The organism is Butyricicoccus sp. Marseille-Q5471, assembly GCF_951230135.1.
GTDB lineage: Bacteria > Bacillota > Clostridia > Oscillospirales > Butyricicoccaceae > Agathobaculum.
Genome location: NZ_CATNVC010000013.1, coordinates 1 through 57,663, shown reverse-complemented (window position 1 = coordinate 57,663; position 57,663 = coordinate 1). Strand labels below are relative to the sequence as shown.

Genomic DNA, 57,663 nt, shown 5'->3' with positions numbered 1-57,663 from the left:
CTGCGCCGTTTTCTCCGATCAGACCCAGAATCTCGCCGGGTTTGACCGCCAAATGCATATTCTTTAATGCAACGACGCCCGGAAACCGCTTTACCGCATCTTTTAATTCTACTACATATTCGCTCATTGCATTTCACCTTTTTCTCCGAGATGGGGTAGGGGGTGGATGGCTTTGGTCAAAAACCGCTCTCGGCGCGGTCTTCAAGCAGTGACATGCGCCGTAAATGTGGCGGTCAACCGAAAGCCAATCCAGTTGAAAAGGTTATTTTAAGAAAAACGGGGCCCCTGCTGCTGATTTATCTAGCATAAATCTGAGCAGGGGCGCTCGTCACTCTTACGTTCTCAGTTCGTTGGAACTAGGGAATTAAGCAAGGTAGCCCTGGAGAGTCTCCAAACGCTTCTGCGCATTGTCAGCGGTGACAACATCGGCACCGGAGTCAATGAACTTCTCAAGGGTCTCGCCCTTCAGTGCGCGAACGATAGCGTCCACGGACTGGTAACCCATCTCATAACCCTGCTGTGCAACGGACATGGTCAGGTTGCCTTCCAAGATAGCGGTGCAAGCAGACTGGATGCCGTCGAAGCCAAGGAAGATGGTGTTCTTGTAAGCTTCGTTGCCCTTAGCGGCACGAGCGGCTGCCATTGCCATATCATCGTTGTTTGCGCAGATGATTGCAATGCCTTCCGGATGGTTCTGCATGATAGCTTCCATGGAGGTTACAGCCTTATCAGCAACAGCGTCAGCATACTGAACCTCATCGCTGAGGAAAGTGCCGCCGGCCTCTTCAACGCCCTTCTTGTAGCCAGCCATACGAGCTTCGTTGGTGGAGTCGCCCTGAACACCAGCAATTTCGATTGCCTTGATTTCAGTCCAACCAGCAGCCTTTGCAGCTTCAGCAGCAGCCTTGCCGCCCAGTGCGCCGGCAGATTCGTTACCGGTGCCTACGAAGGACAGTACTTCGGGAGCATCAATGTTGGTGTCAACAGCAACGATCGGCTTGGTCTGACCCTTGATCTTGTTAACGACCATATCAGCCTGCAGAGGAGCGATGACGAAGCCGTCATACTTGTCCGAAGCCAGATCAGTCTCAATCATGTTCAGCTGCTCGTCGTAAGCGGTCTCAGAGGTAGCACCCTTTACGTCAACCGTAACGTTGGGGTTTTCAGCAGCGTACGCCTTGGCGCCTGCAACTACATAGCCCCAGTACTCAGAAGATGTTGTCTTCAGGATAACGTCAACACTGACTGCGTCGCCAGAGGCATCAGTCGAGGTGTCGGCCGGAGTGTCGGTGGTAGCCGGTGCGTCGTTGCTGCCGCCGCAAGCGGTCAGACCTACACACATAGCTCCTGCCAGTAACAATGCCAGTAATCTCTTCTTCATGTAAAAAACCTCTCTCCTTTATGTTTTGCCTTACCCAATTGTAAGACACTCTGAAACGCTTTCGCGCTCTGGTAATATTTTAATGCAACATGCGCACTTTGACAAGCCTTTGTTGGTATTTTCGTGATATGTACAGATTGTCGTGGGGGTGACCTTGTGCATCTTAACAAGGAAAGAGCGAAAGTTCGGGATTTGCAGACTGTGCATTGTGCAATTATCATTTTTTTTAACAAGATTCATAAAGAAAAAGCCGCGCAATGCTGGCAGATTTGGTCAGATTATGGCAACATTGCTTGCAAAGTTATGTAACAATGTGGTAAAATTATCGAAAATTATTGGAATGGGATGTATGAAGTTATGAGATTAGCAATAAAGACCTGTACCCTTGATATGCCTTATGAAAAAATGTTGGACTTTTGCGTGGATCAGCGGGTCGCCGCGGTTGAAATCGCCACCGGTAACTGGTCCGGTGCGCCGCATATCAATCTGGATTTAATGGTACGGGACGGTACGGCACGAACGAAATGGTATGATGCAATGCGTGCGCGCGGTCTGGAGTTATGCGCACTGAACTGTTCGGGCAATCCGTTGGCATATGAAAAGGAAATGGAGGTTACCCGAAAGACGTTTGAACTGGCAGGCATGCTCGGCGTGAAGAAGATAATTATGATGAGTGGTCTGCCTGCGGGCTGTAAAGGTGATAAAACGCCGGTTTGGGTAACCACTTCGTGGCCACCTGAAACACAGGATATTTTAAATTATCAGTGGAATGAGGTCGCCATTCCTATGTGGAAGGAGATTGTCAAGCTGGCTGAGGATTGCGGCGTAGAGAAAATTGCGCTTGAGAACCACGGCATGCAGCTGGTGTACAATCCGGAAACCTGTCTTAAACTGCGTGAAGCGGTCGGACCTATGGTAGGTATGAACCTGGATCCCTCTCATCTGTTCTGGATGGGCGGCGATCCGATTGAGGCCGCACGTGTTTTGGGTGAGCATGGCGCAATTTATCATATTCATGGTAAGGATTCGCGTCCCGAACGTCGCTATTGGCAGCCAAACGGTATGCTGGATACCAAGCCAATCGATGCGTTTGCACGCCGCGCATGGAATTATGTTGCGGTTGGTGCCGGACACGATGCCAAGTGGTGGAAGGAATTCTTCTCGGTTGTGCGGATGTCGGGATATGATGATGAGGTTTCACTGGAAATGGAAGATTTGACGTTGAGCATGCTTGACGGACATTTGTCCAGCTTGCGTACTTTGCGCGAAGCATTGGTCATAGACTGAAATACAGTATTAACATAACGAAGGCCGTGCATACCTTGCACGGCCTTCGTTATGGATTAGATTTGACGAGAGAGGTTTACCATTTCGATTGCAGTCAGGGCGGCATCGGCGCCTTTATTGCCGGCCTTGGTACCGGCGCGCTCGATGGCCTGCTCGATGTTGTCGGTCGTCAGTACACCGAATGCTGTGGGCACACCGGTCGAAAGGCCAACAGAAGCCACACCCTTGGAAACCTCGGCGCAGACGTAATCGTAGTGGGAGGTCGAACCGCGAATGACGGCGCCCAGACAGATAACCGCATCGTATTGACCCGACTGCGCCAGCTTCTGTGCAATCATCGGAATTTCAAACGCGCCCGGCACCCAAGAGAGGGTAATATCATCAGCTTCCACACCATGCCGAAGGAGTGCATCCTCTGCGCCGCCAATCAGCTTAGACACGATGAATTCATTAAAGCGTGCGGCGACGATTGCATAACGGCCTTTTTCCGCAATCAGTTTTCCTTCCAGTACCTTCATAATTAAATCCTCCTAAATATAATTGAACTGTTTGAGTGATATGTGCGGATATTTTATTCGTAAACGGTCATATGATCCATTTTGGCCTGCTTGGTTTTCAGATAGAATGCATCATACGGATTGGCGGCAATCTGCAGGGGAACGCGCTGGATAATCTCGATTCCATAGCCGCCAAGACCGACTACCTTTGTCGGGTTGTTGGTCAACAAGCGAAGCTGGTGAACACCCAGATTGTCGAGAATCTGTGCGCCGATGCCGTAATCACGCAGATCAGGCGCAAAGCCAAGCGCAACGTTAGCCTCGACCGTATCCATGCCCTGATCCTGCAGCTCATAGGCGCGCAGCTTGTTCATCAGTCCGATGCCGCGGCCTTCCTGACGCATGTATACGAGAACGCCCCGTCCCTCGGCCGCGATCAGTTTCATTGCGGCGTCATATTGTTCGCCGCAGTCACAACGCGCAGAGCCGAGTGCGTCACCGGTCAGGCATTCCGAGTGCACACGGCACAGAACGGGGGCACCGTCAGCAACGTTGCCCATGGTCATTGCCACATGGTGTTCGCCGTTCAGCTTATTGACAAACCCGTAAATCAGAAACTCACCATAACGGGTTGGGAATTTAGCGCAGGCGACGCGTTCAACCAATGTTTCGGTCTGGTGACGGTATGCGATAATATCCGCAAGTGAAATCATGGTCAAATCATGCGCTTCGGCAAAGGCTTTGAGCTCGGCGGTGCGCATCATCGTGCCGTCTTCACGCATGATTTCACAGCATAAACCGCATTCGGCAAGGCCTGCGAGACGACAGAGATCAACCGTGGCTTCGGTATGCCCCGAACGTTTGAGCACGCCGCCTTCCACCGCACGCAGCGGGAACATATGGCCGGGACGGCGGAAATCGGAAGCTTTTTCGTTCGGGTCAACGCACTTTCGTGCGGTCAGTCCGCGTTCCTCGGCGGAGATGCCGGTTGTGGTATCGATATAATCAATCGATACTGTAAAGGCAGTCTCGTGGTTATCGGTATTGTTTTCCACCATCTGCGACAGTTCCAAGCGGTCAGCCAAAGCGCCGGACATAGGCATGCAGATGAGCCCCTTAGCGTGCGTCGCCATAAAATTAACGTTTTCAGTGGTTGCAAATTCCGCGGCACAGATTAAATCACCTTCGTTTTCGCGGTCGGGATCGTCGAGGACTAGGATGTTCTTGCCAGCTCTAAGATCGGCGAGGGCCTGTTCCATTGTGTTTTTCATATAAATCACTCCTTAAAATCCGTGTTGAGATAAAAATTCCATTGTAATACCGCGGGTTTTTTGCGGCGCAAGCAGCTTTTCAACATATTTGCCGAGAATATCACATTCTAAATTGACCTGATCGCCTGATTTGCGGTTGAGCAGTGTGGTTTCTGTTCCTGTATGCGGAATGATTGACACCGCAAAATCGTTGTCGGTCACGGTGGCAACGGTCAGACTGATTCCGTCAATGGCGATTGAGCCTTTTTCTACTATATAATGTAGAAGGGAAGGGGGCGCAGCAATGGTGACCCAGGTCGCATTATCCTCTTGGCGCAGACCGGTCACCGTTCCGGTACCGTCAATGTGACCGGACACAATGTGTCCGCCAAAGCGCCCGATTGCAGGCATGGCGCGCTCAAGATTGACCGATGCGCTGTGGGACAGCGCGCCAAGGTTGGAGCGTCGCAAGGTTTCGGCCATTACGTCGGCAGTGAATGTATCGTGAGACATCGCGGTTACAGTCAGGCAAACGCCATTTACCGCAATGCTGTCGCCAATTTTCGTGTCTGTCAGCACAGTGCTTGCCGAAACGGTTAACTGTGCACCCTTCGCACCGCGCTCGAAGCGAAGAATACGGCCGGTTTCCTCTATAATTCCGGTGAACATGGCAGGTCTCCTTCCAACAGAAAATCATCGCCCAGTGGCGTTATCGTCAGGTTTTGCAGGGCGATTGCATCAGCCATTTTATCAAACCCCGCACCGCCGACCGGAGTTTTGGACGTCGCACCGCCAATCAGCTTGGGCGCTATGTAGGCGTGTACCTTGTTTACGATTCCGGCCTGCAGCGCCGCAAAATGCAGTGCACTGCCGCCTTCCAAAAGGACACTGTCAATTTTCATCGCGCCAAGCTTGCGCATCAGGTCGTTTAAATCGACGTGTCCGTCGCGTTCGCTGCAAAGTAGAATTTCTGCACCTTTTTGCTCCAATACAGAGGCGTGCTCATTTCGCTCGACCGCAGCGATTATGGTTCGGACGTCGTGAGCAGTGCGCATGATGCGACAATCGGGCGGCGTGCGCAAATGGCTGTCACATAGAATACGCACCGGATTGCAGCCGCCGTCCATGCGGCAGGTGAGCAGGGGATCGTCCGCAAGCACCGTGCCGATGCCAACCATGATTGCGGACAGACGGCTGCGGGTCTCATGCACATGTGCGCGGGCAGCTTCGCCTGTAACCCAACGGCTGTCGCCAGTGTGCGCGGCAAGCTTTCCGTCCAGCGTCATTGCATATTTCATCAGAACAAAGGGCGTCTGATGCGAGATGAACTGAAAAAACACTTCGTTTAGCTGACGGCATTCAGCCTCCAGCACGCCTGTTTCTACAGAAATGCCCGCACTGCGCAGTATTGCACATCCTTTTCCCGCGACGAGCGGATTCGGATCGCAGCAGCCAACCACAACGTGCGCGATGCGTTTCTCTATAATCGCCTCGGTGCACGGCGGCGTTTTGCCCCAGTGGCAGCAGGGCTCGAGCGTGACATACATGGTTGCGCCCGCCGGGTCTTCCGTGCAGGCGGACAGTGCGTTGCGCTCTGCGTGCAGTCCGCCGTATTGTTCATGCCAACCTTCGCCAATGACATGACCGTTCTTGACAATTACACAGCCGACCATGGGATTGGGGTTGACGTGTCCTGCGCCGCGCGCCGCGAGCAAAAGAGCGCGGCGCATCCAATCATACTTTTGCAATTTATCACCTCAAAACGAAAAAGCGTCCCGAGTACAGAAATCTCGGGACGCTTTTGCCATAAAACAAAAAAATCTGAAATACCAAATTGGCATTTCAGAACAGCAAAATACAGGTACAGCAAAGCAAAGGCTTAGCCGCCTGTGTTTCTTCTTTCATCCAGACTATACTGTCGGCCTCGGAATTTCACCGAATCAGCTGCAATGCTTGCGCATCCGCTCGCGGGCTATACCGCCGGTAGGGAATTACACCCTGCCCTGAAGAACTCTGTATTCAGTTTACGATGTGAGTATATACCCGTTCTCCAAAGAATGCAAGTGTTTTTTTGAAAGTGCCGTCCGCGAGAGGCGGACGGTGGGCGAAAATTATGCTCCAGATGGCACGGTGCTTGTACAAAAGGACGCTTGTAGCAGGGAAATATTCATGTTATAATAACTGATACTGCTAGAAATTTGTCAAGTAAGGAGTTTCGGTGTGAGTAATCGAAATCATATACGGAATTTTTCCATTATCGCGCATATCGATCACGGTAAGTCTACTTTGGCGGACCGTTTGCTGGAACAGTGTGAAGCTGTCAGCCAGCGCGAAATGGAAGAACAACTTTTGGATAACATGGATCTGGAACGTGAACGTGGTATCACGATCAAGGCGCGCGCCGTTCGCATGGAATACAAGGCGGATGACGGTGAGGTTTATGAAATGAACCTGATCGACACACCGGGGCACGTTGACTTCAACTACGAGGTTTCGCGCTCTCTTGCAGCGTGCGAAGGCGCGTTGTTGGTGGTTGACGCAGCGCAGGGGATCGAGGCGCAGACATTGGGCAACACCTATCTTGCGCTCGACCATGATTTGGAGGTTGTGCCGGTTGTCAACAAGATTGATCTGCCCGCCGCCGACCCCGCACGCGTGAAACAGGAAATTGAGGATATCATCGGCATTCCTGCCGAAGATGCGCCGGAGATTTCTGCTAAAATGGGTATCAACATCCGCGCTGTATTGGAGCGTATCGTGAAGGAAATCCCGTCGCCCGAAGGTGATGAGGGTGCGCCGCTGCGCGCCCTGATTTTCGACAGCCAGTACGATCCGTATAAGGGTGTTATCGTCTATATGCGCCTGATGGACGGCCGAATCGCGCCGGGTATGAAGGTGCGAATGATGGCGACCGGCGCGGAGTTTCAGGTCATTGAATGCGGCTACATGCAGCCCTTAGGTTTGTCGCCGCAGAAGGGACTTTCGGCCGGTGAGGTCGGTTATTTTACGGCATCGATTAAAAATGTTGCGGATACGCATGTCGGCGACACCGTGACCGAAGCAGAGCGCCCGACGACCGAGGCACTGCCCGGTTATCGTCCGGCGCAGCCGATGGTTTACTGCGGTATTTATACGGAGGACGGTTCCAAATACCCTGATCTGCGCGATGCTTTGGAAAAGCTGCAGCTGAACGATGCAGCGCTGTCGTTTGAACCGGAAAGCTCGGTCGCGTTGGGGTTTGGTTTCCGCTGCGGCTTCCTTGGTATGCTTCATATGGAGGTCATTCAGGAGCGGTTAGAGCGTGAATTTGACCTTGATTTGGTCACGACGCTGCCCAGTGTTATCTATCAAATTGTCAAGACCGACGGAACAACTGTTTTTTGTGATAATCCGCATGATTATCCCGACCCGGTGCTGATTGAGGAGGCACGCGAGCCGTTCGTGAACGCCTCCATCATGACGCCGCAGGAATTTGTCGGCAATATTATGCCAATGTGTCAGGATCGCCGCGGCATTTTTAAGGATATGAAGTATCTGGACTCCAGTCTGGTGGAGCTGCACTATGAAATGCCGACCAATGAGATTATCTATGACTTTTTTGATGCGCTAAAGGCACGTACCAAGGGATATGCTTCACTCGACTATGAAATGTCGGACTACCGCAAGAGCGATTTGGTAAAGGTGGATATGCTGCTAAACAGCGAGCAGGTGGATGCACTGTCCTTCATCGCGCACCGCGAAAAGGCGTATGGCCGTGCCCGCCGCATCTGTGAAAAGCTCAAGGAGAACATTCCGCGTCAGCTGTTTGAAGTGCCGATTCAGGCGGCCATCGGCGGCAAGGTCATCGCGCGCGAAACGGTAAAGGCCATGCGTAAGGATGTGCTTGCCAAGTGCTATGGCGGTGACATCACGCGAAAGAAGAAGCTGCTGGAAAAGCAGAAGGAAGGCAAGAAAAAGATGCGTTCGCTGGGCACGGTTCAAGTGCCGACCGAGGCGTTTATGGCGGTTCTTAAGCTGGATGAGGAATAATGAGCAGAATCAGTTACAACAGCAAAGCACTCGGCCTTTATCTGCATATTCCGTTTTGCGCGTCCAAATGTGGCTACTGTGATTTTTATTCGCTGACCGACGACGCGAGGCGCAAGGACTATGTTGCGGCATTGCTGCAGCATTTGCGCGAATATGGCAAGGTGTGCAGCGGCTATACGGTGGATACGGTCTATCTGGGCGGTGGAACACCCTCCTGTCTTGGCCCGAAATATCTGACACGCATTTTAAATGAGGTCAAAGGATGTTTCCGACTGGCGGAGGATGCGGAAATCACGGTTGAATGCAATCCGGAAAGTACAGATAAAAAACTGCTTGATGCACTGAAAAAAAGTGGTGTCAACCGTCTTTCCTTGGGTGTGCAGTCAGCAGATGACAACGAGCTTGCACGAATCGGCCGCATTCACACGTTCGAAGAGGCCAAGGCGGCGGTTGAGCTCGCGCGCGAGCGCGGGTTTGACAACATCAGTCTGGATTTGATGTATGGCCTGCCGGAGCAGACAAAGCAGGGCTTTTTGCACTCGGTGCGTCAGGTGCTTGACCTGATGCCCGAACATCTATCCTGCTACGGCTTAAAACTAGAACCGACGACTAAAATGGGTCGTGAGAATCCTGTTTTGCCGGAGGATGATGAACAGGCCGAAATGTATCTTGCTATGTGTGAAATGCTGCGTGAAAGCGGTTTTGAACACTACGAAATTTCCAATTTTGCCAAACCCGGCCGCCGTTCCCGGCACAATTGCAAGTATTGGGATTTGTCTGAATACCTAGGACTGGGGCCCGGTGCGCACTCTTATATGAACGGCCGACGGTTTGAGTTTGCGCGAGATTTGAAGGCCTATATCGGCGGAGAAAATATCGTGCAGGACGAAGACGAGGTTGCGACTTACCAGCGGCAGGGTGAGTACCTGATGCTGCGGCTACGCACGGCGGAAGGAATCGATTTTATTGATTTGGAAAAACGATATAACATTGATTCTACCCCATACGAGGAGGCGTTCCGGGCTCTACTTGGCCGCGGATTAGTTGCCCATCAGGGCACACGCTGGTTTTTAACCGAAGAGGGTTTTTTGGTTTCGAACAGCATTATAAACTGTATTATTGAGGCTGGACAGCCGAATATAGACACCAATACATAGACATATATTTTGGAGGAATGAATTATGCGCGCAGTTATTACGGTGGTTGGTAAGGACAGAACCGGCATTATTGCTAAAATCTCGGAAACGCTTTATGCACACCAAGTCAATATTGTTGACATTTCGCAGAACGTTATGGAAGATATGTTCGCTATGGTCATGTTGGTCAACATTGATAAGTGCACGGTAGATTTCAACACTATGGCAGATCTGTTGGATCAGGATGGCGAAGCGCTTGGCATGAAAATCCATACCATGCATGAGGACATTTTTGACGCCATGCATAAGATTTAAGGAGTACCCAACATGTCGATGATTAATACAAAAGATATTTTAGAGACAATCCAGATGATTGAGGAGGAACACCTCGACATCCGAACGATTACGATGGGCATTTCGCTGCGCGATCTGGCTGCGGATGATATCAATGTCTTAAGCGATAAAGTGTACGACAAAATCACCCGCCGCGCTGAAAAATTGGTGGCAACCGGCGAGCAGATTGAACGCGAGCTGGGTATTCCGATTATCAATAAACGTATTTCTGTAACGCCAATCGCGATGGTGGGTGCTACATCGAATGCCAACAGCTATGTCCCGCTCGCCAAGGCGCTGGATCGTGCAGCGAGCACAACCGGTGTAAACTTTGTGGGCGGTTTCTCCGCGCTTGTCCAGAAGGGTTTTGCCAAGGGCGATGAAATCCTCATCAATTCGATTCCGGAAGCATTGGCGGAAACGTCACTGGTTTGTTCGTCGGTTAACGTTGCTTCGACCAAGGCGGGCGTCAATCTGGATGCGATTGAGCTGATGGGTCGTATCATCAAACAAACCGCGGAGCTGACACGGGACAATCAGTCTATGGGATGCTCCAAGCTTGTCGTGTTTGCCAATGCGGTGGATGATAATCCGTTTATGGCGGGTGCGTTTCATGGCATTGGCGAGCCGGAAACCGTTATCAATGTCGGCGTGTCCGGCCCTGGCGTTGTTCAGGCGGCGATTCGCCGTGCGGGTGACTGCTCCATTAACGAAGTGGCTGAGGTCATTAAAAAGACGGCATTTAAAATTACCCGTATGGGTCAACTGGTCGGTACGCTGGCCAGTCAGCGATTAGGCGTTCCGTTTGGTATTGTCGATTTGTCTCTTGCGCCTACGCCGGCGATTGGCGACTCCGTTGCACGTATTTTGGAGGAGGTTGGTCTGGAAACCTGCGGCGGCTGCGGTACGACAGCAATCCTGGCCATGCTTAACGATGCGGTAAAGAAGGGCGGCGTGATGGCGTCCTCCAACGTAGGCGGCCTTTCCGGCGCGTTTATTCCGGTATCCGAGGACGAGGGCATGATTGCCGCTGTTCAGCAGGGTGCGCTCAGCTTGGAAAAGCTGGAAGCCATGACCGCGGTATGCTCGGTTGGTATTGACATGGTTGCGGTGCCGGGCGATACGACGGCAGAAGTCATTTCCGGCCTTATCGCAGACGAAATTGCCATCGGCGTGGTTAATACCAAGACCACTGCGGTGCGTGTGATTCCGGCAATTGGCAAGACTGTGGGCGATATGGTAGAGTTCGGCGGTCTGCTCGGTTCGGCGCCGATTATGCCGATTTCCACCAAATCTCCGGCGAAGTTTATTCATCGCGGTGGCCGTATCCCGGCGCCGATTCAGAGTCTTAAAAACTAAGAGAGAAAGCCTCATTACACAGAGTCATCTAAATTGATACGTAGCAAAAAAGCCTCCAAGCGTAGTGTGAAACTGCGATTGGAGGCTTTTTTGCGCTTTAAAAACATCGGGCAGAAAGTTGACACTTGTAGGAATGGATGTTACTATTTGGGCATGCGGAAGAATTTTTATGCAGAATTTCGGGGATTGAGGAAGGAAAATGGAATCTTTTACAAGAAAATATCGAAAAACGAGAGGGAGTAAGGCGATTCGTTTTCGTACCATCCTAGCGATTGCGTGTTTTCTATTGGTGTTATTACCTATCTTGCTGATTAGCCTGTTTGCGGGCAGGCAGTCTTCTGACATTGTGCGGCAAAACACCCAGCAGACGCTGCGGGGATTATTGGAACAGAGCAATCAACAACTGCAAGGCTATGTAGATGAGGTGGAAGCCGTCTACTCGACCGTTACCTTGGATACCAATCTCGTGGATGCAATTCGTCTGGAAAATACGCAAAGCACGGTTTATGAACGGAATATGCATCTGGCCTACATCACCAAAAGCCTGAAAAACCTGTGCAATGGGCATGCGGTACTGGATAATATCGTGCTATATACACCACAGGGCAATATCCTTATTGCTTCCGGCAACACCACCCTGCCTTATCGAGAAGGACTTCCCGCGTACAGCTGGTTCGATGTATTGGAGCGCGGAGCACTGGAACAGTATACGAATGACAATTTTGAAATGACTATGGCGCAATATCCATATCCAGTCAAACAGCAAGTGTATCTAAATGCACGCCGTATCTATGATTATCGGGATATGCGCTATTTAGGTGTGTTGGTGGTCACAGTACGTACCGATGCGTTTTTTGCGGCGGTCGACCGTCTGCCGATACCGGCGGACAGTGGCGTTGCGTTATTGGACAGGGAAGGAGCTCTACTGTATGGTAGGCAGCTTACACCTGCATTACAAAACACACTGCAGGGGGATTGGCAGGCGGCGGCCGGATTGGATGAATATCTGGCAGTGGGAAGCGAGCGGTATTTTACAGTCAGCCAAACGCTGGATACGTTGGGATGGCAGTTGGTTTCGGTCACCCCGCGTTCCTATATCATGGGCAGTGCGAATGCAGTATGGGCGTTCAGCTGGCGCATTGCGATGATTGTGGCGCTGTTGTGCGGATTGCTGGTTATCCTGTTGGTCAAAAAGCTGAATCAGCCAATCGGACGCATTGCGGATGCCATCACGGCCTTCGGTGAAGGGCGGTTGGACGTGCGTCTGCCGGAAGAACCCTACACCGAATTTCGGCAGGTTGGGCAGCAGTTTAACTGCATGGCGGCTCAGATAGATACGCTTATTACGACCGTGCGCGAGACAGAGCAGGAAAAACAGCAGCTTAACATGAGAATGCTCGAGGCACAGATTAATCCTCATTTTATTTACAATACACTTGATGCGGTCAAATGGGTGGCTGTCATGCACGGAGACCGTGAAAGCGCGCGGATGATTACCGCGCTCGTCAAGCTGCTGCGTATTTCGGTTTATACGAAAAGTGAATTTATTACGGTCGCCGAGGAACTGGAGTATCTGAAAAACTATCTGACGCTCATTGAACTGCGCTACGGCACACAGATTGAGTTTGTATACGATGTCGCGGAGAAGGCGCTGCCCTGCCGGACGCTTAAGCTGGTGCTGCAGCCTATTGTGGAAAACGCGATTTTTCACGGGCTGCTTGGAAAAATCGAGCACGGGGTGGTCACAATCTGCTATCGCGCGGACGACTGTCTATGCCTGACCGTGCAGGATAACGGCATCGGCTGTGTCTCTGCCGAGCCGCAGGGCAAGGCGCGTGAGCGCTTCAGCGGCATCGGGCTGGACAATATCGATCGCCGTATCAAGCTGTGGAGCGGCGACGCATACGGCATTACAATGGAATCGCAGCCGGGGCAGGGGACGCGGGTGACCGTTCGGCAGCCCCTGCAGCGGGAAGGGGGAGCGGCATGCTGAAAGTAATGATTGTGGACGATGAACTTATTGTGCGCGTGGCACTGCGCTCGATTGTAGATTGGGAAGCACTGGGATTTGAAATCGTAGCCGAGGCCAAAGACGGCGCAGAAGGACTGGAAAAGTATCGAAAGTACCGCCCACGCCTGATTTTGACCGATGTACTGATGCCCGAAATGGACGGGCTGGAAATGATGCGGCATATCCGTGCGGAGGATGATGAGGTGCGCTTTGTGGTGCTGTCGTCCTACGATGATTTCACATACGCACAGCAGGCGATGCGGATGGATGCGGACGAATATCTGCTCAAGGCGTCGCTTATGGAGGAGGATGTTGAGCAGCTGGTGCAGCGGATGTTCCGCAAGTTGACAAGTGAAGGTACGCGCGCCGCGGAAGGCGGAGCGGGTTGGTTCGCCCGTCAGTTAGAGCCGGGCGCTGACCCCTTGGCAGTAAAAAGCGAGTGGGACAGCCTTTTGCGCGGGAAGCCTGGCTGCGTGGTACTGTTTCGGTTGGCAGGCGGGCCTGCCGACCCCACGCAAACGAGAATTTTACAGGGTATTCTCGAAAATATCCTGTCCGATGCGGGGGTGCCGTTTGTCCCGGCGCCGTGGCGCGAGGGCGTGCTGATATTGACTGCCGCGCTGCCCGAAGCGCAGGGTGCGATGCTTGCCGAACAGCTTCGGCGCACAACCGTGCAATACCTGTCACGTGAGCTGCGCATCGGCGTGTCCCAACCGGTCGATGCGCCGGAGGGACTGAGCAATGCTTGTGCGCAGGCGCACGACGCAGGCGTGCAGACGCTGTTTGCACCCGAGCAGTCGTTTGGCGTATTTCAGCCGCAGCAGGACGGCACACATCTGCTTAAAAGCGAGATACGTGAACGCCTTCGCACGCTTTTGATGGATCAGCAGGCGCAGGAAGCCTGCGCATTGCTCGATCCACTGTTTGGCATCCTGCGCCGTCAGCGCGATCACTGGCGACTGTATGAGCTGGTGCTTGAGCTGTCCGCCTTGCTGTGCGAATACCGCGATATGCGTGAGCCGGATAAGCCGGAGCGCGTCATGCAAATCGACGATATTGAGAAAATTCGGCAGTTTTATCACGCGTCGGTCGAGGCCGCAGTGTCGTCGCTGCGGGAGGGGAGTGCGTCAATCAACCCCTATATCGCCCGTGCGCGGGCTTACATCGCCACGCATTATGCCGAGGGCGTGACACTATCCGATGTGGCTTCGCAGCTGCACCTGAGCTCCAGTTATCTGGGCAAGCTGTTTTACGCCGAAACGGGCAGTTATCTTGCAGATTACGTCAACTCCGTGCGGATTGAGCGTGCATGCGAAAGTATGCGAGAGGGGGATGACAGTCTGTCTGTAATTGCGGAACGGGTCGGATTCTGCAATCAGGCACATTTTACACGATTATTCCAGAAGCAGAAGGGCGTGTCACCGAGCGTTTACCGCCGTGAGTGCCGAAATACGCAAAAAAATAGCTCATCTATGCAAATTTCATCGTCAGAGTTTGAGGTCAACACCGTTTTATGAAAAATCTCCACGCGCACAAGTCTGGCAGAACCGGAGAAGCTTGCGGTATCATAGGCTCATCAAGAACGCGAGCAACGCGGAAAAGAGAGGGGAATTTTACATGAAACGAAAGAGAATTGCGGCGCTGCTGCTGGCATGCGGCATGCTGACGGGCAGTCTTGCAGGCTGCGGCGGCGGTGACAGCAAGGACGAGACGCTGGCAGAGAGCGGTGCAGCCGGCGGCGGGAGCGGCGAGGTGCTCACCCTGATGCATTACTTTGACCCCAACAACCCAGAGGACCCGTATTCGGTCGGCTTCATGGCACTGATTGACCAGTTCGAGAAGGATACCGGCATTCAGATAAAACTGGAGACTGTGCCGTGGAACGAAATCGAGTCCAAGCTTGTGATGACTAACCAGTCGGGAAATCCGACGTGCGATTTGTCGTGGGTGTCCTCACAGAAGCTTTCCTCGTTGGTGAACGCAGGCACGCTGCTGCCGCTCGACGACTACTATGCCAAGCTTGACACCAGCGGCTTTATCCAGCAGGCGCTTGACGCGGCGACCTATGCGGGCGACGACAAGAAGTATTTGGTAGAGATGTCGGTGCATTCACGCGGGCTGTGGTATAACACCGATCTTGTACCTGAGCCGCCCAAGACGTGGGACGAACTGGTCGAGATTGGACAGAAGGTCAACGATCCTGCAAACGGCGTATACGCCTTCGCGGCCTACACCCCCAAGAGCTATGATACCGCCGAGTTGTACCTTGCGCCGTTCACCTGGTCGGCGGGCGGTAAGCTGGGCAACGAGGACGGCACTGCCGCGTGGGATAACGAGGGTGCGCGTAAGGCCTTGCAGTTTGCCTCGGATTTGAAAAACAAATACGGTCTGATGGGTGATTCGTGCTTTGTCAGCGATCAGAGCGAGCTGCGCCACAACTTCCTCAACGGCAACGTCGCTATGCTGCTCGAAAACACGGCGCAGCTGGCGGAGATCAACCAGTCCGAGCTGGGACAGGCGGGCAAGATTAAGTTTGCGCCCATCCCCGGCGAAACCGGTGCTGCCCCCTGCTTCACCAACGGCTGGTCGGCCGCTATTCCAAGCCACTCCAAGCATCCTGATCTTGCATGGAAATTCATCGAATACATGGTGCAGCCCGAAGTGCAGATTGCGCACTCCAAGTTTGACGGCGGCCTGCCCATTCTGAGCGAGTGTTATGAGGATGAATATTTCAGGAGCGCTCAGTATCCCGATATCGCAGACAATCTTGCCAAGAATGCGGGCACAATGGATCCGTTTGTTTATTATCAGGAGGCACTGGAATCCTTCTCGACTGTCAATATGAGCTATATGATGGATCCCTCGCAGGATCTGGAGGCTATGCTGCAGTCGTCCGCCAAGGAATTTAATACGAAGTATTACGGTTCGTAAGCGGTGCGCAGAAAGGGAGAGGGGGACTCTCCCTTTTTGATTGAAAGAAGGGGGATTTTATGATTGAAAAACGAAGCAAACTGCCTTACTTGTTCCTCGCGCCCGTGGTGCTGATTCTGCTGCTGTTCAGCTATCTGCCCATGCCGTACTCGCTGTATCTGTCGTTCAACAAGCTCAATCCGGCAAGCGGCCGGTATGAGTTTGTCGGTCTTGCCAATTGGCGGCAGATGCTGATGGACAGCAAGTTCTGGGAAAGCGCGCGCAACACCTTTGCCTATGTCATTATTTTTACCGTTATTATGGTCGTGCTCGGACTGCTAGTCGCGTTGATTCTGAATTCGAAAATTCCGGGCACCTCGTTTTACCTGACTGTGTTGTTTGTGCCTTGGGTTATTTCGGAGGTTATCGTCGGCGCAACATGGAAATGGCTGCTCAATCCGGATTTCGGTGTGCTCAACTACCTGTTTGGAGGCTTGGGCATCAAGTGCAGCGACTTGATTACCAACCCGAAATTCGCGCTCGTCGGCGTTGCAATCGTCGCATTCTGGCGCGGTCTGGCGTATACGGTCATTCTCGTGCTGGCTGGTCTGCAGAACGTTTCAAACGATTATCTCGAAGCTGCCTCGCTCGATGGCTGCTCTAAGCTGCAGGCATTTTTTCGCGTTACATTGCCCATCTTCTCTCCTACCTTATTGGTTGTCACGCTGCTCAACATGATTAATGCAATCAGCCAATCCGGTATCATCCTTGTTTTGACCAAGGGCGGTCCGGTGCGTGCGACCGAGACAATGGCTCTTTATCTTTATAAAGAGGCGTTCCTCAATTATCAGCTGAGCAGCGCGGCTACCATGTCAATCATTCTGGCATTTGTCAATATGATTGTCGTCGCGGTGTATCTGGCGGCCAATAAGAGAAATCAGGAAAAGGAGGCGGAGTGATGGCTGCTTTATCTTTGAACCAACGCGCCCGCGTCAAAAAGAAGGCCGGCGGGGTTGCCTGTCAGGTTTTCATGATTTGCCTGACCATGTTTATGCTGTTCCCGGTGTTCTGGGCGTTTCTCACATCAATCAAGCCCAACGAGTTGATCTACCAGTATCCGCCCGTGTTTTTCTCGGATCAGTTTACACTTGACAACTTCTCCTACGCGCTGCGGGCGCAAAACCTGCTGCGTGCGGGCTTCAACACATTCTTTTTGTCCACCGTGACCGCGGCGGTTAGCGGTGTAATCGCAACCCTTGCGGCCTACGCTTTTTCACGGTTCCGTTTCCGGGGGAAGAATCTGCTGTTTGGACTGGTTGTTGCGCCGATGCTGATTCCGGGCATTACCAACCTGATTCCGCTTTACAGCGTGTATACAAAAATCGGCCTGAACGATACCTATCTGGGTCTGATTCTGCTGTATATTCCGGGCACGCTGTCGTTTGCTACCATTGTTATGCGCAGCTATTTCGACGGCCTGCCATACGCGATTGAGGAGGCGGCACTGATTGATGGCTGCTCGCGCTTCAGCGTGGTCGGACGTGTCGTGCTGCCGGTGGTGGCACCTGGAATTCTGGCGATTTTCATTGTAAACTTCGTCACCATCTGGAATGATTTTATGATTACGCTGATTTTTACAAGCAGCAATGAAATGCGCACGCTGACACTGACCATTTACAACATGATTGGCACGGCGACCGTCAAGCAGGGTCCCTTGAGTGCGACTGCCTTCATGACGCTGCTGCCCGCGCTGCTGATTTTTCTTGTGTGCCGCAAGAAATTCATTGGAACCATGCTCGACGGCGCGATCAAGGGATAAGGAGTAAAGTATGACAGGAAGAGAACGACTGCTGACCGCTCTGCACAATGGAAAGCCCGACCGGCTGCCCTGTCAGGTGCACAGCTGGATGGATTACTATCGCAATACTTATTTGAATGGCCGTGACCAGTGGGAAGCATACGACTATTTCGGTATGGATCCGGTGATTTACCTAAATCCCAAACCGGTATATGCATCGGACGCTTTCCAAAACTGGAAGATACAGCGTGAGGAGCTGCCGACGGACGAGGAGGGTGTGCGCGCATGGCGCGATACGGTCACTACGCCGGACGGCGAGCTGGTAACCGAATTTGCGGCCAACCGCTACACCGATTGGGTGACCCGCCTGCCGATTCAGACGCAGGAGGATTTCGAGATTTGGAACCGCCATGTGCCGCTGCCTGCCTATATGGACTGGGGTGAAATTGTCGAGGCGAAAAAACGTCTGGGCAATCGGGGCATTGTACGCGGTTCGCTGTTCGACTTCGGACAGGGCAGCCCGTGGCAAAGCTTTGTCGGCTACATGCGGGATGTGGAGCAGTGCATTTACGACACGTTTGACGAGCCGGATTGGGTGCACGGCTGCCTCGACAGCCTGTTGAAAAAGAAGCTTGAGGTCATCGACCGCTCGGGAAAAATCGAGCTGGATTTGGTCGAATGCGGCGGCGGCGCCGGCTCGTCCACGGTCATCAGCCCGGCCATGCACGAGGAATTCTGCCTGCCTTATGATCAGAAGCAGATCTCAGCGATTCACAGTGCGGGCGCAATGGTGGTTTATCATTTGTGCGGCGGCCTAATGCCGTTGTTGGAAATGGTGACACAGAACGGTACGGACGCGCTCGAGACGATGACACCGCCTGGCATGGGCGGCGATTGTAATCTTGCCGAGGCCAATCGCCGCATCGGAGATAAGCTGTGCTTCGTCGGTGGCTTTGATCAGGGACTGGGTTTTGAACGCGGAAATCCTGTGCTTGTGCGCAAAATGGTGCGTGAGCTGTTTGAGTGCTGCCCGAACGGCGGCTATATCATCTCCCACTCCGACCATTTCTTTGAAGGCGGCACCGAAAATGTGCAGGCTTTTGCCGATGCGGTGAAGGAGTGCATTTATTAACGCATTACCCAAAGCAGGTGCCGTTCTTAAGTAGAAGCCGTTGACAGTATTTCTTCTTGATACAATAAACTTTATATCATAAAAAAATCCCGGGTATTCACATTTGGATGAATACCCGGGGTTTTTGATTTTTTAATTGTCGGCTACAATTTGGTCGAGTACCGCAATTAAATCAAATAGATTTTCAAGACGTACATCTCGTGAGAGAATTTCATTTTTCAGTTCAATGGACAGTGTCTCAAATTGCGGGCGAATCTTCGGGCTGACGTAGGACATAGTATTACCTCCTTTGTTGGAGTGTTGTCATGTAGGCGGGTGACCCCGCCGGGAATTTAGTTTGACTTAAATGTTGCACACTCGGTGCCGCTTGAACCGTTTTTCACACAAACACAGTCCGCACCGCACTTGTGGCCATCGTTGTGCACACAGTTGCATGCGCTGCAGCCAATTTCAAGTGAGAGGTTGGGACGTTCGAAATCAGCGCTATTCGATGGAGCATCTGACTTCGGGGTATAGGAATGACAGCAGGTGTCGGAGCAAGCCTGTGCCTGCTGGCCGGCAACCTTAATCGAAGGACGACAGCAACAGCCTTCCTTGTTGCTGCCGCAGGAATTTACGGAACATTGCAGATTGGTCATGTGACTACCACCTTTCATATTTGGATATAGTGAAAGGTTGTCCTTTTCGAATCAATCTTATGCGAGCACTCTGCTGGAAACATGTCCGGCTTAATTTCTCGCTCTGCGTTTTGATTTACCATATACAGCGCATAATAAGGCTTTGAGCCGTAGCGAGTCATGACGAAAAGAACGTCTTATGACGGGAGATTTAGATGGAATAAAGAGATTCTTGAAAGCGAAGCATGAATCTGCTATAATAAACTAGATTTGGAATGTTCATCAGCAGGAATGACAGGAGAACTGGAGTTATGAAAACCGCTTCGATTTTGGGCGTTCACTTCCATTCAATCACGCTGCCGCAGGCAGTGGATTATGCAATGGGACGCATTCGAGCCCGCCAACAGGGCTATATTGTTACGCCCAATCCGGAAATTGTAGATCTTTGCAGGCAGGACACTGCGTTTTGTAATATTGTCAACCACGCGGCACTTGTATTGCCGGACGGAATCGGCGTAATTTACGCCGCAAAGATTCTCGGCGAAGAGCTGCAGGGCAAGGTTGCCGGCATTGATTTTGCGGACGCACTGGTAGCTGCAATGGCGAAGGAAGGAATGCGGCTTTTTCTCGTCGGTGCAAAACCGGGTGTTGCGGAGACCGCAGGTGCGAATCTTTGTGCCAAATATCCCGGACTGGTGCTTGCGGGAACGCATGACGGCTATTTTAAAGACCCGCTGACGGTTGTCAGCGCCATCAATGATTGCGGTGGTGCAGACGTGGTTTTCGTTTGTCTGGGCGCGCCCAAGCAGGAAAAATTCATCGCTGAGCACATGGAAGATATTCATGCGACGCTATTTTGCGGACTGGGCGGCTCGCTGGACGTATTTGCCGGGGTGGCCAAGCGGGCGCCGGATATTTTCATCAAACTGGGTTTGGAGTGGTTTTATCGTCTGCTCAAGCAGCCGAGCCGTTTGGGCCGTATGATGAAGCTCCCGCTGTTTATGCTGGTGGTAATCAAGGAAAAACTGTTTGTCCGAAAGGGGACGCATAAATGAATGTAAAACTGTTGGCGTATACGCCTGATCCGGAGCGACTGGTGGCGGCTGCGGCAAAAAATTGCTACTCATCCACCAATGTGGATAGCATTCTGGATGGCCTGACGGATGAAAAAACAGAAAGCTTTATGCAAATGCTATCCGATATTGGACATGAAAGTCCAATCGAACACGCATCGTTCACGTTTGCGATTGAGGGCGTGTCTCGCTCGCTGCTCGCTCAGATTACCAGGCATCGTATGGCATCGTACTCCGTTCAGTCGCAGCGGTACGTTCGAGAAAAGGGTTTTGAATATATTGTGCCGCCTGAAATTGATAAAATCCCTGCGGCGCGGGAACAATTTGTGAAAGCCATGGAGAATGATCAGCGTACCTATGAGGCGCTGACCGCTACGCTGATGGAGGGGTATTTGCAGGAACTGCTGGGCGCGGGGGTGCCTGAAAAGCAGGCAAAAAGTCAGGCGGAGAAGCGTGCGATTGAAGATGCGCGCTATGTACTGCCCAATGCGTGCGCGACGCGGATTGTCATGACTGCAAATGCACGCTCGCTCAAGAATTTCTTTGCCCTGCGCTGCTGTAACCGTGCGCAGTGGGAGATTCGCGCGTTGGCGGAGGAGATGTACCGATTGGTATATGCGGTTGCACCGACCTTGTTTTCACATTGCGGACCTGCCTGCGTGGACGGCGCATGTACAGAGGGGAAAATGTCCTGCGGAAAGGCTGCTCAAGTAAGAGTACATTATCAGTCGCTGCGTGCGGAGGCGGCGAACCATTAAGAAAAGAGTGTATCATGCAATTACCGTTTAGAACTATTACCTTAGAGGACAAGCAGGCGGTAGAAGCCTGCGCAGCGAAGTACAACTATCATCTTTGTGAACACTGCTTTGTCGATTTATTTATTTGGCGCGGCCATTATAATACGCAAATCTGCTTTTTGGACGGCTTTCTGCTTGTGAAGATGAACACAATGGACACCGAAGAGGAGCGTTACCTTGCTCCAATCGGTGAGGGAGACTTGAAGGCAGCATTAGACGCTATGGAAGAGGATGCAGCTGATCGCGGCGTTCCGTTTGTCATGGTTTCCGTTGCAGATCCGATGATTGACCGCATTGAAGCGGTCTGTCCCGGTCGATATGATTTTCTGCACGAAAATGAGGATGGGGACGATTATATTTATCTGGCCGAAAAGCTGCGTACTCTGTCCGGCAAAAAACTGCAGACCAAGCGTAATCTGGTTAATCGATTTCTTGCGGCTTATGAAGGCCGATGGTCTTATGAGGACATCACGCCGGAAAACACCAAAGACGCCTATGCATTTCACCTGAAGTGGTGTCGGCAAAACGGCTGCATGCATAATGCATCGTTTGAAGGAGAAACCTGCGCGATTGTACTGGAGCTTGAAAACTTTTCAGCGTTGAATATCCGCGGTGGACTTCTTCGGCTAGACGGCGAGGTCATCGCGTTTACGCTCGGCTGCCGCGCGACGGATGATATGTACGTTATGCAGATTGAAAAGGCGGATCACGATATCGCCGGCGCGTATCAGATGATTAATCAGCAATTCGTGCTGCGAAACTGCGATGAAGTGGAATATGTCAACCGCGAGGAAGATTTGGGATTAGAAGGACTGCGCAAGGCAAAAAAGTCCTATTATCCGATTATGCGCGGCGTGAAAAATGCTGCTGTGGTTAAGGGAACGACGCTATGATACGGTTTGCGCGGGATTCGGAATGCACAGCGGTTCGCGAGTTGTGGGAAGCCTGTTTTCCAGATGAAAGCGGATTTAACGATTACTTTTTTCAGCACATTTTTTCAGTTAAACAAACCCTGGTGTACGAGCAGAATGGTGAATTGTGTGCCATGCTGCAGATGCTGCCGTATCGCATTGCGGTCGGATCGGACGAGGGGGAAGTGACCTATATTTATGGGGCGTGCACCTCGCCGCTTCACCGCCGTAAGGGGCTGATGGCACAGCTGTTGGAACGGTCATTTGAACTGGATCGAGCGGCCGGAAGAGTGGCCTCCATCCTGATTCCGGCAGAGGAATGGCTTTTCGGTTTTTATCGACGTTTCGGATATGAGTCTGCCTTCTATGTTTCGCGCACGCAGGTTCGAGATGAGCAAAAAGGGATTCTGCCGCGCCGTTTGCGCGAGTGTGATATTCCGGCACTTGAGGTCTGCTATCAACGCTCGCGCGGTGATTGTGCAGTCCTGCGGGATGCGGCTGAGTGGAAACGGCAAATGAAGCTGTTTGACACGCTTGGAAAAGGTGTATTCGGTTGGTTTGATGGCAATGAACTTACAGCATATGCGTTTTGTTGGGAGGATGCGGCGCAGGAAGCGATGGGCTTGACTGATGTGCGTGCGCAAGGACTGCTAGACCTTCTCGGCGTTGATGAACTGATCATTACAACCATCGGCAGTGCCGCTGCGCTGGGCTGCGCCAAATGGTATGGTACAATCCGTTCGGATTGCGGGTATATGAATTTAATGCTCAACTGAAAGGGTGACAACTGTGGTATATGTATTACTTGCAGAAGGATTTGAGGAGATCGAGGCTTTGACAACGGTTGACCTGCTTCGCCGCGCCGGCGTTGCAGTCAGCATGGTTGGTGTGACCGGCACAACGGTCAGCGGTGCGCATGGCATCTCGGTTTCAACGGACTGCTCGATAGATGCATTTGACCCCGACCAAGCCGAAATGATTGTTTTACCGGGTGGTATGCCGGGTACGCGGAACCTATATGCGGACGACCGCGTCAAACAGGCGGTGCGCGACTGCGTGGAAAAAGAAAAGTACGTAGCTGCAATCTGTGCTGCACCGTCTGTCATCCTAGGGGGTATGGGTCTGCTGCAGGGCAAAAAGGCAACGTGCTTCCCGGGGATGGAAGACGGCATGAGCGGGGCCATCCCGCTTGACCGCAACTGCGTAGTTGATGGCCGCATCATTACAGGTCGTGCGGTCGGAGGAGCCTTGGATTTTTCATGCGCCCTGATTGGTGCTCTGTGTGGCGCACAGAAGGCACGCGAGATTGCCGATGAAGTTGTCCATCATGCCTGATAAAACGGCACTGCGCCGCCGCTTTCAGCATGAGCGCGCCGCACTTGCGGCGGCGGATAAGCAACACATCGATCAAGGCATCGCGGCACAGGTGCTCGGGAGCAGCTGCTACCGGAACGCACAAACAATTTTCATCTATGTTTCTACGCCGGAGGAGATTGATACCATTGCTATCCTGCAAGACGCATGGGCGAGCGGGAAAAGCGTGTGCGTCCCGCGCTGTCAGGCGGGCGGAGATATGACGGCACACCGCATTTCCGGAATGGATGAACTGTGCGCTTCCAATCGCTATGGCATTTTAGAGCCGGCGGCAGAAGCGCCGATCGTGCAGCCGCAGGAGATTGATTTGTGCCTGATTCCCGCGCTGGCCTGCGACCGCAGGGGAGTCCGTCTGGGATATGGCGGAGGATATTATGACCGTTATCTGCCTCAAACAAGCGCAGTTTTAGCGGCATTATGCGCATCTGCCCGACTGGTGGAGCGTCTGCCAAAGGAAGTACATGACATAAGCTGTCAGTTCATTATTACCGAAAGTCAGGTGGTGCGAGCCGATGAAACGGAAAATTGAATTACTGCCCGGATTATCCCTGTTTCTTTGCTTTTGCCTGCTGATTGGCTCCGGCGAACTGGCAACTCGATTTGGTGGAGGCGTGGGCGCTTTGTTTGCAGCGGAGCTCGCCTCGTTTCTGGTGCCTACTCTGCTGCTGACACGGCTTTCTCCGGACCACAAAGTGTTAGAGACCATGCGGCTTCGTCCGCGCAAGCTGCCTAGGGGTGCGCTGGGATTGACAATTAAACTAGGTGTTACGGTGGCGGTTTTGTCGTTGTTCTTGAATTTTTTGGTGTACCAGATTGCAGGCATGACCGGAGCTGACCTCACCGCGACGGCGCTAAACGCACCGCAGACCGGGCTGAATGCCGTGGGGCGAATTTTAATTATTGTGATTCTTTCCTCGGTCTTGGAAGAGCTATATTTGCGTGGAGCGCTGTTTTCGGCAAACGAACAACTGGCCGGTACTTCGTCATGTATTATTGTCAGCGGCCTCGCGTTTGCGATGCTGCACGGCAATATGATGAATTTTGCCGGACCGATGGCAGCGGGTATGGCATACGCGTATCTGACATATTCGTTCGGTAGTATTTGGCCGGCGGTATTAGCACATGCGGTGAATAATATCTACTATCTTGCAGTGGTATGGATGACGGATACATATGCCGCTTTTGGCATTTGGGACTATTTCGCGGCCATTAACGGACTGTTGCTGCTGCTCTTCCTGTATTTGACGCTGCGGGCGGCAGAAAGCCTGCTTGCAAAGGGTTATATTCCGCGCTTTCGAAAAGGCGGCGGCTGGTCCGATACAATCCTATTAGCGCGCAACCCGGGTGTGCTTGTTTTTGTGCTTGCATTTATCGTCAAGGCAATCCTGCACTGGATTTGATAGAACGGATTTTCGAGGTGTAAACGATGGAAAATAATACGAACCAATCTCAGTCATCGGAACAGCCCTATCGTCGGCGTAGCCGCAGACGGAAAAACGGCGGATGTGCCGGTACGGTTGTATATGTGATTGCAGTGCTCGGCATTTCAATTGTGCTGTCACTGGTGACGATTTTTGTTGCAAACGATGTGTTTGCTTTTGTGGCGGAAGATGCGAATGTACCGTTTACCGTCAGCCAAAATGCGCAGATCGCTGATCTGTCAGAGCAGCTTGACAATGCGGGTGTGCTGCACTACGGCTCGGTTTTTAAGCTCTTTGTTAACATTACCGGCAAAAATCAGAGTGTGCTGGCCGGTGACTATATGCTGAATCCTAAAATGGACTATACACAGGTCATTCGTGCGCTAACACAGTCGGAAAGCAAGGATACTATCACCATTACGGTTCCGGAGGGATATTCCGTCGAACAGATTAAAAAGCTGCTGCTGGACAATCATGTCTGCACGGAAGACGCCGCCGACAAGGCTCTGAATGAATACTCCTTTAAACACACTTTCCTGGAGGACGAAAAGCCCGCGAAGGAAGGCTGGTTGGAAGGGTATCTCTTCCCGGACACTTATGAGATTTACAAGGGTAACAGTACAGTGGTCAGCACCATCAATAAAATGCTGAATAATTTTGATGAAAAGTTCACCGACGAGATGCAGGAAAAAGCAGATGAAATGAACCGCTCAATGCGCGACATCATCACCATTGCTTCGCTGATTGAGCGCGAGGCGCAGAAGGATGATGAATATGACCGCATTGCCGGCGTTATTTACAATCGACTCAACAATGCAGATGCGTTCCCGTTCCTGCAGGTGGATGCTGCGGTGCTTTACGGTCTTGGCCGGACAAGCGGCGAATTGTCAAAGGCTGATTTGGAGAAGGACACGCCGTATAACACCTATACACAGCGCGGACTGCCGCCCGGACCGATTTGTAATCCCGGTATGAAATCAATTCAGGCCGCGCTGAACCCGGAAGAAAATGATTACTGCTATTACGTCGCAATGCCGGATGGTTCGCATTTGTTTGCGACTTCGAATGACGAGCAGAATGACAATATCGCGCGTGCAAATGCGGCATTTGCCGAGGCAGCGCAGAAAACAGGAGAATAAGAGTGAACAAACCTGAACTGCTGTCGCCCGCGGGCGATTTTGAGAAACTGCGCTACGCCGTGGCGTACGGGGCAGATGCGGTATATATGGCGGGGCAGCGATTCGGAATGCGCGCAGCGGCTACCAATTTTGATGAGGATACCCTGCGGCAGGGCATTGCGTATGCGCATGCGCATGGTGTAAAATGCTATATCACAGTTAACATTATGCCGTCTAACGCTGATTTACAGGCGTTTCCGGCGTATCTGGAGCTTTTGCAGGATGCGGGAGCGGATGCACTGATTGTTGCGGATGTAGGTGTACTGCGCATGGCACGGCGGCATGCTCCGAAGGTTCCGCTGCATATCAGTACACAGACGAGCATTTTGAACTACGAAGCCGCAAACTTCTGGGCGGAATTGGGCGCGGAGCGAATCGTGCTGGCTCGCGAACTGAGCCTGACCGAAATCGCTGAAATCCGTGCCAACACGCCGAAAGAATTGGAGATCGAGGCCTTTGTGCACGGTGCAATGTGCATTTCCTACTCGGGTCGCTGCCTGATTTCGCAGTACCTGACCGGACGGGATGCAAATCAGGGCGCGTGTGCGCAGCCGTGCCGATGGAAATATGCACTGATGGAGGAGAAGCGCCCCGGTGAGTATTTTCCGGTCGCTGAGGACGATGGCGGAACATATCTGTACAACTCAAAGGACTTGTGCATGATTGAGCATATTCCCGAATTGGTGAAGGCCGGTGTGACCTCGTTCAAGGTTGAGGGCAGAAACAAAACCGCATACTATGCTGCAGGCATCACCGGCGCTTACCGCCGCGCAATTGACGCTTATTTCGAGCAGCCAGAGGGATTTGTGACTCCGCGTGACGCTGTGGAGGAAATTGGGAAAATAAGCCATCGCAATTACTATACCGGCTTTTATTTTGGAAATGAAGAAAACGGTCAGCACTATGAAGACAGTCAGTACATCCGGGATTGGGAAGTCGTGGGCATGCCGATTCAGACCAATGAGGACGGAAATGCGGTATTTGTATTAAAGAATCGCTTTTTCAAGGGAGAAACGCTGGAGCTGATGCAGCCTGGTCATGAACCCTATCGTTTCACCGCGGATCAGGCTGTCAATGATGATGGGGAAGTGTTAGACTTGTTCAATCGCCCCGAAATGCGTGTGCATTTTCGGTTTCCGTTTGCTGTGCATCCCTACGGAATTCTCCGCAAAAGAAAAGAACGGCCTTAAAGACCGTTCTTTTTTATTTTGGAAGCATTCGCTTAATGCTCCACCCAGTTCAGACTTCGTCCGACGGCTTTGTTCCAACCGTGTAGCAGGTGCGCTCTCTCGTCCTCCGGCATGTGGGACTGGAACAGCGTGTCGCAGCGCCAAAGTTGCTTCAATTCTTCACGATTTTTCCATACGCCAACCGCAAGACCTGCCAAATAGCATGCGCCGAGCGCAGTCGTCTCGCGAATGACCGGCCGGCGAATGGTGCAGTCGGAGATGTCTGCCTGAAACTGCATGAGAAATGTATCTCGGCTCGCTCCGCCATCCACCGACAGAGAGGAGAGGACTTTTCCGGTATCTGCTTCCATCGCGTGCAAAAGATCATTCACCTGATATGCAATCGACTCCTGCGCCGCACGGATGATATGCTCACGAGTCGTGCCGCGTGTCAGACCGACCAACGCGCCGCGTGCATACATATCCCAATGAGGCGCACCAAGACCGGTGAAGGCCGGCACCAAATAAACGCCGCCCGTATCGCTGACCTTCTGTGCATAATACTCTGCATCTCGGCTTTCGGAAAAGAAGCGCAGTTCATCGCGCAGCCACTGAATCACAGCGCCGCCAACAAATACACTGCCTTCAAGCGCGTACTGGGTCTCTCCATCAAGCTGAATGCCGATTGTCGTCAGCAGGCCATTTTGACTGCTACAGGGTGTAGTGCCGGTGTTCATCAGTAAAAAGCAGCCGGTACCATAGGTGTTTTTGGCATCACCTGCGGAAAAGCAGGTCTGCCCAAACAGCGCTGCTTGCTGATCGCCTGCAATACCGGCAATCGGCGTCTGACAGCCGGGAAGCGAAGCATACCCGTAGATTTCACTGGAGGAGCGCACCTCAGGCAGCATGGCGCGCGGAATGTCAAGTGCGCGGAGCAGCGTATCATCCCAGTCTAGCGTATGAATGTTGAATATCATCGTGCGTGCAGCGTTGGTTGCGTCTGTTATATGTACCTTGCCGTCGGTGAGCTTCCAAACAAGCCATGAATCGACCGTGCCAAACAGGATTTCACCGCGTGCCGCCTTTTCTCGAGAGCCTTCGACGTGGTCGAGCACCCATTTGATTTTGGTGCCGGAGAAGTAGGCGTCGGGGACGAGTCCTGTCACCTTACGGATATGATCGGAATATCCGTCCGCCATCAATCGGTCGACAATATCAGCCGTGCGGCGGCACTGCCAGACGATTGCATTGTAAATCGGGCGGCCGGTTGTTTTGTCCCATAGAATGGTTGTTTCGCGCTGATTTGTGATGCCGATACCGGCGATTTCGTCAGATGATACACCGCTCACAGCCAACACTTCCATCATGGCTGCGTATTGCGTTGACCAAATTTCCATCGGATCTTGTTCAACCCAACCCTCATGCGGATAGTGCTGGGTCAGCTCGTGCTGTCGGATTGCCAAGATGTTTTGCTCACTATCAAACAGAATCGCGCGCGAACTGGTTGTGCCTTGATCGAGCGCTAATAGATATTTTCCCATGCCGTCTCCTCGCTTTCTCCGTCTATCATAACGTGTGTACGAAGTGCTTGTCAACAAGGGGTATTGGGAATTATAATTGCATAAAGTAAAAAACTGTGATATGATAGCAGTTAAGTATGGGGCAGTATGCCCGATGCCTTTGTAACTGAAACTATTGGTGTAAGGGAAGTAAGATATATGAGCGATAATCAGAAGCAAACAATCTTTTCCGGCGTGCAGCCTTCCGGCAAGCTGACGCTCGGCAACTATCTGGGTGCGATCCGTAATTTCCCGATTCTTCAGGAAGAATACAACTGCATCTATTGCGTAGTCGATATGCATGCAATCACGGTTCATCAGGATCCTGCTGCACTGCGCCGTGCAACGCTTGAAGTGCTTGCACAGTACATTGCTTGCGGCCTTGACCCGGAAAAAAGCATTCTGTTCATTCAAAGCCACGTTCCGGCACATGCCGAGTTGGCGTGGGTGCTCAACTGCTTCACTATGTTTGGCGAGGCATCCCGCATGACGCAGTTCAAGGATAAATCCGCAAAGCATACAGATAATGTGAATGTCGGCCTGTTTACCTATCCGGTACTGATGGCGGCGGATATTCTGCTTTATCAGGCCAATCTGGTCCCGGTAGGTGTAGACCAGAGTCAGCATATCGAAATTTGCCGCGATATTGCGGCTCGTTTTAACAACACACATCCCGGTACGTTCACCATGCCCACAGGATACTTTCCCAAAGCGGGCGAGGGCGCCAAGGTCATGAGCCTTGCCGACCCTGCCAAGAAAATGAGCAAGTCGGATGAGAATGAAAACGGATTTATCCTGCTGATGGATAAGCCGGAGGACATCATGCGTAAGTTCAAGCGTGCTGTGACCGATTCTGACGCTCGCATCGTTATGGATCCGCAGGAGAAACCCGGCGTGTCGAACCTGATTCAGATTTATGCACTGGCAACCGGAAAAACCGTTGCCGAGGTGGAAGCAGAGTTTGTAGGCAGAGGCTACGGCGACTTTAAACCCGCGGTCGGTGAGGCGGTCGTGGAGCTGCTGCGTCCGATCCGTGAGCGTACCGAGGATTTGCTGAAGAACAAGGATTATCTTGAGCAGGTCTATACCGAGGGTGCGCAGAAGGCTGCTTATGTGGCACGCAAAACCCTGGATAAGGTTTACAGAAAGGTCGGCTTTGTAAAGCGCTGACTTGCGGAGAGGAAATAGTATGTCAGAATATATTGTGATTGGATATGTGGTCGGTGCCTTTCTGGTAGCCGGCGTGCTGTCCTATCTCTTTACGCCGCATGTGAAAAAATTTGCGCACAGAGTTGGCGCGATTGATGTGCCTAAGGATGGGCGGCGCATGCATAAAGAGCCGATTCCACGGCTGGGCGGGCTTGCGATTTTCCTCGCGTTTCTCGCGGCAGTACTGATTTTCGGGCGGCTCAATGTTCAGATGCTCTGCGTGCTGCTTGGCGCGATTATTATTGTTGTACTCGGCATTTTTGATGATATCATGGCGCTGGGAGCAAAGTTTAAGTTCGTGGTGCAGATTATTGCCGCTGCCATTCCGGTCTGTATCGGCGATTTGCAGATTAAGCTGTTCACTAATCTCAACCCCTTTTCGGATGATCTTTATTTTCATCTGGGTATTCTTGCAATTCCGGTTACGATTTTGTGGATTGTCGGCATCACCAATGCGGTCAACCTGATTGACGGACTGGACGGTCTGGCGGTCGGCGTGTCCTCAATTGCGGCAATCACGATGTTGGCTGTCGCTTTGCTGACGGGGGATATGACCATTGCGGTGACAATGGGCGCACTGGCGGGCGCGTGCATCGGCTTTATGCCCTATAATTTGAATCCCGCAAAGATTTTCATGGGAGATACCGGGTCGACCTTCCTGGGTTATATGCTTGCGACCATGTCGATCATGGGTCTATTCAAGTTTTATGCGGTCATTTCGTTTGCAGTACCCTTCCTGATCCTTGGTCTGCCCATTTTTGATACCGCATCGGCGATTATCCGGCGTTTAGCGGAAGGGCGCAGTCCGATGAGTCCGGATCGCGGACATGTGCACCATAAGCTGATTGATATGGGCTTTAATCAAAAACAGGCAGTCGCAATTTTGTATGCAATCAGCGCGACGCTTGGCTTAACTGCGGTGGTGCTGACCTCCTCCGGCGAAGTAAAGGCTATTTTTTTGCTGCTTGCCGTTATCGCCGCTACCATCGTAGGTGCGTGCGTTATCTACGGTGCGGAGCATGGCTTCCGAAGGGACAAGCATAAGGATCATCCTGATGAGACAGAGCAAAAGGAGAAAGATGATGAACAAAATTAAAGTTATGACGGTGTTTGGCACACGTCCGGAAGCAATCAAGATGGCTCCGCTTGTCCATGCGCTTGAGCAGAGCGAAAGCACCGAGTCAATTGTGTGCGTGACAGCACAGCATCGGGAAATGCTCGATCAAGTGCTTGAAATCTTTAATATTAAGCCTGATTACGATCTCAATATCATGCAGCCGCGTCAGACGCTTGCGCTCATCACTGAAAAGAGCCTGCATGGATTAGACGAGGTGCTTGAGCATGCTCAGCCTGATATCGTACTGGTTCACGGCGATACCTCGACTACCTTTGCCGGTGCGCTGACGGCGTTTTACCACAAAATCCCGGTTGGACATGTAGAAGCCGGACTGCGCACTTATGACAAGTATTCACCTTTTCCGGAAGAGATGAACCGCAAATTGACTGGTCAGATTGCGTCGCTGCATTTTGCGCCGACTCCGCGCAACCGCGATAATCTTGCGCGCGAGGACATCAAGGATGGTGTGTTCGTCTGCGGCAACACTGTAGTAGATGCAATTCACATGACGGTAAAGGACGACTTTGCCTTCCGGGATGAGCAGCTGAAAACGCTGGATTTTGAAAAGAACCGCGTGGTGCTTGTGACCGCACATCGCCGAGAAAATTACGGCGAACCGATGGAGAATATCTGCCACGCAATTGCAGAGCTTTCTGCAGCTTATCCGGATGTGCACTTTGTGTATCCGGTACATTTAAGCCCCTATGTGCGTGAAACTGCTGAAAAATTTCTTGGCGGCAATGAGCGCATCCACCTTATCCATCCGCTGACGGTTGACGAAATGCACAATCTGATGGCGCGCTGCTATCTCATTATGACGGACTCCGGCGGCTTGCAGGAAGAGGCGCCGAGCCTTGGGAAACCGGTACTTGTGCTGCGTAAGGAGACTGAGCGTCCGGAGGCGATTGAGGCTGGTACGGTCAAGCTTGCAGGTGTGGAGCAGAAAGACATCGTCCGTTTGGCGCGCGAACTGTTTGATGATGCGGATGCATATGCCGCAATGGCGCATGCGGTCAATCCCTATGGCGACGGTAATACCTCCGCGCGCATCATCCAGGCGATTGAGCAGTACTTTGGCCGCCGGGAGGACGGCCCGGAACCGTTTATGTCATGAAAAACAAAAGAGTCAAAAAATTAAACACCCCCATGCTCGCGTCAATCGGCGCGGGCGTGCTGGTTTTTATCCTGTTTTTGACCTACCTGTTTTCCTCTGGCATTCTGCACCGACGTGAGACCAATGTGGTGCTTCCTTCGGGCGAAAGCACCGCGCCGACCATCTCGCCGGATACCCCTCAGCTGACCGCGCAGCAGGTTGCTTCGGTTGAGATTGATGCACAGAATGCCAAGCAAATCATCGCATCGCTGATACGCCCGGATGAATACAGCTGTTTGATTCAAAACAAACTGTTGTATCAGGGCGGGGACTCGTCCTTGTCCTGCCGGCAGTATGTACGCGATGAGGCAATGCGCATCGACACGCTTTCCGGTGATGCGGAGGTGCTGTCAACACTTCTGCAGGCAAATGATGCGGTCTATGCATGGGATCGGGGGGAGACACGGTTCTACAAAGGCGTCTGGGGTGATTTTAGCGGGGATGCCGCGGCGATGATGCCGTCGTACGAGGATGTGTTGAGCGACACCGTTGCCATCACTGCAGCGGCACGGCAAGATGTGGATTTGGAGCCCTGTATCCGCGTTGAATTTGACCTTGAAGGCATGCATTGCGTATATTATATTTCCGCATCAAGCGGATTGCTGAAAACCGCCTCTTTTTACAAGGGAGGCGTGTTGGTTCGTCAGGTGACGGTCAGCGAATTACAAACTGAGACACCGGACGCTTCGCTATTTGTGCTTCCGAATGGTGTATCGGTATTGGGAGAATCATAAATGTCAAACTATTTGGGAATTTCCGAGGAAATCTACGCGCTCGGTCAACAGGCTGAGCGCGAAATTATGCCATATTTTACGCGTTTAGACGAAACGTGTGACCATAATACAGAAAAGGTACTTGCTGCCTTTGCAAAGAACCGTGTATCCGATAATCTGTTTGCCGGAACGACAGGTTACGGCTATGATGACCATGGCCGCGATACGCTCGACCGCATTTATGCCGATATTTTTGGAGCGGAGTCTGCACTGGTTCGCATCGGCATTGTCAACGGCACGCATGCGCTGTCGTGCGCGATGTTTTCTGCAGTCAAGACGGGAGATACGGTGCTTTCCGTCACCGGCCCAGCCTATGACACGCTGCAAAATACAATCACGGGTGATATGTGCGGCAGCATGAAGAACTATGGCATCGGCTATAAGCAGGTAGACTTGAAAAACGGTCTGCCCGACCTGCCGGCAATCGCGCAGGCGGCACAGGATACGTCGATTAAGCTGGTATTTATTCAGCGCAGCCGCGGTTATGCGGTGCGTGAAACGTTGTCTTGCGCGCAGATTGGCGAAGTATGCAATGTGGTGCGCGAGGTCAATCCGAAGGCTGTCATCATGGTGGACAACTGCTACGGCGAATTCGTTGAGACCATAGAACCGACGCAGGTGGGCGCAGATTTAATTGCGGGTTCGCTTATTAAAAATCCGGGCGGCGGACTTGCGCCGACCGGCGGTTATGTAGCTGGCCGCGCCGATCTTGTTGAAAACGCGGCATATAAGCTGACTGCACCCGGCATCGGCGGAGAGTGCGGCTGCACGATGGGCCAGAACAGGCTGCTGTATCAGGGACTGTTCATGGCGCCGCATACAACGGCACAGGCACTTAAAACCGCAATTTTTTGTGCCAAAATCATGGAGAAGCTGGGATATGAGGTCAGTCCTAAGGCAGAAGAGCCGCGGCACGATATCATCCAGACCATCGCCTTCGGCGCGCCAGAGCCACTGCGCCGATTCTGTGAGGGGATTCAGGCAGGTGCGCCGGTCGACTCCTTTGTCACTCCTGAGCCTTGGGCAATGCCCGGATATGAGGATGAGGTGATTATGGCGGCAGGCGCGTTCGTGCAGGGTGCTTCAATTGAACTTTCCGCTGACGCGCCGATGCGCGAGCCGTATGTGTGCTACATGCAGGGCGGACTGACGTATTCCTCGGGCAAGGCGGGCATTCTACTCGCCGCAGAACGTATCAAAAACCATCAATAACAGCGGGCGGTGCCGTCAGGCACCGCCTTTTTGTGCCTTGCATGACGTATCGAAACATGGTACAATATCTTGGATAAGGAGCAGATGATTTGCCAATATGACGATTTTAGGAATAGACCCCGGCTACGGCACGGTAGGTTACGGTGTTGTCAAATATGACAGGCTTCGGTTTACGCCGGTTCAATACGGCGCAATCAAAACCAAATCCGGCATGCCGATGCATTTGCGGCTTGCTGAAATTTACGACGATATGTGCACGCTGATTGATACCTTTCACCCGGATGCGGCGGCAATTGAGGAACTGTTTTTCAATACCAACATCACAACCGGCATTCAGGTTGCGCAGGCACGAGGTGTAATTCTGCTCGCGATGGCGCAAAAGGGGCTGCATCCGATCGCCTACACGCCAAGTCAGGTTAAGCAGTCGGTTGTCGGCTATGGCAAGGCGGAAAAAATGCAGGTTATGGAGATGACAAAAAACATGTTGGGTCTGGCGAAAATACCGCGTCCTGATGATGCGGCAGACGCACTTGCACTGGCGATTTGCCACGGGCACGCAATGCAATCCAAATTATTTGAGGTTTAAACTATGTTTTATTACGTTGATGGTACGGTTGCGCTGCTTCAGCAGGGACTTGCCGTGATCGACTGCGGCGGGGTAGGTTATGCCTGCCATGCATCGCAGCATACAATTGGTAAATTAAAAATCGGCACGCGGGCACGTTTATTGACACATTTGAATGTGCGTGAGGATATTTTTGAATTATACGGATTTATTGATGATGAGGAGTTAAGCTGTTTTCAAATGTTAATCAGTGTATCGGGCGTTGGGCCGAAGGCGGCGCTTTCTATCCTCTCGGTGGCTCCGCCTGACCGTTTGGCGCTTTCCATCATTACGGAAGATGAAAAGTTGCTGACGCAGGCACCTGGCATCGGCAAAAAGATTGCGCAGCGTGTCATACTAGAACTGAGAGATAAGATGAGCCGTGAACAGCTGGAAACAGCATCCGGTGCGTCACCTGTCGCAGCTGCGATGACGGCCAATGGCGGCATCAATCACACGCAGGAAGCGGTAGCGGCACTGATGGTGCTCGGATATAGTCAAGCCGAAGCACTGCGTGCAATGGGCGGTCTAGACGCTGCTCATTTAGAGGCAGATGAAATTATCCGGCAGTGCCTGAAGAAACTAGCCGCGCAGTAAGGGAGTGGAGCATTGAGTATCGAATTTTCGGGCGGTATGGCTGATGACGAACGTATTATCTCAAGCCGTCAGCTGAAAGAAGATGAAACCGACGTTTCGCTCCGCCCTAAAACGATGGACGACTATGTCGGGCAGACGAAGGTCAAGGAAAACCTCGGAGTGTATATTGAAGCGGCCAAGCAGCGCGGTGAGGCGCTCGATCATACGCTGCTGTATGGACCGCCGGGTCTCGGTAAGACCACGCTCGCAGGCATTATCGCCGCTGAAATGGGCGTCAATATTCGAGTAACCAGCGGTCCTGCAATCGAAAAAGCGGGAGATTTGGCGGCTTTATTGACAAATCTTTCGGAAAATGATATTTTGTTTATCGACGAGATTCATCGGCTCGATCGCAGTGTAGAGGAAATTCTTTACCCCGCGATGGAGGATTATGCGCTTGATATTATTATCGGCAAGGGGCCGTCCGCGCGGTCCATCCGTTTGGATTTGCCAAGGTTTACGCTCATAGGTGCAACCACGCGTGCAGGGCAGATGACTTCGCCGCTGCGTGATCGGTTCGGCGTGGTATTTCGGTTGGAGCTTTATTCTCCGGAGGAGCTGTGCAGCATTGTAGAGCGTTCAGCCGGCATTTTGAATGTACCGTGCGTGCACGAAGGCGCTCATGAGATTGCGCGTCGCTCGCGGGGAACACCGCGTATTGCAAATCGGCTGTTGCGCCGTGTGCGTGATTTTGCGCAGGTTCGCGGAAATGGTACGATTGACAAGCAGATTGCCGATTTGGCGCTGCACGCGCTCGAAATTGATGATTTGGGTCTGGATAGCGTCGACCGGCGTATGCTGAAAAGTATTATTCTCAATTACAGCGGTGGCCCTGTCGGGCTGGATACTCTCGCCGCAACGATTGGAGAAGAGTCAATCACACTCGAAGATGTGTGTGAGCCGTATTTGATGCAGATCGGCTTTTTAAACCGTACGCCGCGCGGACGCTGCGCGACGATGCAGGCATATCGCCACTTGGAACTGGAACCGGCGGATGGACAACAGATTCTCTAGGCCGCTGTAAAGAATAGAAAGTTAGGTGTTTTCATTGGGTAGATATTTTGGAACGGACGGCGTGCGCGGTGTGGCAAACGTCGAACTGGATGCGCTGCTCGCCTTCAAAATTGGCGCTGCCGCAGCATATGTATTGACGCAGGAGTCCACGCACGAGGGCAAGGCTAAGCTGCTGATCGGCAAGGATACACGCGTTTCATCCGATATGTTGGAAAACGCATTGGTTGCCGGCATTTGCTCGGTTGGCGCAGATGTGGAATTGCTTGGCGTGATTCCGACCCCTGCGGTCGCGTATCTGACCATCAAGCACAAGGCTGATGCCGGAATTGTCATCTCGGCAAGCCACAATTCATTTGAGTACAACGGCATCAAGATTTTCGCGGGCAACGGATATAAGCTGTCTGACGAAATTGAAGCCAAGGTGGAAGACTTAATCGACGATTATGAGTCCATCCCGAAAAGGACGCATGAAAAACTCGGTCGCGTGCTGCATAGCGTGATTGATCCCGTGGTTGAATATACCGATCATTTGGCGGATACCATTAAGGGAGATTTGTCCGGCCTTCGCGTTGCGGTTGACTGTGCCAACGGTTCTTCCTCGACCACGGTCGAGCGATTGATGCGTTTGGTGGAATGCAAGGCAGAAATCCGTTTTTATGAACCGGATGGTGTCAACATCAATGCAGGCTGCGGTTCGACACATTTGGGTCAGCTTAAAGATCGCGTCAGAAACGGAAATTTTGATCTTGGCGTTGCATTTGACGGTGACGCCGACCGCTGCCTGATTGTCGATGAGACCGGCGAGGAGCTCGACGGCGATCGTATTATGGCAGTTTGCGCTGCCCGTATGAAGAGGGAAGGCAAGCTGCGCGGCGGGGCGTTCGTTGCGACTGTGCTGAGCAATATGGGTCTGCATGCCTATGCGGAAAAGAATGATATGCGCATCGAATGCTCCAATGTAGGCGACCGCTATGTGTTGGAGATGATGCTGCAGAAGGGCTATATTCTGGGCGGAGAGCAGTCGGGTCACGTTATTTTCCTGGAATATGCATCGACCGGTGACGGCGAGCTGACCGCGCTGCAGTTCATGCACATTCTCAAGGAAAGCGGGAAAAAGTGTTCTGAGATTGCGGCAGAGGTCATCCCGTGGCCGCAGATCATGATTAATGTCAAGGTGCCGAATGACAAAAAGGCGACACTGCAGCAGCTGCCGCCGGTGGCAGAGGCGATTGACAGCGCCTCTGCAGAGCTTCAGGGTGAGGGTCGTATTTTGGTGCGTCCGTCGGGCACAGAGGCACTGGTGCGCGTTATGGTTGAGGGGCGCAACAGCGAGCAGGTTGATACTTTGGCAAAAAAGGTTGCAAAGGTTATCGAGTCTGTCGTATAATATATTAAACCAAATCGAAGTGGACGTGGTTTTCGCGTCCACTCGTTTTTCACGGGAGGTGAAAAAACGGTACAAGTGAATAGTGATAAGCGCCAGAACTGCGGTGCAGCCGGTATCGCAGTTGACGAGGTAAGGGTTCATCGAAAATTCGGCGGATGCCCTTCGGCCACGAGTGAGTTGGTCGTCAGCAGGCTGACAAAACGCAGGGGCGACCCTGCGGCCAGAACAGCACTGCGTAACGCACTATTTTTATGCCCAAATGCGAATAACTAAATTTTGTAATTTTACCATCCGATTTACTGGGAGGACAAATATTTATGTGTGGAATTGTTGGCTTTACCGGACGCGAAAACGCGCTGCCGGTCTTGATTAAGGGCCTGTATAGTTTGGAATACCGCGGTTATGACTCAGCCGGCATCGCCGCCTTCACAAAGGAAGGTCTACGCGTGGTGAAAACGGTCGGTCGCATTGCGAATCTGGAAGCGAAGATTAAAGAAGAACATGAGGATCTGACCTGCACCTGCGGCATCGGACATACACGCTGGGCGACGCACGGCGGGCCGTCTGACCGAAACTCGCACCCGCATCTCGGCGGTTCGGACGGCAAAATTGCGGTCGTACATAACGGCATCATTGAAAACTATAAAGAGCTGAGAGAGCGCCTTGAAGCGCACGGCTATGTGTTTCAGTCCGAAACCGACACCGAAACGGTCGCACACCTCGTAGACTATCTGCATACAGGCAAGCAAGAGGATTTGGCGCAGACTGTGCTGGCGGCCGTATCCCGCCTGCGCGGCTCCTACGCTCTTGGTGTGGTGTCGATGGATAATCCGGAGGAAATTGTCGCGGCGCGCCGTGACAATCCGCTCGTAATCGGCCTTGGAAACGGCGAAAACATGATTGCATCCGACATTACTGCGATTATCGGCCGCACCAAGGATTATATCATCCTGGATGATAACGAAGTGGCAATTGTTCGCCCTGACAGCGTCGTTGTGATGAACGAGTTCGGCGACCGGGTGGAGAAAAAGGTGCAGACAGTCACGTGGGATATGTCTGCGGCTGAAAAGGGCGGCTATGAGCATTTCATGATTAAGGAAATCATGGAGCAGCCCAAGGCGGTGGCAGCTACGGTTCACCCGCGTGTACAAAATGACTCTATCGTATTTGAGGAGAATGGTCTGACTGACGATCGCCTGCGTGACATTGAAAATATTCACATCATCGGCTGCGGCTCTGCGCTGCACGCCGGTATGGTCGGAAAGCGAGTGATTGAGAGTATGTGCCGCATCCGGTGCGCGGCGGAGGTCGCCAGCGAGTTCCGTTACGAGAACCCGATCATCGGCAAAAAAGATTTGTGCATCGTTATCAGTCAGTCCGGTGAAACGGCAGACACCCTTGCCGCGATGCGTCTGGCCAAGCAGGCGGGAGCGTTCACAATTGCGATTGTCAACGTGGTTTCCTCTACCATTGCGCGAGAAGCAGATGGTGTGCTGTACACCTGGGCTGGCCCTGAGATTGCGGTCGCAACGACTAAGGCCTATTCTGCGCAGTTGTCCGCGCTGTACTTGATTTCGGTCAGAATCGCTCGCGTGCGCGGACTGATTTCAATAGGGGATGAACGTGCATTGAGCGCGGAGTTGCAGCGCTTGCCGGACTGCATCGAAGAGACACTGCAGTGCAAGAAAACGATGCAGCGTATCGCGACGCTCTACGCAAATCGTTCCAGCGTGTTCTTCCTCGGCCGCGGGTTAGACTACGCAGCCGCGCTCGAAGCATCGCTAAAGCTCAAGGAAATCAGCTATGTGCATTCGGAAGCCTACGCGGCAGGGGAACTGAAGCATGGCACAATTTCTCTCATTGAAGAGGGAACGCTGGTTGTTGCGCTTGCGACGCAGCCGGCGCTGTTTGAAAAGACCGTTTCTAACATTCGCGAGGTCGTATCGCGTGGCGCGGCAGTCGTACTGGTGACGACAGATGACTTTACCGGCGATGAATCGGTATGCCAGCATATTGTGCGTTTGCCAAAGTGTCTTTCGGAGTTTTCAGCATCTCTTTCGATTATTCCGTTACAGCTTTTGGCATACTATATTGCAGTCGAGCGTAGCTGCGACGTTGATAAGCCGCGTAACCTTGCGAAGTCGGTTACTGTGGAATAATGCGTCGAATCTGCTCTGAATTGTAGAAAAGATACAAAAAACATTTTTGAATTTTGGCGGTTGGTCACTAGGTTTCACAAAAATCACTTGACAAACCAGTGAATTGCCCCTATAATGAATATCGACATGAAAAACGGTTATGATAGTTCGGATCAAGACCTGCGGCCAGATGATGCACTGTGCACTGCGGCGCAGCAGGGAGATGGGCAAGCGGCTGAAACGCTTGTGAAAAGGTATTCCCGGTTGGTCAAAACCTGTGCGCGCCCTTTTTTTCTCATGGGCGCGGATGAGGAAGACCTGCTGCAGGAGGGGATGCTGGGGCTGCTCAAAGCAGTCCGCGAATTTGATGCTGGGAACGGCACACCCTTTGAGGCGTTTGCCAGACTGTGTGTAACAAGGCGGATTTATTCTGCGGTACGCGCGGCAGCAGCATTCAAGCACGATCCCTTAAACCGATCCATGTCAATTGATCGACCTCTGTTTGAAGACCTTGCGGAATCGCACACCCGGGTTGCAGCACCGATTTGTGACCCCGAATCGCTGGTGATTGGCAATGAGGAACGAGCGGAACTGGTTCGCCGGTTGTACTCTGTCCTGTCTGAATTCGAGGCAAAGGTTTTGACGTTGTTTCTAGATGGCCTTTCTTATGAGCAGATGGCCGAAACACTACACAAACCAATCAAATCGGTGGACAATGCCATCCAGCGCATCAAGCGGAAATCGGCAACTGTTAAACCCCAATAGGCGAAAGCAGGCAAAGGGCCTGTGCGCAATAAATCTAGGTTCCCCGAGGGAACGGTATCAAAGAGAGGTAAAATCATGTACGAAGACAAGACTTTAGTATGTAAGGAATGCGGCCAGGAGTTCGTATTTACCGCAGGTGAGCAGGAGTTTTACGCAGAGCGCGGCTTCCAGAACGAGCCCCAGCGCTGCAAGTCCTGCCGTGACAATCGCAAGAACGCAGCTCGTGGCCCCCGTGAATATTTCACCGCTACCTGTGCTTCCTGCGGCGGCGAGGCTCGTGTACCCTTCGAGCCCAAGTCTGATCGCCCGGTATATTGCAGCGAGTGCTTCGCTAAGATGCGCGAAGAAGGCTAATTGCCGAATCAAAACACCCGATGGTTTTCTGTCGGGTGTTTTTTTATTGCATTGCAGCGGCGAATTTCGTAAATTGTGATTGTAATCCGCCGTATTTTGAGGTACAATAGAAACATCAAAAAAATACTTCAGGAGGTCTATCCATGGCTGCAATCACCAAAAAGACCACAATCGGCGAGGTGCTCTCCCGCGATCTGCAAACGGCTAAATTTTTCACCGAGATTGGCATGCACTGCTTGGGCTGCCCGGCGTCTCAGGGCGAAAGCATTGAGGAAGCCTGCATGGTGCATGGCACAGATGCGGACGAGCTGGTTGCCAAGCTCAACAGCTTTTTCGGCGAGTAATCAAAACAGGGCCGGCTGATTTGCCGGCTCTGTTTTTTTGGAGTGAATCATGGAAAGTATTGTATTAACACCACGCCTCGCCTGTATTGCGTCCCTCGTGCCGCAGAATGCACGTTTAGCTGATATCGGCACAGATCATGGCAAATTGCCAATCGCGCTGCTCAAGAGCGGACAGGTCGCGAGCGCGATAGGTTCTGACATTGGCAAGGGGCCGCTCGATCACGCTGCGCGCAATGCGATTGATCACGGTGTGAGTGATCACCTGACGCTGCGTTTGGCGCCTGGCTTGGAGCAAGTCAGGCCGGAGGAGTGTGACACCATTTCAATTGCTGGAATGGGCGGACAGACCATGTGTGAAATTTTATCAGCAGCACCTTGGACAGCGCGGGGTGAGCACTTGCTGCTGCTGCAGCCTATGACCATGATTGCGGAACTCCGGCAATGGTTGGGCTCGCATGGATATGATATTGAGCGAGAAACCATTTGTCGCGAGGAGCATCGCCGCTATGTGGTAATCAGTGCGCGCGGCGGTGCGGCGGTGCGGCATTTGCCGCTGTCTGCATGTGCCGTATCCGAAGCCTTGTGTGCAGCAGAGCACGCACAGGACTATTTGCAGCATTTGCTGCGTCGTGAACTGCATGCACTGTGTGGCATGAAGCAAGGGCAATCGGTAGAGCCGCGTCTATTGCGGCAGCAGCAGGATACCGTTGACGCAATTAAGACTGCTCTGGAGGAAATGAAATGATTACAGTAAAAGATATATTGACGGTTCTAGAAGATATTGCGCCATATACGCTTGCTGAAAGCTGGGACAACGTAGGCCTTCTGGCAGGAGATCGAGTACAGGAGGTTACACGTGTGCTCTGTGCGCTTGATGTGACGGAGACTGTCGTCGCAGAAGCGGTGAACTGCGGTGCAGAACTGATTGTAGCGCACCATCCGGCGATATTCACATCGGTCAGCCGCGTGACAACCGATGATGCAACTGGGCGTGTCCTGCGAGCTGCAATTCAAAATAATATTTCAATCATATGCATGCACACCAATGCGGACTGCGCCGAAGGTGGTGTGAACGACGCACTGGCATCGGCGCTGATTTTGACCGGCGTTCAGAATATGGGAGCGGGCGAAAACGGTATGCTGGGACGTGTCGGCACGTTGCCGCGTGTCATGCAGCCGCGGGAGTTTGCGCACTATGTAAAGGACTGTCTGTCTGCAGGCGGTGTGCGGTTTTGCGACGGTGGTCGCCCAATCAGTCGCGTGGCAGTCGGTGGTGGTGCGTGCGGCAAACTGATGGATTTTGCGATTGCGGCAGGCGCGGAGGCGTTTGTCATTGGCGATTGCAGCTATGATTTAATGCAGTGCGCGCAGTCACTGGGGCTGACCCTGGTAGACGCCGGCCATTTTCCGACTGAGAATCCGATGACGGCAGTCTTTGCCGAAAAGATATTTGCAGCTTTTCCGCAGCTTGAGGTACAAACGTCGCTGAGGCATGCGGACTGCATTGAATTTGTGTAAGGAAGGTTTGCTATGCCATTAGATGCAATCTGCCTTGGGGCGGTAGCACATGAACTGAATGAAAATCTATGCGGCTGCCGTGTTGAGAAGGTCTATCAGCCTGACCGTGAGGAGGTTATACTGCAGACCCGTGGGCAGGGCGGTGCAAAGCGTTTGCTGCTGTCCATCGCCGCAGGAGCGCCGCGTGCGCACCTGATTGAGTCTGCACGCGAAAATCCGGCTGCACCGCCAATGTTCTGTATGCTGCTGCGCAAGCATGTACAGGGGGCGAAAATTGCCTCGATTTCGCAGCCGGTGCTCGAGCGTATGATGGAAATCGAACTGGATACAACCGATGAAATGGGCATACCCTGCAAAAAGTATCTTGTGTGTGAGCTAATGGGTAAACACTCCAATTTAATTTTGCGCGATGGGGAAGGGCGTATTATTGATGCGCTGCGTCGGGTTGACGGCGACATTTCCGGCAAACGTCAGGTGTTGCCTGGATTATTCTATCGTCTGCCGCCGGCACAGGATAAAATAAATCCGTTCTCCATCTCGGGTGCAGGTCTGGCGGCGGCGCTTGGCACGGCGGATGAGGAGCAGGGGATTGATCGTTTTTTGCTGAATCATCTGCTCGGCTTTTCTCCGCTGCTATGCCGGGAGCTGGCGTTTCGTGCCTGCGGCGAGGTTGCAAAACCGATAGGACAGATGTCAGCAGAGGAACAGCATCGTTTGGGAGCAGTTTACGATGATTTTTGCACTTATGTGCAGGAAAAGCGGTTTCGTCCCTTCCTATTGACCAAGAATGAGGATGCAAGTGTTTTTGATTTTTCTTTCCTGCCGCTTACGCAGTATGAGCATCTGATGTCGATCACACAAATGAACAGCTTTTCCGCATTGCTTGCCGCCTTTTTTGAGAAAAAGGGAAAGGCAGAGCGAATGGCGAAGCGGTCCCAAGATTTGCACAAGACTGTTGTCAATGCGCGTGACCGCTTGGCCCGCAAGCTTGCCATACAGCAGAAGGAATTAGAGCAGACGCATAATCGGGAACAATATAAACGACTGGGCGACCTAATCACAGCAAATCTGTACCAATTAGAAAAGGGTATGAATAAGGTCAAGGTTATAGACTATTATGACGAGTCATGTCCGGAAATAGAAATCAGTCTTGATGTCAAAATGACCCCGCAGCAAAATGCACAGCGGTACTTTAAATTGTATACCAAGGCGAAAACGGCGGAAGAGGTACTGTCTGTGCAGATTGAACGCGGCAGAGCCGATTTGGACTATCTGGAAAGCGTGCTGGCTGCATTGAGTGAGGCAGAGGGCGAGCGCGATCTAGCCCAGCTTCGTGAAGAGCTGACGCAGACGGGTATCCTTTCTTCTAAGCAGACGCGCAATAAAAAGGCGCAGATGAAGCCCGTCGCGGCGAAACCGTTTCATTACCGTACCAGTGATGGGTTTGATGTATTTGCAGGGAAAAACAATCTGCAAAACGATATTTTAACACTGAGGACCGCGTTTAAAACGGATATCTGGTTTCACACACAGAAGATTCACGGCTCACATGTTATTCTCGTAGTGGATGGCAGGGAGCCGACCAATCAGGCGATGACAGAAGCGGCTATGATTGCGGCATATCATTCCAAGGCGCGCACCTCATCTATGGTGCCGGTTGATTTTACGCCGGTGCGGCAGGTGAAAAAACCCGCCGGAGCAAAACCGGGCATGGTAATTTATCACGTTTACCAAACAGCCTATATTACACCGAATGAGACCCAAATCGAAAAGCTGCGCGTTGAGTGAGGAGTACAGACGATGATTTTATCCGGAAAAGAAATCCAGAAGCGTATCGGCAAAGAAATTATTATCGAACCATTTGACAAGCGCCGCATTAATCCGAACAGCTATAACTTGTCACTCGCCAACGAATTGCTGGTATATGATCATTATGAACTGGACATGAAGCTGCCTAATCCAGCCAGCCGTATTGTCATTCCGGATGAGGGGTTGCTGCTCGAACCCAATAAGCTGTACTTGGGACGTACCAACGAATACACTGCAACCGATCGGTATGTTCCCATGTTGGAAGGACGGTCTTCCACCGGTCGTTTGGGCTTGTTTATTCATGTTTCAGCAGGCTTTGGCGATATCGGCTTCAAGGGGTATTGGACATTGGAAATCTTCTGCGTGCAGCCTGTCCGCATCTATCCCAATGTGGAGGTCTGTCAGATTTATTACCATGATATTGATGGGGAATATGATTTGTATACCGGCGGCAAATACCAGAACAACAAAGGGATTGAAGCCAGTAAGTTATATCAAGATTTTAAATGAAAAAAGGAGGAACGATGTCCGTTCCTCCTTTTGATTAGTCCTCGATCAGGATTAAGGCCTGATAAAGCATCTCACAGGCTGTCTGCCGGGTGATAGGTGCGTTGGATGCCTGCATCTGCGCCAGCGGCGAAAGCACATCCAGACGGCTCAGGCTGCTCATAGCAGCTTGCGCCCAGTTCATCTCGCCGCTGTGCTCCAACTCCAAGGTCAGTCGTACATCATCCAAATTCTCGGTCAGCAGATTATTGATGACCACACTCGCTTCAGCCAGCGTAATCGGGTTTTCACCACGAATTTCGGCAAGTCCGCTTGCGGTTTGATATCCGCTGACAAGACCGTTGGCGGCAGCAGCACTCACATAGGGCTTTGCCCAAGCCGACAGCCCGCTGTCATCCAGAAAATCGGTTTGCGTGGTCGGCTGAACGGGTAATTCTGCTACCGCTGCAGCCATGGCAATAAACTCGCTGCGGGTCACGCTTTGCGTCGGACGGAAGAATGCGCAGTCGCCAATATGTTCACCTTCCATGATACCGGACTCAGCCAGCTTGATGGCTGCATAGTGGGACGGGTTGCCCTGCATATCGGCGTAGGTCAACTTGGCACGATTCTTTTCGATTTGGATGCTGACTTGCGCCGCCTTGGCCGTATTGCCGTTCGCATCCACGGCGGTATAGCCAAACTTGTCGGTACCGGTTTTTTCACCCGGCATGTAAACAAGTGTTTGGCCGTCAATCGAGGCGGCACCGAGACGAGGCTGCTCCGTCAGCTGGAACAGTTGTACGTCATTGTCGGCATCTGTGGCGGTTAGCGGCAGTTCGATGGCGACGCCGGGTACGGTAGCGCCCTGCAGCGGCTGTACAACAGGCGCTGCGCCATTGGCCAAAACAGGCATCGTGCCGACAGCGACCGCACCACAGGTAAACAATGCGGCAATGAGCAGCATAGCAAGAGACAGCTGCAATTTACGATCCTTCATAATTCATCCACCCTTTCAAGGTTTGCTTGTCCGCAGTATGCCCAAACTTGGGGTATTTATGCAAAAAGACAAAATCATTTTGATTATAAAACGGCAACCTTGCCGAAAGGGGGAAAAAGGTCGGGAAAATGCTTGCCGAAATCGCCGTTTTGTGGCATAATTCTTTTATATGTAATGGAACGAAAGGAGCAAATTTGATGGAGAATCATCAGCTCATTCTGGTATTGGACTTTGGCGGTCAGTATAATCAGCTGATTGCACGCCGCGTGCGCGAGCATAATGTTTATTGTGAGGTTAAACCGTATAAAACCTCAATTGAGGAGATTCGTGCGCTGAATCCGATTGGCATTATTTTCACCGGCGGCCCCAACAGTGTATACGATCCTGCTTCTCCGCAGTGCGATCCTGCGGTGTTTGAATTGGGTGTTCCGGTGCTCGGTATTTGCTATGGCTGTCAGCTGATGGCGCATACGCTTGGCGGGCAGGTCACGGCAGCACAGGACGATACGGCCCGTGAGTATGGCAAGACGCAGACTTTTTACAATACGGCCTGTAAGCTGTTTAAGGGTCTGCCCGAAGAGGGCATCTCCTGGATGAGCCACGGCGACTATATGGCCAAAGTGCCGGATGGATTTGAACTGGTCGGACATACGGCAATGTGCCCGAATGTTGCGATTGCAGACGCTGCGCGTGGTTTCTATGGCGTACAGTTCCATCCTGAGGTGAATCATACCGAAAATGGCTCGCTGATGCTCAAAAACTTCCTGTTTGAAATCTGTCAGGCCAAGGGCGACTGGACGATGGAGGATTATAAAAATAATTCCATCAAGTCGATTCGCGAAAAGGTTGGCGATGGAAAGGTTCTGCTGGCGCTGTCCGGCGGTGTTGATTCATCGGTTGCGGCAGCACTGTTGGCAGAGGCAGTCGGAAATCAGCTTACTTGCGTATTCGTTGACCACGGCCTAATGCGCAAAGATGAAGGCGATGAGGTTGAAGCAGCGTTCTCTAAGTGGGACATTAATTTTATTCGTGTTGATGCAGAAAAGCGTTTTTTGGACAAGCTAGCTGGTGTTTCCGATCCGGAAACCAAGCGTAAGATTATTGGCGAGGAGTTTATCCGCGTATTCGAGGATGAAGGCAAAAAAATCGGATCGGTGGATTATCTGGTTCAGGGTACGATTTATCCCGATGTTATCGAATCCGGCGCGGGTGATGCTGCAGTCATTAAGAGCCATCATAATGTTGGCGGTCTGCCGGATTATGTTGATTTCAAGGAGATTATCGAGCCGCTGCGTCTGCTGTTTAAGGATGAAGTACGTCAGCTGGGTCGGGAACTCGACCTGCCTGAGTATTTGGTTATGCGTCAGCCGTTCCCCGGACCGGGTCTTGCTATTCGCGTCATCGGTGATATTACGAAGGAGAAGCTGGATGTCCTGCGTGAAGCGGATTTCATCTTCCGTGATGAAATTGCTAAAGCAAACCTCGAATATACCATGAATCAGTATTTTGCGGTGTTGACCAACATGCGAAGTGTTGGTGTTATGGGTGACGGACGCACGTATGACTATACGCTGGCGCTGCGTTCGGTTACCACGACCGATTTCATGACTGCCGACTGGGCACGGATTCCGTATGATGTATTGGATCGCATTTCGGTGCGCATTGTAAATGAAGTAGGGCATATCAATCGTATTGTCTATGACATCACGTCCAAACCGCCCGCTACGATCGAGTGGGAGTAACGTAACCATTGCCGCAAACCCTGATGAATACAGGGTTTGCGGCTTTCTCTTTCACCTCAGAGTACACAAAAGGTACACGAATCGCGGTTAAAAGAAGCTTTGCAGCCGTTCAGCCACCTCACCTTGCTTGTTGGGATACAGGTGGGAATAGGTCTGCAAAGTGGTTTTTATATCTTCATGACCCAGCCTCTCGCTAATCAGCAGTGGAGAAAACCCCATTTCTATCAGTAATGAAGCGTGTGAGTGTCGGAGATCATGAACTCTGATTATCTTGACGCCACTTTTCTTAGAGCCTCTGCTCATCTCCTGACGAAGATAGCTTTTGGTGACCTTGAACAGACGCTCGCTTGGTTCGTAGTCAACGAGCCTTTGCACATAATCCTTGATGATGTCGCAGATAAAGGGCGGCAGGGTCACTTTCCGTTTGATTTTCGGTGTTTTGGGCTCGAGAATCAAATCCTCATTATCGAGCCGTGCATAGTTTTTGTTGATAGACACTGTGTTCGCATTAAAATCAAAGTCGCTTAGTGTCAATGCAAGCATTTCTCCAGAACGCATTCCAGACCAAAAGAGCAGGTTGAAAATCGTCTTAGACATAACCTTGTCCTCGACAGCCGCAATGAATTTTTTAAATTTATCCACCGTCCAAAACAGCATGCAGTCTGCATTCTTCTTTCCCATCGCCCCACAAACTCTGGCGGGGTTTTCAGGAAGCTTATAATACTTACAAGCAAAGTTGAAGATAGCAGAAACTTGGTTATGTATGGTTTTAAGGTATGTTTCGCTGTAACTATTGGGGTGCGAAATAAGTGTCGTTTGCCATTTCCGAACTGTTGTTGGTGTGATTTTGTTGATTGGCATATTTCCGAAATGGGGCAACACATGGGCACTAATCAAAAATTCCTTGCCCGAGTAGGTTGTTGGCTTTAAGCGAGGCTTGCAGTCTTCCATATAGAGCTCAATCAGAGAGGAGAACAGCATATCACAGGAAGCGTGTGCTTTGCTCAAAAATTCCGTTTCGAACGCCTTTGCCTCTTTTTGCAGTTTAAAGCCCATCTTCTTTTTCTGTGTCTTTTTGCCCGTCCAATCAGTAAAAACAAATTTGCAATACCACAATCCGGTTTTTTGGTCTTTGTAGGTAGGCATTTGCACCTCCTTCTGCTACCACAAATATATTGTAGCATTGCTTTTATCAAAAGTACAAGCCTAACCGTTATAAGTACACATTTTCATAGAAGTATTTAGCGGATATTTTGCCTGCAATTGTGATTTTCCCGGACTTTTTCAAGTCTTCATTGAGACTGCGGATTATTCTGTATGCGGTACTTCTTGAAATATTTAGAATGATAGCAACATCACTTGCTGTTAGGAATTTTTTGTCGGGAGAAAGGTGGGGTGGGTTCATCCATGCGCTCCTTTCCATTTTAGATGATATAAAACACCATCCAGCCATTTGATAAATGGTTAGATGGTGTTTCTAATAGCGAAACAATTTTATATCGGAAATCCTAATTTAAAAGTAACTATTTGGGTAGAGAAATATGCCTTTTCGCTCTCGTTGTAACATGGTTTTTCTTTTTGTAACACGATTTATGTTACAATTTAAATTTCAAGTGACGCCAAGTAAAAGGGACCGACAACACGCTTATAGCCAATACAGAGTGATGTTTTATATCAGTAGAAATGCTTTAATCGTTGCTTTTGCAAAGGCAACTTGCGTGTCTTGCGTTGATCTCATGCAATACGGTAGCAAGGTGTATGCAAAAACCAATATTGCAGGTGCAGTATAAGTCTGCAACACAGTTATACGCATCAAGATTCACCTCAACAAATAATGGCTCCCCGGCATTGGGTTGAACCATGGCATCATAGCATCCGCCATCGGATTCAGTAAGACTTTGCAATGCGCCGCTGCTCAAAAAGTTTTGGATGTCTGCAAGGCTTTCGTGATTCAGTTCGGAAACCCACTCGGCAATGGGCATTCTTTCGTTCTTTTTCATATCATATCCTCTTTCTTCGTTAAAATTTTTTATGGTTTCAGCACTACTGAGCTTCTCTTGGAAGGTTAGGTGGGAATATAGATCGGCCGTTGTCTGAATACTGCTATGTCCAAGCCACTGTTGGACTTCGATAAGTGGTGTGCGTGCGGTAATGAGCAAATTTGCGCAGCTATGGCGAAGATCATGCAGGCGAATGAGCCGCAGTCCGTGCTTTGCTAAAAGCTTTGGAAATGCCTCTGTAATATAATTTGGCTTTAATGGCTGGCCCTTTTTATCTACAAAAATATAGTCATCCGCCTCAGCCGAGTTTTCTTCGTAGCGTCGTTGCCGCTCCGCCAGCAACATATTGCGCAGCGGCTCAACCATGGGAAGTGTTCGTAGGCTGGCAGTGCGTTTAAGCTTATCCTGTGCAACGGAAGCTGTCCGCCCATTTACATTGCCTCGGATTACCTCGTGCTGGACATTCAGAATGTTGTTGGTAAAATCAATTGCACCCCAGCGCAGCCCCAGCAGCTCGCCACGCCGCATCCCTGTGTAAACGGCCATCATCAGTATCGGCTCCAGCTTTTCCTCCTGAATGGCATCCAGTAGCTGCCGGCACTCTTGTGTGGTGTAGGGTTTGGTGACATATACCGCCTTTCTTGGTCGCCTCACTCGTGCGGCAGGATTTGTTGGAATCATCTCGTGGTAGTATGCATCCTCCAGTGCCTTATGGATGACCGCATGATGACGCAGAACGGTGCTCTCCGATACGCCTCTTTTGCGAAGCTCCTGATGATATGCAATGATATCGGCAGGCTTTAATGCAGACAAAGCAATTCTCTTGGGCGCATAAAATTCAATGACTTGCCCTTTTAAAATTGACTGATAGCTATCGAAGGTCGCCTTTGCAAGTTCGCATTGGCGACCCTCGATCCACTGTTCGAGGTATTCGGAAAATAGCATATTACCGTATGCACGCCCAGCGGCACTGTACTCCAAACGCTTTTGATATAACATCTCCTCAGCTCTATGTTTATTTCCCTTCACTGATAAACCTGTGCCAATCCATTTTGGGATGCGTTTTCCTTCCGGTGCACGTAGCTCCAGCACCATATACCATTTGCCGGCCTTTGCGCTTAAATGTCCTGAAATCATTTGTATATCCTCCTTTAATAAATATAAATACCGCCATAAAATATGGCGGCAGGGTTTAGAAATATTGAAAAAGCCTGAATCTATATGTTCCAAACGAGTCGCACTCGAAATCCACTCGGTCAGTTGCCTTGATAATGCCGGAAAACCTTGAGTTTCCGTGGGTTTGCGGGATTTTGAAAATTTAGTGTTTTAGCGATTTCTACGGTTTTTCTACACTTTGCCTTGACTTCTACGCGGGGCTTGGTGTATTAAAATAAATATGGAGGCGTATCGAAGTGGTCATAACGAGCCTGACTCGAAATGCGACTCGCTTTGACCACTTCAGGGTTCAAATATTTTTAAGGAGGGCATCCTTGTAAGGGGGAAGATGAATATTGTAATCCTTTGAATGGGATGACACCAAAAGCGCCGAAAGTTGGGGGTGACCAAATGAGCGGTTTTCTGTGCGGCTATAGCCCTGCCAGCACATTTAGAAAATAGGTCGCAAAGACTGATATTGTTTCCTCTGGCAGTGGGGGATAGGAATCATACTGCTTTAACTCTGGTAGCCGGAGCATGGTCATGGCAAAAAGGTGTGCGAACAGTTCACTTAGCTGCTCTGCGCTACTTTCGCTTTGCGTGTTTCAGATGAAGCGATCCAGCAGTACAAATATATCCGGCACCACTAGCAGACTGTCAGTCAGCTTAATGTTGAGTAGATGCCACAGTTCATGAAGTAGCATGGATCCGGGATGAGTCTTTGTGTCTCGCTGGATGTGCGGCATAATGATGTCGCAGGTTATCTGTCCATCCGTGGTAGAATAAGGGCGGCAAAGAGCATCGAAGCTACGGTGGGCATCGTTTGGTAACAGCAGATACAAAAGCGCATCTCCCAGCACTTTTTGAGAAAAGTCATAGCACTCATCCAGTGTAGATAAAATATGTGTTACTTCTTGCGCTGTGATTTGTGGGCCACCGGCACAAAAGAAATCCTGCTGAATATGATCTGCAATTTCCAACAGACAGTCACGGTTTGCCTTGAGACTTCTTTGATAGCACCAGTTGCGGTAGAGATAAATATAGACAGCATCCGTGCCCTCGCAGATAAACCAGTTTCTATGTTTGTACAGCATACTATCAAAACAATGATGTTGGCAGCGTTCCTCCAGTGCGGCATAAAGCTGCTTGCACTCAGCCTGTTTTAAATCCGGACAAGTGGCTTGTTCCTTGAGGTAATCGCCCAAGGCGGCAAATGTTTTGCAGTGGTCTATGTTCATGGGAAACATTCCTTTCGTTCTGATGGAGATAAGATTCTTGGCAACCGGCTTGTGTAATGGATAGACCTATCGCCTCCTAAGAGATAGGTCTTACGTTCGATTCCTGTTCATTATCCCCTTTTGAAAAAAGACCTCGTCCATGCGTTTAGCATTGGCTATGCGGTTATTTTCTAAAATGTGACCATACAGTTCGGTAATCATCTCCACCTGAGCATGTCCAGAATCCCCCTGTATCGATTTGAGATCTCCCTGTGACAGCACCAGTTTATAGGTGATACTACTATGTCGCAGACTATGGAAGGTTACTTGTGGCAGACCAGCCGCTTTCAACACTTCGTGAAAGCGGTCGGTTAAAGTGTGCTCCTGGATGGGACGCCCATCCGGATAGCAGAAAATGAGTCCCAGTTCAGTTGCAGGAGAGGATATCTTAAAGGCTTCCAATTCCGACATCACTGAGGCTGGTAAATAGATAACCCGGTTGCTGGCTTTTGTTTTAGGACGCTTGAGCACCAGAGTAGTGCAGGCAGTACTCAGCACGGATGGAAATTGATAGAGAATATCTCGTCCCTGTAGCTTGGTCAGTGCATGGTTACTGACTCGGCATAGGGTTTTGTTTACCCGTATGCTTCCCTCAACAAAATTTACGTCCTGCCAGGTCAGTGCCAGCAGTTCGCCCTTGCGCAGCGTTCCAGCAAAGGCAAGTGTTACGGCCATACGCAATATGGGGTCGCTGATACAGTGATTCAGTAGCAGTCTTACCTGTTCAGGAATAAGGAAAACAAGGGAAGCGGGATGTGATTTTGGAAGTGGCGCGCCGTGAAAGGGGTTTCGCTGTAAATACTCCCACAGCACCGCCTGCTCAAAGGCACTGTGCAGCAGCTTGTGAAGGCTGCGCAGAGTTTGTGCAGTAATCGGTTTACCTGTTGGGGCATGGCAGCGACCACCTTGTTGTGGCAGTTGCGCAAAGCGGCGATACAGCTGTGCTACCACACGAGGCGAGAGTTCTTCTAGCCGCATCATGCCAATGGTCGGTATGAGGAAACGGCGAATAAGGCTGCAATTTGCTTGGTAGGTGGATAGTGACCAATGGCTTACTCCATATGGCTCCACGTATTGTACAAAAAATTGTTCCACCGTCTGTACACACTGACGGTGGACTTCTGTTCGTGTATGTGAGCATAGTTCCAGTAATTCCTTTCGTTGCTGCGCCTCCTCAAGACTGTAGTAGGTTTCCCATTTTTGCCTTTTCTTTTCGTTTGTGGTGTCTGTATAGACAACCGCATAACTTTTGTTGCGTTTTACAATAGATGCCATAATATTGATTCCTCCATAAAAAATTACACTATTCAAACGAAAGTGCTATTTTTAGAATAGCATCTATGTGCCACTAGTTAAAAATGTAAATATAGAAACAAATTTTCTGAGTTAAAAAGCTGTAGGTGTGTTTATGATATCTGTCATAAACGCACCTACAGCTCTTTATTAATCGTCATCCAATGATATAGTATAATAAGTCGAAACAGCGGTTGCTCTTATTTGGAAAAACAGCTATACTTAAACTTATAAAAATTAATGTTTTTCTCCGAGAATCCTGTGATATAACGCCATTCTACAGAAGGATGCCCTCGGCGTAGTGACTAGATATATTGGTATAGGAGTTTTGAACTTATGGATATTTTTTTCCAAGCTGGTTGTGATGAAGGGAAAAGATTATACCGATAAAGTTATTGACATAGAACCTCAGTATCCTTATGTCAAAATCACTCTTTCTAATGGGCGGGAATACACGCCGAAATATGAAAATACATATATTGCAGATTTAAGCGGAAGTGTGGATCTAAACAAAAAAATTGTGCTTTATAATTCCACCCCGCTTTTGAATGTGACACATCTTTTAGATTTTGGAAAGCTGTATCGTGTGATTTTTAAAGATGGAAAATCTAAAATATATCCTCGTCAATCGATTAGAATAGAGGAAGATTTGCAAAAAAAGCATCGAGAGCTTTGGGAGTACTGGTGCGATATCGCACAGCATGTAAAGATTGGGGAGTCGGATGGAGAAAAAGGAGCCACTTTTGTAGCCAGGGCATTTGCGTCAATTCCTTGCATTCATCCCGAAAGTGCTTTGGCTCAGTATATGAACGGTACCTATAATCAAATAGAATTGGATGGGATCCCTTTGATCTTCCCGTTCGATTTTAATCAAAGTCAACAAGATGCAATTGTTCAAACCCTTTGCAATTCAATTTCTATTATCGAAGGGCCTCCTGGAACCGGGAAAACGCAGACCATCATTAATCTCATTTCCAATCTTGTGGGGCAAAGAAACTTAAATGTGGCTATGGTTTCCGGTACGAATGAAGCAGTACGGAATGTGCAAGAGAAATTAGGTCAAGAGGGCTATCACTTTTTGCTTGCAGATTTAGGGAGGAACAACAAGCAAGAGGCTTTTTTTGCAAATCCGCCGCATCCAGATTTAGAGGCATTGACAGGCCGCATCGCTCATTTACCGCCAGATGAAATCAGTGAATTGAGCAAGCTGTTTCTATTAGAACGAAAACGAGCCCAACTTGAGCAGCAGCTTGCAAATTATCGATTGGAGTACGAGCATTTCAGGCGTTATCGCCAATCGCAAGATTATAATGACATGGAGACGCTAAGTGTTTCAAAATTACCATCAGAAAAAATCGTACAGTTTTTGGCGGAAACGCAGTTGAATGTTCTTCGAAATAAGAAGGCATCGTTTTTTTATAGACTAAAACTTTTTGTAAAATATCGCTTTAGAGAGTTTTCTCTGTTAAGCCAAAATGAAATTAAGCTGGTGTTAGAAGTCCAGAGTTGTTATTATGAAGCTAAAATATCAGAAATCAGCAGGCAAATTGAAGAGCTTAAATTACAATTACTGCGCTCTAATTTTGAAGAACGGCAAAAGGCGTATCAACAGACCTCTCGAGAAATATTAAACCTCAATCTGGCAAAGCGTTATGCCGAACTGGATGACGTGGTATTTACGAAAGAGTCGTTCAAAAAAGATTTTGATCGCTTCCTGGCCCACTACCCGGTAATCCTCAGCACAACATTTTCGATTATCAACAGCATCCCCAAAGGGTTCCTGTTTGATTATTTAATCATTGATGAATCTTCGCAGGTGGATATTTTAAGCGGCGTCCTTGCGTTGTCCTGTTGCAAGCGTGCGGTGATTGTCGGAGATACCAAGCAACTTCCGCAAATTGTTGATGAAAAGATAAAGGACAAGCTTGTCAGTCAATGCCCAGTCCCTTCTTATGACTACTTTTGCCACAGCTTGTTATCTTCCGTGATAGAGGTGCTTGGAGAAAAGGCACCGCGGAAACTGCTGCGTGAGCATTATCGCTGTGAGCCGGCGATCATTCAATTTTGCAACCAACGCTATTATGGTGGAGAACTCATTGTCTTAAAGAAAGGCTCTGAGCAGCTCCCGCTTGTCCTATACCAAACGGCTCCTGGAAATCACATGAGAATGGTGACAAAAGGTGAAGGGAAAGGAAAATTCAATCAGCGAGAATTAGATACAATCATGGAAGAGATACTGACGAAGCCCGATCAGTTAGATACTTCGAAGATTGGGTTTACTACCCCCTATGTAAAGCAGGCACAAAAGGCGGACGGCATATTTCCAAAGGAACTGGAATGTGACACAATACATAAATACCAAGGGCGTCAAAAAGAAATTATGATTTTATCAACGGTGTTGAGTAATACACGGTATGGTCATATTAGCCTTCGATTTGTGGACGATCCGCACAAGATCAACGTTGCTGTTTCACGCGCCCAGCGACAGTTTGTTTTGGTGACAGATAAAGCCCTTTTTGAACGCTCGGCCAAAGAACTCAAAGCACTCATTGGGTATATGGAGTATCAGTTGTTGGATGCCGCAATTGTGGAGTCAAAGGTTGTATCTGTATTTGACTTGCTTTATCGGGAGTATTCTCATACCCTGCTCGAATTTGGAAAACGGCTTCCCTCCATTTCACGATATCAGTCTGAAAATATTATGTTACAACTACTATCCGACATCTTAAAAAACCGAATTATAAGGACTATTCTTTTGCATTTCAAGTTTTGCTGAAGAATATGTTTCATGATTTGCAGATGCTGTCTGATAGTGAAATAGAGTATATAAACCATAGGGCCTCCGCTGATTTTGTCGTGTACAATGAAGCTACACGGAAGCCGGCTTTTGTCATAGAAGTAGACGGCTTTGCATCTCACGAAAATAACCCTAGGCAGCAAGAAAGAGATTTGATGAAAGATCACATTTTCAAAGTGTACGGACTTCCCCTGCTCCGCCTATCAACAAATGGTAGTGGGGAGGAAGTAAAGATCCGTCAAACGTTGGAACAGATTCAAGCTAGGGTATAGCAATTAGGCGAAGATCATAGATAAAAGTGCTTTTCCCAGAAGTTTAATTTGAAAAATATTGAAGTATATAACAAAACAAATTCATTCGAATTGATTGGAATGAACTTATAAGAAGTCGGGAGCTACTGGGTGTACGCACCGTACGCCTGTGAGCCATCACAGAAAAGACAATATATCTGTGCGGTACTCGTGAATGGTGCAAGAACTTCGGCCCTTGATTATGTTTAGGCAGGACAAGTATTGTTCTAAAAGTGGACAAGTGTAAGCAGTCAAGTAAAGTGCACACTTTTTCGCCAGCAAATGCACACTTTTTCAGCGCCAGTTTTTTAGCCGGTAATGGACTGGTGGTGAGCTAAACGGTAGCTGTTACCAGTCATGTTAATAAT

General features: G+C 50.8%; 53 protein-coding genes and 1 riboswitch. Of the genes, 40 read left to right on the top strand and 13 right to left on the bottom strand.

Annotated features, from left to right (window positions below):
• Positions 1-364 precede the first annotated feature (364 nt).
• Positions 365-1,381, bottom strand: coding sequence for a sugar ABC transporter substrate-binding protein (locus QOX26_RS12035; RefSeq protein ID WP_283675227.1), 1,017 nt, complete (start codon positions 1,379-1,381; stop codon positions 365-367).
• 357 nt (positions 1,382-1,738) lie between these two features.
• Here QOX26_RS12035 and QOX26_RS12030 point away from each other — a divergent pair, with 357 nt between their 5' ends.
• Entirely contained in the window at positions 1,739-2,668 is a 930-nt protein-coding gene (locus tag QOX26_RS12030) for a sugar phosphate isomerase/epimerase family protein (RefSeq protein WP_283675226.1), read from the top strand.
• A 56-nt stretch (positions 2,669-2,724) separates the two neighbouring features.
• Here QOX26_RS12030 and ribH read toward each other — a convergent pair whose 3' ends face one another.
• From ribH to ribD, 4 genes are read right to left on the bottom strand one after another with little or no spacing between them, the layout of a single operon-like run.
• Positions 2,725-3,186 carry a 6,7-dimethyl-8-ribityllumazine synthase gene (gene ribH, locus QOX26_RS12025; RefSeq protein WP_283675225.1) on the bottom strand — a complete coding sequence of 154 codons (462 nt, stop codon included), beginning with the start codon at positions 3,184-3,186 and terminating at the stop codon, positions 2,725-2,727.
• Between the two features lie 53 nt (positions 3,187-3,239).
• Positions 3,240-4,436, bottom strand: coding sequence for a bifunctional 3,4-dihydroxy-2-butanone-4-phosphate synthase/GTP cyclohydrolase II (locus tag QOX26_RS12020; RefSeq protein WP_283675224.1), 1,197 nt, complete (start codon positions 4,434-4,436; stop codon positions 3,240-3,242).
• Between the two features lie 12 nt (positions 4,437-4,448).
• Positions 4,449-5,084 (bottom strand): riboflavin synthase, encoded by a 636-nt coding sequence (locus tag QOX26_RS12015; protein ID WP_283675223.1) that lies wholly within the window; start codon positions 5,082-5,084, stop codon positions 4,449-4,451.
• Positions 5,066-6,163: a bifunctional diaminohydroxyphosphoribosylaminopyrimidine deaminase/5-amino-6-(5-phosphoribosylamino)uracil reductase RibD gene (gene ribD, locus QOX26_RS12010; RefSeq protein WP_442870232.1), complete on the bottom strand. Its 1,098-nt coding sequence runs from the start codon at positions 6,161-6,163 to the stop codon at positions 5,066-5,068. The genes QOX26_RS12015 and ribD overlap by 19 nt, the downstream gene beginning before the upstream one ends.
• A 141-nt stretch (positions 6,164-6,304) precedes the next feature.
• Positions 6,305-6,430, bottom strand: a riboswitch (FMN riboswitch).
• A gap of 205 nt (positions 6,431-6,635) precedes the next feature.
• On the opposite strand from ribD, the gene lepA reads away from it, so the two are divergent.
• From lepA to QOX26_RS11960, 10 genes are all read left to right on the top strand, one after another.
• A complete protein-coding gene (gene lepA / locus QOX26_RS12005) occupies positions 6,636-8,444 on the top strand; it encodes a translation elongation factor 4 (protein WP_283675222.1) in 1,809 nt (602 codons plus the stop codon).
• Entirely contained in the window at positions 8,444-9,601 is a 1,158-nt protein-coding gene (gene hemW, locus QOX26_RS12000) for a radical SAM family heme chaperone HemW (protein WP_283675221.1), read from the top strand. Before lepA ends, hemW begins: the two co-directional genes overlap by 1 nt.
• A gap of 24 nt (positions 9,602-9,625) precedes the next feature.
• Complete coding sequence (locus QOX26_RS11995) at positions 9,626-9,895, top strand: ACT domain-containing protein (RefSeq protein WP_283675220.1); 270 nt, start codon at positions 9,626-9,628, stop codon at positions 9,893-9,895.
• A gap of 18 nt (positions 9,896-9,913) precedes the next feature.
• Positions 9,914-11,272 (top strand): PFL family protein, encoded by a 1,359-nt coding sequence (locus tag QOX26_RS11990; protein ID WP_283675230.1) that lies wholly within the window; start codon positions 9,914-9,916, stop codon positions 11,270-11,272.
• Between the two features lie 289 nt (positions 11,273-11,561).
• A complete protein-coding gene (locus QOX26_RS11985) occupies positions 11,562-13,265 on the top strand; it encodes a sensor histidine kinase (RefSeq protein WP_283675219.1) in 1,704 nt (567 codons plus the stop codon).
• Positions 13,259-14,800 (top strand): response regulator, encoded by a 1,542-nt coding sequence (locus QOX26_RS11980; protein WP_283675218.1) that lies wholly within the window; start codon positions 13,259-13,261, stop codon positions 14,798-14,800. Before QOX26_RS11985 ends, QOX26_RS11980 begins: the two co-directional genes overlap by 7 nt.
• Positions 14,801-14,900: 100 nt before the next feature.
• Entirely contained in the window at positions 14,901-16,214 is a 1,314-nt protein-coding gene (locus QOX26_RS11975; protein WP_283675217.1) for an ABC transporter substrate-binding protein, read from the top strand.
• A gap of 59 nt (positions 16,215-16,273) precedes the next feature.
• Complete coding sequence (locus QOX26_RS11970) at positions 16,274-17,152, top strand: carbohydrate ABC transporter permease (protein WP_283675216.1); 879 nt, start codon at positions 16,274-16,276, stop codon at positions 17,150-17,152.
• Entirely contained in the window at positions 17,152-18,012 is an 861-nt protein-coding gene (locus tag QOX26_RS11965) for a carbohydrate ABC transporter permease (protein WP_283675215.1), read from the top strand. The genes QOX26_RS11970 and QOX26_RS11965 overlap by 1 nt, the downstream gene beginning before the upstream one ends.
• Positions 18,013-18,022: 10 nt before the next feature.
• Positions 18,023-19,123 (top strand): uroporphyrinogen decarboxylase family protein, encoded by a 1,101-nt coding sequence (locus QOX26_RS11960; protein ID WP_283675214.1) that lies wholly within the window; start codon positions 18,023-18,025, stop codon positions 19,121-19,123.
• A gap of 132 nt (positions 19,124-19,255) precedes the next feature.
• On the opposite strand, the gene QOX26_RS11955 is transcribed toward QOX26_RS11960, so the two are convergent.
• Positions 19,256-19,399: a hypothetical protein gene (locus QOX26_RS11955; protein WP_283675213.1), complete on the bottom strand. Its 144-nt coding sequence runs from the start codon at positions 19,397-19,399 to the stop codon at positions 19,256-19,258.
• 56 nt (positions 19,400-19,455) lie between these two features.
• Positions 19,456-19,761, bottom strand: a complete 306-nt coding sequence (locus QOX26_RS11950; protein WP_283675212.1) for a DUF1540 domain-containing protein — start codon at positions 19,759-19,761, stop codon at positions 19,456-19,458.
• Positions 19,762-20,051: 290 nt separating this feature from the next.
• Here QOX26_RS11950 and QOX26_RS11945 point away from each other — a divergent pair, with 290 nt between their 5' ends.
• From QOX26_RS11945 to QOX26_RS11905, 9 genes are read left to right on the top strand one after another with little or no spacing between them, the layout of a single operon-like run.
• Positions 20,052-20,795 carry a WecB/TagA/CpsF family glycosyltransferase gene (locus QOX26_RS11945; RefSeq protein ID WP_283675211.1) on the top strand — a complete coding sequence of 248 codons (744 nt, stop codon included), beginning with the start codon at positions 20,052-20,054 and terminating at the stop codon, positions 20,793-20,795.
• On the top strand, positions 20,792-21,571 hold the full coding sequence (gene thyX / locus QOX26_RS11940; protein ID WP_283675210.1) for an FAD-dependent thymidylate synthase: 780 nt from the start codon (positions 20,792-20,794) through the stop codon (positions 21,569-21,571). The genes QOX26_RS11945 and thyX overlap by 4 nt, the downstream gene beginning before the upstream one ends.
• A 14-nt stretch (positions 21,572-21,585) precedes the next feature.
• Positions 21,586-22,503: a DUF2156 domain-containing protein gene (locus QOX26_RS11935; protein WP_283675209.1), complete on the top strand. Its 918-nt coding sequence runs from the start codon at positions 21,586-21,588 to the stop codon at positions 22,501-22,503.
• Positions 22,500-23,297 carry a GNAT family N-acetyltransferase gene (locus tag QOX26_RS11930; RefSeq protein WP_283675208.1) on the top strand — a complete coding sequence of 266 codons (798 nt, stop codon included), beginning with the start codon at positions 22,500-22,502 and terminating at the stop codon, positions 23,295-23,297. Before QOX26_RS11935 ends, QOX26_RS11930 begins: the two co-directional genes overlap by 4 nt.
• A 4-nt stretch (positions 23,298-23,301) precedes the next feature.
• The gene (locus QOX26_RS11925) at positions 23,302-23,856 is read left to right on the top strand and encodes a DJ-1 family glyoxalase III (RefSeq protein ID WP_331488485.1); all 555 of its coding nucleotides are present in this window, start codon (positions 23,302-23,304) and stop codon (positions 23,854-23,856) included.
• The gene (locus tag QOX26_RS11920; RefSeq protein WP_283675229.1) at positions 23,834-24,424 is read left to right on the top strand and encodes a 5-formyltetrahydrofolate cyclo-ligase; all 591 of its coding nucleotides are present in this window, start codon (positions 23,834-23,836) and stop codon (positions 24,422-24,424) included. The genes QOX26_RS11925 and QOX26_RS11920 overlap by 23 nt, the downstream gene beginning before the upstream one ends.
• On the top strand, positions 24,408-25,295 hold the full coding sequence (locus QOX26_RS11915) for a CPBP family intramembrane glutamic endopeptidase (protein ID WP_283675206.1): 888 nt from the start codon (positions 24,408-24,410) through the stop codon (positions 25,293-25,295). Before QOX26_RS11920 ends, QOX26_RS11915 begins: the two co-directional genes overlap by 17 nt.
• Positions 25,296-25,321: 26 nt before the next feature.
• Positions 25,322-26,455 (top strand): endolytic transglycosylase MltG, encoded by a 1,134-nt coding sequence (gene mltG / locus QOX26_RS11910; RefSeq protein ID WP_283675205.1) that lies wholly within the window; start codon positions 25,322-25,324, stop codon positions 26,453-26,455.
• A gap of 2 nt (positions 26,456-26,457) precedes the next feature.
• The gene (locus QOX26_RS11905; protein ID WP_283675204.1) at positions 26,458-27,684 is read left to right on the top strand and encodes a peptidase U32 family protein; all 1,227 of its coding nucleotides are present in this window, start codon (positions 26,458-26,460) and stop codon (positions 27,682-27,684) included.
• Positions 27,685-27,716: 32 nt separating this feature from the next.
• Here the strand turns inward: QOX26_RS11905 and glpK are convergent, their stop codons facing one another.
• Positions 27,717-29,204 (bottom strand): glycerol kinase GlpK, encoded by a 1,488-nt coding sequence (glpK, locus tag QOX26_RS11900; protein ID WP_283675203.1) that lies wholly within the window; start codon positions 29,202-29,204, stop codon positions 27,717-27,719.
• 177 nt (positions 29,205-29,381) lie between these two features.
• On the opposite strand from glpK, the gene trpS reads away from it, so the two are divergent.
• The 17 genes from trpS (at position 29,382) to dcd (ending at position 45,765) form a co-directional block, all read left to right on the top strand.
• Complete coding sequence (trpS, locus tag QOX26_RS11895; protein ID WP_283675202.1) at positions 29,382-30,392, top strand: tryptophan--tRNA ligase; 1,011 nt, start codon at positions 29,382-29,384, stop codon at positions 30,390-30,392.
• Positions 30,393-30,411: 19 nt separating this feature from the next.
• A complete protein-coding gene (locus tag QOX26_RS11890; RefSeq protein ID WP_283675201.1) occupies positions 30,412-31,527 on the top strand; it encodes a glycosyltransferase family 4 protein in 1,116 nt (371 codons plus the stop codon).
• Positions 31,514-32,662 carry a non-hydrolyzing UDP-N-acetylglucosamine 2-epimerase gene (wecB, locus tag QOX26_RS11885; RefSeq protein WP_283675200.1) on the top strand — a complete coding sequence of 383 codons (1,149 nt, stop codon included), beginning with the start codon at positions 31,514-31,516 and terminating at the stop codon, positions 32,660-32,662. The genes QOX26_RS11890 and wecB overlap by 14 nt, the downstream gene beginning before the upstream one ends.
• Positions 32,659-33,435 carry a hypothetical protein gene (locus tag QOX26_RS11880; protein ID WP_283675199.1) on the top strand — a complete coding sequence of 259 codons (777 nt, stop codon included), beginning with the start codon at positions 32,659-32,661 and terminating at the stop codon, positions 33,433-33,435. The genes wecB and QOX26_RS11880 overlap by 4 nt, the downstream gene beginning before the upstream one ends.
• Positions 33,436-34,686, top strand: coding sequence for a methionine gamma-lyase family protein (locus QOX26_RS11875; protein ID WP_283675198.1), 1,251 nt, complete (start codon positions 33,436-33,438; stop codon positions 34,684-34,686).
• A gap of 97 nt (positions 34,687-34,783) precedes the next feature.
• A complete protein-coding gene (gene ruvC, locus QOX26_RS11870; RefSeq protein WP_283675197.1) occupies positions 34,784-35,272 on the top strand; it encodes a crossover junction endodeoxyribonuclease RuvC in 489 nt (162 codons plus the stop codon).
• Between the two features lie 3 nt (positions 35,273-35,275).
• On the top strand, positions 35,276-35,887 hold the full coding sequence (gene ruvA / locus QOX26_RS11865) for a Holliday junction branch migration protein RuvA (RefSeq protein WP_283675196.1): 612 nt from the start codon (positions 35,276-35,278) through the stop codon (positions 35,885-35,887).
• Between the two features lie 12 nt (positions 35,888-35,899).
• Positions 35,900-36,940 (top strand): Holliday junction branch migration DNA helicase RuvB, encoded by a 1,041-nt coding sequence (gene ruvB / locus QOX26_RS11860; RefSeq protein WP_283675195.1) that lies wholly within the window; start codon positions 35,900-35,902, stop codon positions 36,938-36,940.
• A gap of 34 nt (positions 36,941-36,974) precedes the next feature.
• Positions 36,975-38,327: a phosphoglucosamine mutase gene (gene glmM / locus QOX26_RS11855; protein WP_283675194.1), complete on the top strand. Its 1,353-nt coding sequence runs from the start codon at positions 36,975-36,977 to the stop codon at positions 38,325-38,327.
• Positions 38,328-38,644: 317 nt separating this feature from the next.
• A complete protein-coding gene (glmS, locus tag QOX26_RS11850) occupies positions 38,645-40,486 on the top strand; it encodes a glutamine--fructose-6-phosphate transaminase (isomerizing) (RefSeq protein WP_283675193.1) in 1,842 nt (613 codons plus the stop codon).
• Between the two features lie 114 nt (positions 40,487-40,600).
• Positions 40,601-41,230, top strand: coding sequence for a sigma-70 family RNA polymerase sigma factor (locus tag QOX26_RS11845; protein ID WP_283675192.1), 630 nt, complete (start codon positions 40,601-40,603; stop codon positions 41,228-41,230).
• Between the two features lie 75 nt (positions 41,231-41,305).
• Positions 41,306-41,584, top strand: a complete 279-nt coding sequence (locus QOX26_RS11840) for a zinc-ribbon domain containing protein (protein WP_283675191.1) — start codon at positions 41,306-41,308, stop codon at positions 41,582-41,584.
• Between the two features lie 143 nt (positions 41,585-41,727).
• Complete coding sequence (locus QOX26_RS11835; protein ID WP_283675190.1) at positions 41,728-41,928, top strand: DUF1858 domain-containing protein; 201 nt, start codon at positions 41,728-41,730, stop codon at positions 41,926-41,928.
• A 49-nt stretch (positions 41,929-41,977) separates the two neighbouring features.
• Complete coding sequence (locus QOX26_RS11830) at positions 41,978-42,673, top strand: class I SAM-dependent methyltransferase (protein WP_283675189.1); 696 nt, start codon at positions 41,978-41,980, stop codon at positions 42,671-42,673.
• Positions 42,670-43,446: a Nif3-like dinuclear metal center hexameric protein gene (locus QOX26_RS11825; RefSeq protein WP_283675188.1), complete on the top strand. Its 777-nt coding sequence runs from the start codon at positions 42,670-42,672 to the stop codon at positions 43,444-43,446. Before QOX26_RS11830 ends, QOX26_RS11825 begins: the two co-directional genes overlap by 4 nt.
• A 12-nt stretch (positions 43,447-43,458) precedes the next feature.
• Positions 43,459-45,234: an Rqc2 family fibronectin-binding protein gene (locus QOX26_RS11820; protein WP_283675187.1), complete on the top strand. Its 1,776-nt coding sequence runs from the start codon at positions 43,459-43,461 to the stop codon at positions 45,232-45,234.
• A 12-nt stretch (positions 45,235-45,246) separates the two neighbouring features.
• Positions 45,247-45,765 (top strand): dCTP deaminase, encoded by a 519-nt coding sequence (gene dcd / locus QOX26_RS11815; RefSeq protein ID WP_283675186.1) that lies wholly within the window; start codon positions 45,247-45,249, stop codon positions 45,763-45,765.
• Between the two features lie 34 nt (positions 45,766-45,799).
• On the opposite strand, the gene QOX26_RS11810 is transcribed toward dcd, so the two are convergent.
• On the bottom strand, positions 45,800-46,741 hold the full coding sequence (locus QOX26_RS11810; protein ID WP_283675185.1) for an S-layer homology domain-containing protein: 942 nt from the start codon (positions 46,739-46,741) through the stop codon (positions 45,800-45,802).
• 197 nt (positions 46,742-46,938) lie between these two features.
• Here QOX26_RS11810 and guaA point away from each other — a divergent pair, with 197 nt between their 5' ends.
• Positions 46,939-48,483, top strand: a complete 1,545-nt coding sequence (gene guaA, locus QOX26_RS11805; protein WP_283675184.1) for a glutamine-hydrolyzing GMP synthase — start codon at positions 46,939-46,941, stop codon at positions 48,481-48,483.
• 87 nt (positions 48,484-48,570) lie between these two features.
• Here guaA and QOX26_RS11800 read toward each other — a convergent pair whose 3' ends face one another.
• From QOX26_RS11800 to QOX26_RS11780, 4 genes are all read right to left on the bottom strand, one after another.
• Entirely contained in the window at positions 48,571-49,629 is a 1,059-nt protein-coding gene (locus QOX26_RS11800) for a site-specific integrase (protein WP_283675183.1), read from the bottom strand.
• Positions 49,630-50,171: 542 nt separating this feature from the next.
• Positions 50,172-51,620 (bottom strand): tyrosine-type recombinase/integrase, encoded by a 1,449-nt coding sequence (locus tag QOX26_RS11790; protein WP_283675182.1) that lies wholly within the window; start codon positions 51,618-51,620, stop codon positions 50,172-50,174.
• Between the two features lie 623 nt (positions 51,621-52,243).
• Complete coding sequence (locus QOX26_RS11785; RefSeq protein WP_283675181.1) at positions 52,244-52,876, bottom strand: hypothetical protein; 633 nt, start codon at positions 52,874-52,876, stop codon at positions 52,244-52,246.
• A 90-nt stretch (positions 52,877-52,966) separates the two neighbouring features.
• The gene (locus tag QOX26_RS11780) at positions 52,967-54,190 is read right to left on the bottom strand and encodes a tyrosine-type recombinase/integrase (protein WP_283675180.1); all 1,224 of its coding nucleotides are present in this window, start codon (positions 54,188-54,190) and stop codon (positions 52,967-52,969) included.
• Positions 54,191-54,509: 319 nt separating this feature from the next.
• Between QOX26_RS11780 and QOX26_RS11775 the strand changes: the two genes are divergently transcribed.
• Complete coding sequence (locus tag QOX26_RS11775; protein ID WP_283675179.1) at positions 54,510-56,984, top strand: DEAD/DEAH box helicase; 2,475 nt, start codon at positions 54,510-54,512, stop codon at positions 56,982-56,984.
• 5 nt (positions 56,985-56,989) lie between these two features.
• Positions 56,990-57,277, top strand: a complete 288-nt coding sequence (locus QOX26_RS14400; protein ID WP_442870231.1) for a DUF2726 domain-containing protein — start codon at positions 56,990-56,992, stop codon at positions 57,275-57,277.
• Positions 57,278-57,663 lie beyond the last annotated feature (386 nt).

Coding starts and splice junctions, on each gene's coding strand:
- QOX26_RS12035 (WP_283675227.1), bottom strand. CDS start 1,381: ATGAAGAAGAGATTACTGGCATTGTTACTGGCAGGAGCTATGTGTGTA.
- QOX26_RS11995 (WP_283675220.1), top strand. CDS start 9,626: ATGCGCGCAGTTATTACGGTGGTTGGTAAGGACAGAACCGGCATTATT.
- QOX26_RS11975 (WP_283675217.1), top strand. CDS start 14,901: ATGAAACGAAAGAGAATTGCGGCGCTGCTGCTGGCATGCGGCATGCTG.
- QOX26_RS11800 (WP_283675183.1), bottom strand. CDS start 49,629: ATGCCTACCTACAAAGACCAAAAAACCGGATTGTGGTATTGCAAATTT.
- guaA (WP_283675184.1), top strand. CDS start 46,939: ATGGAGAATCATCAGCTCATTCTGGTATTGGACTTTGGCGGTCAGTAT.
- glmS (WP_283675193.1), top strand. CDS start 38,645: ATGTGTGGAATTGTTGGCTTTACCGGACGCGAAAACGCGCTGCCGGTC.
- QOX26_RS11810 (WP_283675185.1), bottom strand. CDS start 46,741: ATGAAGGATCGTAAATTGCAGCTGTCTCTTGCTATGCTGCTCATTGCC.
- QOX26_RS12020 (WP_283675224.1), bottom strand. CDS start 4,436: ATGAAAAACACAATGGAACAGGCCCTCGCCGATCTTAGAGCTGGCAAG.
- QOX26_RS11980 (WP_283675218.1), top strand. CDS start 13,259: ATGCTGAAAGTAATGATTGTGGACGATGAACTTATTGTGCGCGTGGCA.
- QOX26_RS11840 (WP_283675191.1), top strand. CDS start 41,306: ATGTACGAAGACAAGACTTTAGTATGTAAGGAATGCGGCCAGGAGTTC.
- ruvA (WP_283675196.1), top strand. CDS start 35,276: ATGTTTTATTACGTTGATGGTACGGTTGCGCTGCTTCAGCAGGGACTT.
- QOX26_RS11915 (WP_283675206.1), top strand. CDS start 24,408: ATGAAACGGAAAATTGAATTACTGCCCGGATTATCCCTGTTTCTTTGC.
- QOX26_RS11825 (WP_283675188.1), top strand. CDS start 42,670: ATGATTACAGTAAAAGATATATTGACGGTTCTAGAAGATATTGCGCCA.
- dcd (WP_283675186.1), top strand. CDS start 45,247: ATGATTTTATCCGGAAAAGAAATCCAGAAGCGTATCGGCAAAGAAATT.
- ribH (WP_283675225.1), bottom strand. CDS start 3,186: ATGAAGGTACTGGAAGGAAAACTGATTGCGGAAAAAGGCCGTTATGCA.
- QOX26_RS11830 (WP_283675189.1), top strand. CDS start 41,978: ATGGAAAGTATTGTATTAACACCACGCCTCGCCTGTATTGCGTCCCTC.
- QOX26_RS12030 (WP_283675226.1), top strand. CDS start 1,739: ATGAGATTAGCAATAAAGACCTGTACCCTTGATATGCCTTATGAAAAA.
- QOX26_RS11835 (WP_283675190.1), top strand. CDS start 41,728: ATGGCTGCAATCACCAAAAAGACCACAATCGGCGAGGTGCTCTCCCGC.
- hemW (WP_283675221.1), top strand. CDS start 8,444: ATGAGCAGAATCAGTTACAACAGCAAAGCACTCGGCCTTTATCTGCAT.
- QOX26_RS11945 (WP_283675211.1), top strand. CDS start 20,052: ATGAAAACCGCTTCGATTTTGGGCGTTCACTTCCATTCAATCACGCTG.
- QOX26_RS11880 (WP_283675199.1), top strand. CDS start 32,659: ATGAAAAACAAAAGAGTCAAAAAATTAAACACCCCCATGCTCGCGTCA.
- QOX26_RS11930 (WP_283675208.1), top strand. CDS start 22,500: ATGATACGGTTTGCGCGGGATTCGGAATGCACAGCGGTTCGCGAGTTG.
- QOX26_RS11790 (WP_283675182.1), bottom strand. CDS start 51,620: ATGATTTCAGGACATTTAAGCGCAAAGGCCGGCAAATGGTATATGGTG.
- QOX26_RS12015 (WP_283675223.1), bottom strand. CDS start 5,084: ATGTTCACCGGAATTATAGAGGAAACCGGCCGTATTCTTCGCTTCGAG.
- QOX26_RS11875 (WP_283675198.1), top strand. CDS start 33,436: ATGTCAAACTATTTGGGAATTTCCGAGGAAATCTACGCGCTCGGTCAA.
- QOX26_RS11935 (WP_283675209.1), top strand. CDS start 21,586: ATGCAATTACCGTTTAGAACTATTACCTTAGAGGACAAGCAGGCGGTA.
- ruvC (WP_283675197.1), top strand. CDS start 34,784: ATGACGATTTTAGGAATAGACCCCGGCTACGGCACGGTAGGTTACGGT.
- trpS (WP_283675202.1), top strand. CDS start 29,382: ATGAGCGATAATCAGAAGCAAACAATCTTTTCCGGCGTGCAGCCTTCC.
- QOX26_RS11785 (WP_283675181.1), bottom strand. CDS start 52,876: ATGAACATAGACCACTGCAAAACATTTGCCGCCTTGGGCGATTACCTC.
- QOX26_RS14400 (WP_442870231.1), top strand. CDS start 56,990: ATGTTTCATGATTTGCAGATGCTGTCTGATAGTGAAATAGAGTATATA.
- QOX26_RS11955 (WP_283675213.1), bottom strand. CDS start 19,399: ATGTCCTACGTCAGCCCGAAGATTCGCCCGCAATTTGAGACACTGTCC.
- QOX26_RS11890 (WP_283675201.1), top strand. CDS start 30,412: ATGTCAGAATATATTGTGATTGGATATGTGGTCGGTGCCTTTCTGGTA.
- QOX26_RS11990 (WP_283675230.1), top strand. CDS start 9,914: ATGATTAATACAAAAGATATTTTAGAGACAATCCAGATGATTGAGGAG.
- QOX26_RS11845 (WP_283675192.1), top strand. CDS start 40,601: ATGAATATCGACATGAAAAACGGTTATGATAGTTCGGATCAAGACCTG.
- QOX26_RS11920 (WP_283675229.1), top strand. CDS start 23,834: ATGAAGTTGTCCATCATGCCTGATAAAACGGCACTGCGCCGCCGCTTT.
- QOX26_RS11965 (WP_283675215.1), top strand. CDS start 17,152: ATGGCTGCTTTATCTTTGAACCAACGCGCCCGCGTCAAAAAGAAGGCC.
- glpK (WP_283675203.1), bottom strand. CDS start 29,204: ATGGGAAAATATCTATTAGCGCTCGATCAAGGCACAACCAGTTCGCGC.
- mltG (WP_283675205.1), top strand. CDS start 25,322: ATGGAAAATAATACGAACCAATCTCAGTCATCGGAACAGCCCTATCGT.
- QOX26_RS11820 (WP_283675187.1), top strand. CDS start 43,459: ATGCCATTAGATGCAATCTGCCTTGGGGCGGTAGCACATGAACTGAAT.
- QOX26_RS11950 (WP_283675212.1), bottom strand. CDS start 19,761: ATGACCAATCTGCAATGTTCCGTAAATTCCTGCGGCAGCAACAAGGAA.
- thyX (WP_283675210.1), top strand. CDS start 20,792: ATGAATGTAAAACTGTTGGCGTATACGCCTGATCCGGAGCGACTGGTG.
- wecB (WP_283675200.1), top strand. CDS start 31,514: ATGAACAAAATTAAAGTTATGACGGTGTTTGGCACACGTCCGGAAGCA.
- QOX26_RS11970 (WP_283675216.1), top strand. CDS start 16,274: ATGATTGAAAAACGAAGCAAACTGCCTTACTTGTTCCTCGCGCCCGTG.
- QOX26_RS11780 (WP_283675180.1), bottom strand. CDS start 54,190: ATGGCATCTATTGTAAAACGCAACAAAAGTTATGCGGTTGTCTATACA.
- QOX26_RS11960 (WP_283675214.1), top strand. CDS start 18,023: ATGACAGGAAGAGAACGACTGCTGACCGCTCTGCACAATGGAAAGCCC.